Annotated in this window: 56 protein-coding genes and 3 tRNA genes (1 of these 59 running past the window's edge); 51 read left to right on the top strand and 8 right to left on the bottom strand. The window is 45.6% G+C overall.

The genetic code is table 11. The features are described 5' to 3' along the window. Positions 1–49 precede the first annotated feature (49 nt). The 11 genes from ACN6NF_RS19005 to yajC all read left to right on the top strand — a co-directional run bounded on the left by ACN6NF_RS19005 (position 50) and on the right by yajC (position 8401). Positions 50–126, top strand: a tRNA-Arg gene (locus ACN6NF_RS19005). A gap of 12 nt (positions 127–138) precedes the next feature. Then, positions 139–218 (top strand) — tRNA-Leu (locus ACN6NF_RS19000). A gap of 7 nt (positions 219–225) precedes the next feature. Further along, positions 226–299 (top strand) — tRNA-Pro (locus ACN6NF_RS18995). A gap of 113 nt (positions 300–412) precedes the next feature. Then, complete coding sequence (locus ACN6NF_RS18990) at positions 413–1111, top strand: BofC C-terminal domain-containing protein (protein WP_474319047.1); 699 nt, start codon at positions 413–415, stop codon at positions 1109–1111. A gap of 230 nt (positions 1112–1341) precedes the next feature. Further along, positions 1342–1845: a crossover junction endodeoxyribonuclease RuvC gene (gene ruvC, locus ACN6NF_RS18985; RefSeq protein WP_016819144.1), complete on the top strand. Its 504-nt coding sequence runs from the start codon at positions 1342–1344 to the stop codon at positions 1843–1845. Beyond that, positions 1842–2456: a Holliday junction branch migration protein RuvA gene (gene ruvA / locus ACN6NF_RS18980; RefSeq protein ID WP_025365638.1), complete on the top strand. Its 615-nt coding sequence runs from the start codon at positions 1842–1844 to the stop codon at positions 2454–2456. The genes ruvC and ruvA overlap by 4 nt, the downstream gene beginning before the upstream one ends. A gap of 50 nt (positions 2457–2506) precedes the next feature. After that, positions 2507–3514 (top strand): Holliday junction branch migration DNA helicase RuvB, encoded by a 1008-nt coding sequence (ruvB, locus tag ACN6NF_RS18975; RefSeq protein ID WP_016819142.1) that lies wholly within the window; start codon positions 2507–2509, stop codon positions 3512–3514. 226 nt (positions 3515–3740) lie between these two features. After that, positions 3741–5834 (top strand): SpoIID/LytB domain-containing protein, encoded by a 2094-nt coding sequence (locus tag ACN6NF_RS18970; protein ID WP_474319046.1) that lies wholly within the window; start codon positions 3741–3743, stop codon positions 5832–5834. 7 nt (positions 5835–5841) lie between these two features. Then, positions 5842–6870, top strand: a complete 1029-nt coding sequence (queA, locus tag ACN6NF_RS18965; RefSeq protein ID WP_474319045.1) for a tRNA preQ1(34) S-adenosylmethionine ribosyltransferase-isomerase QueA — start codon at positions 5842–5844, stop codon at positions 6868–6870. Positions 6871–6890: 20 nt separating this feature from the next. Next, entirely contained in the window at positions 6891–8030 is a 1140-nt protein-coding gene (gene tgt, locus ACN6NF_RS18960; RefSeq protein ID WP_063212986.1) for a tRNA guanosine(34) transglycosylase Tgt, read from the top strand. A gap of 35 nt (positions 8031–8065) precedes the next feature. Beyond that, the gene (gene yajC, locus ACN6NF_RS18955) at positions 8066–8401 is read left to right on the top strand and encodes a preprotein translocase subunit YajC (RefSeq protein WP_013372646.1); all 336 of its coding nucleotides are present in this window, start codon (positions 8066–8068) and stop codon (positions 8399–8401) included. A 70-nt stretch (positions 8402–8471) separates the two neighbouring features. Here yajC and ACN6NF_RS18950 read toward each other — a convergent pair whose 3' ends face one another. Beyond that, positions 8472–8861, bottom strand: a complete 390-nt coding sequence (locus tag ACN6NF_RS18950; protein ID WP_474319085.1) for a TIGR04086 family membrane protein — start codon at positions 8859–8861, stop codon at positions 8472–8474. Between the two features lie 206 nt (positions 8862–9067). Between ACN6NF_RS18950 and ACN6NF_RS18945 the strand changes: the two genes are divergently transcribed. Beyond that, positions 9068–9844: a YetF domain-containing protein gene (locus ACN6NF_RS18945; RefSeq protein ID WP_474319044.1), complete on the top strand. Its 777-nt coding sequence runs from the start codon at positions 9068–9070 to the stop codon at positions 9842–9844. Between the two features lie 7 nt (positions 9845–9851). Here the strand turns inward: ACN6NF_RS18945 and spoVB are convergent, their stop codons facing one another. Further along, positions 9852–11423 (bottom strand): stage V sporulation protein B, encoded by a 1572-nt coding sequence (spoVB, locus tag ACN6NF_RS18940; RefSeq protein WP_474319043.1) that lies wholly within the window; start codon positions 11421–11423, stop codon positions 9852–9854. Between the two features lie 308 nt (positions 11424–11731). Between spoVB and ACN6NF_RS18935 the strand changes: the two genes are divergently transcribed. From ACN6NF_RS18935 to ACN6NF_RS18905, 7 genes are all read left to right on the top strand, one after another. Further along, positions 11732–11989 (top strand): post-transcriptional regulator, encoded by a 258-nt coding sequence (locus ACN6NF_RS18935; protein ID WP_013372642.1) that lies wholly within the window; start codon positions 11732–11734, stop codon positions 11987–11989. Positions 11990–12079: 90 nt separating this feature from the next. Further along, positions 12080–13336 (top strand): protein translocase subunit SecD, encoded by a 1257-nt coding sequence (gene secD / locus ACN6NF_RS18930; protein ID WP_016819134.1) that lies wholly within the window; start codon positions 12080–12082, stop codon positions 13334–13336. Next, positions 13326–14240, top strand: coding sequence for a protein translocase subunit SecF (gene secF / locus ACN6NF_RS18925; RefSeq protein ID WP_474319042.1), 915 nt, complete (start codon positions 13326–13328; stop codon positions 14238–14240). Before secD ends, secF begins: the two co-directional genes overlap by 11 nt. A 196-nt stretch (positions 14241–14436) precedes the next feature. Then, positions 14437–15393: a cation diffusion facilitator family transporter gene (locus ACN6NF_RS18920; protein ID WP_474319041.1), complete on the top strand. Its 957-nt coding sequence runs from the start codon at positions 14437–14439 to the stop codon at positions 15391–15393. 33 nt (positions 15394–15426) lie between these two features. Then, the gene (gene recJ, locus ACN6NF_RS18915; protein WP_474319040.1) at positions 15427–17823 is read left to right on the top strand and encodes a single-stranded-DNA-specific exonuclease RecJ; all 2397 of its coding nucleotides are present in this window, start codon (positions 15427–15429) and stop codon (positions 17821–17823) included. Between the two features lie 65 nt (positions 17824–17888). Next, a complete protein-coding gene (locus ACN6NF_RS18910) occupies positions 17889–18401 on the top strand; it encodes an adenine phosphoribosyltransferase (protein ID WP_013372637.1) in 513 nt (170 codons plus the stop codon). Between the two features lie 230 nt (positions 18402–18631). Further along, positions 18632–20680 carry a methyl-accepting chemotaxis protein gene (locus ACN6NF_RS18905; RefSeq protein ID WP_474319039.1) on the top strand — a complete coding sequence of 683 codons (2049 nt, stop codon included), beginning with the start codon at positions 18632–18634 and terminating at the stop codon, positions 20678–20680. A gap of 135 nt (positions 20681–20815) precedes the next feature. Here the strand turns inward: ACN6NF_RS18905 and uraA are convergent, their stop codons facing one another. Continuing rightward, complete coding sequence (uraA, locus tag ACN6NF_RS18900; RefSeq protein WP_474319038.1) at positions 20816–22126, bottom strand: uracil permease; 1311 nt, start codon at positions 22124–22126, stop codon at positions 20816–20818. Positions 22127–22395: 269 nt separating this feature from the next. Here uraA and ACN6NF_RS18895 point away from each other — a divergent pair, with 269 nt between their 5' ends. The 15 genes from ACN6NF_RS18895 to crcB (ACN6NF_RS18825) all read left to right on the top strand — a co-directional run bounded on the left by ACN6NF_RS18895 (position 22396) and on the right by crcB (ACN6NF_RS18825) (position 39636). Further along, complete coding sequence (locus ACN6NF_RS18895; RefSeq protein WP_474319037.1) at positions 22396–24573, top strand: RelA/SpoT family protein; 2178 nt, start codon at positions 22396–22398, stop codon at positions 24571–24573. Positions 24574–24710: 137 nt separating this feature from the next. Next, positions 24711–25157, top strand: coding sequence for a D-aminoacyl-tRNA deacylase (dtd, locus tag ACN6NF_RS18890; RefSeq protein ID WP_013372633.1), 447 nt, complete (start codon positions 24711–24713; stop codon positions 25155–25157). A gap of 132 nt (positions 25158–25289) precedes the next feature. Further along, positions 25290–25451: a hypothetical protein gene (locus ACN6NF_RS18885; protein ID WP_474319036.1), complete on the top strand. Its 162-nt coding sequence runs from the start codon at positions 25290–25292 to the stop codon at positions 25449–25451. 13 nt (positions 25452–25464) lie between these two features. After that, entirely contained in the window at positions 25465–25629 is a 165-nt protein-coding gene (locus tag ACN6NF_RS18880; protein WP_474319035.1) for a hypothetical protein, read from the top strand. A gap of 60 nt (positions 25630–25689) precedes the next feature. After that, on the top strand, positions 25690–26196 hold the full coding sequence (locus ACN6NF_RS18875; protein ID WP_474319034.1) for a type 1 glutamine amidotransferase domain-containing protein: 507 nt from the start codon (positions 25690–25692) through the stop codon (positions 26194–26196). A 62-nt stretch (positions 26197–26258) separates the two neighbouring features. Continuing rightward, entirely contained in the window at positions 26259–26729 is a 471-nt protein-coding gene (locus ACN6NF_RS18870) for a hypothetical protein (protein ID WP_474319033.1), read from the top strand. A 688-nt stretch (positions 26730–27417) separates the two neighbouring features. Continuing rightward, positions 27418–28662: a histidine--tRNA ligase gene (gene hisS / locus ACN6NF_RS18865; RefSeq protein ID WP_474319032.1), complete on the top strand. Its 1245-nt coding sequence runs from the start codon at positions 27418–27420 to the stop codon at positions 28660–28662. Between the two features lie 86 nt (positions 28663–28748). Next, a complete protein-coding gene (gene aspS / locus ACN6NF_RS18860; protein ID WP_474319031.1) occupies positions 28749–30527 on the top strand; it encodes an aspartate--tRNA ligase in 1779 nt (592 codons plus the stop codon). A 149-nt stretch (positions 30528–30676) separates the two neighbouring features. After that, positions 30677–31426, top strand: a complete 750-nt coding sequence (locus ACN6NF_RS18855; protein ID WP_474319030.1) for a tRNA threonylcarbamoyladenosine dehydratase — start codon at positions 30677–30679, stop codon at positions 31424–31426. A 176-nt stretch (positions 31427–31602) separates the two neighbouring features. Next, on the top strand, positions 31603–32901 hold the full coding sequence (locus ACN6NF_RS18850) for an NCS2 family permease (RefSeq protein WP_474319029.1): 1299 nt from the start codon (positions 31603–31605) through the stop codon (positions 32899–32901). Positions 32902–32998: 97 nt separating this feature from the next. Beyond that, positions 32999–34816 (top strand): ABC transporter ATP-binding protein, encoded by a 1818-nt coding sequence (locus ACN6NF_RS18845; protein ID WP_474319028.1) that lies wholly within the window; start codon positions 32999–33001, stop codon positions 34814–34816. Positions 34817–35054: 238 nt separating this feature from the next. Then, complete coding sequence (locus ACN6NF_RS18840; RefSeq protein WP_474319027.1) at positions 35055–37196, top strand: HelD family protein; 2142 nt, start codon at positions 35055–35057, stop codon at positions 37194–37196. Positions 37197–37475: 279 nt separating this feature from the next. After that, positions 37476–38786: a replication-associated recombination protein A gene (locus tag ACN6NF_RS18835; RefSeq protein WP_474319026.1), complete on the top strand. Its 1311-nt coding sequence runs from the start codon at positions 37476–37478 to the stop codon at positions 38784–38786. 86 nt (positions 38787–38872) lie between these two features. Beyond that, a complete protein-coding gene (crcB, locus tag ACN6NF_RS18830; RefSeq protein WP_474319025.1) occupies positions 38873–39274 on the top strand; it encodes a fluoride efflux transporter CrcB in 402 nt (133 codons plus the stop codon). After that, on the top strand, positions 39271–39636 hold the full coding sequence (gene crcB / locus ACN6NF_RS18825) for a fluoride efflux transporter CrcB (RefSeq protein WP_474319024.1): 366 nt from the start codon (positions 39271–39273) through the stop codon (positions 39634–39636). The genes crcB (ACN6NF_RS18830) and crcB (ACN6NF_RS18825) overlap by 4 nt, the downstream gene beginning before the upstream one ends. 107 nt (positions 39637–39743) lie before the next feature. On the opposite strand, the gene ACN6NF_RS18820 is transcribed toward crcB (ACN6NF_RS18825), so the two are convergent. Next, on the bottom strand, positions 39744–40574 hold the full coding sequence (locus ACN6NF_RS18820) for a PPK2 family polyphosphate kinase (protein ID WP_474319084.1): 831 nt from the start codon (positions 40572–40574) through the stop codon (positions 39744–39746). A gap of 285 nt (positions 40575–40859) precedes the next feature. Further along, positions 40860–41981, bottom strand: a complete 1122-nt coding sequence (gene mnmA / locus ACN6NF_RS18815; RefSeq protein WP_474319023.1) for a tRNA 2-thiouridine(34) synthase MnmA — start codon at positions 41979–41981, stop codon at positions 40860–40862. 304 nt (positions 41982–42285) lie between these two features. Here mnmA and cymR point away from each other — a divergent pair, with 304 nt between their 5' ends. After that, positions 42286–42705, top strand: coding sequence for a cysteine metabolism transcriptional regulator CymR (gene cymR, locus ACN6NF_RS18810; RefSeq protein ID WP_013372613.1), 420 nt, complete (start codon positions 42286–42288; stop codon positions 42703–42705). Positions 42706–42797: 92 nt separating this feature from the next. Here the strand turns inward: cymR and ACN6NF_RS18805 are convergent, their stop codons facing one another. The 3 genes from ACN6NF_RS18805 to ACN6NF_RS18795 all read right to left on the bottom strand — a co-directional run bounded on the left by ACN6NF_RS18805 (position 42798) and on the right by ACN6NF_RS18795 (position 44958). Next, the gene (locus ACN6NF_RS18805; protein ID WP_474319022.1) at positions 42798–44021 is read right to left on the bottom strand and encodes a tyrosine-type recombinase/integrase; all 1224 of its coding nucleotides are present in this window, start codon (positions 44019–44021) and stop codon (positions 42798–42800) included. An 88-nt stretch (positions 44022–44109) separates the two neighbouring features. Further along, positions 44110–44520, bottom strand: coding sequence for an ImmA/IrrE family metallo-endopeptidase (locus ACN6NF_RS18800; RefSeq protein WP_474319083.1), 411 nt, complete (start codon positions 44518–44520; stop codon positions 44110–44112). Positions 44521–44529: 9 nt separating this feature from the next. Next, the gene (locus ACN6NF_RS18795) at positions 44530–44958 is read right to left on the bottom strand and encodes a helix-turn-helix domain-containing protein (RefSeq protein ID WP_474319021.1); all 429 of its coding nucleotides are present in this window, start codon (positions 44956–44958) and stop codon (positions 44530–44532) included. A 191-nt stretch (positions 44959–45149) separates the two neighbouring features. Between ACN6NF_RS18795 and ACN6NF_RS18790 the strand changes: the two genes are divergently transcribed. From ACN6NF_RS18790 to ACN6NF_RS18715, 16 genes are all read left to right on the top strand, one after another. Beyond that, entirely contained in the window at positions 45150–45353 is a 204-nt protein-coding gene (locus tag ACN6NF_RS18790) for a helix-turn-helix domain-containing protein (RefSeq protein WP_474319020.1), read from the top strand. 22 nt (positions 45354–45375) lie between these two features. Continuing rightward, complete coding sequence (locus tag ACN6NF_RS18785) at positions 45376–45564, top strand: helix-turn-helix domain-containing protein (RefSeq protein ID WP_341163325.1); 189 nt, start codon at positions 45376–45378, stop codon at positions 45562–45564. A gap of 17 nt (positions 45565–45581) precedes the next feature. Next, on the top strand, positions 45582–46286 hold the full coding sequence (locus tag ACN6NF_RS18780; protein WP_474319019.1) for a Rha family transcriptional regulator: 705 nt from the start codon (positions 45582–45584) through the stop codon (positions 46284–46286). Positions 46287–46567: 281 nt separating this feature from the next. Next, positions 46568–46798 (top strand): hypothetical protein, encoded by a 231-nt coding sequence (locus tag ACN6NF_RS18775; RefSeq protein WP_474319018.1) that lies wholly within the window; start codon positions 46568–46570, stop codon positions 46796–46798. Further along, a complete protein-coding gene (locus tag ACN6NF_RS18770; RefSeq protein WP_474319017.1) occupies positions 46746–46964 on the top strand; it encodes a hypothetical protein in 219 nt (72 codons plus the stop codon). The genes ACN6NF_RS18775 and ACN6NF_RS18770 overlap by 53 nt, the downstream gene beginning before the upstream one ends. Positions 46965–47006: 42 nt before the next feature. Continuing rightward, complete coding sequence (locus tag ACN6NF_RS18765; RefSeq protein ID WP_474319016.1) at positions 47007–47819, top strand: recombinase RecT; 813 nt, start codon at positions 47007–47009, stop codon at positions 47817–47819. Further along, positions 47800–48612 (top strand): PD-(D/E)XK nuclease-like domain-containing protein, encoded by an 813-nt coding sequence (locus ACN6NF_RS18760; RefSeq protein WP_474319015.1) that lies wholly within the window; start codon positions 47800–47802, stop codon positions 48610–48612. The genes ACN6NF_RS18765 and ACN6NF_RS18760 overlap by 20 nt, the downstream gene beginning before the upstream one ends. A gap of 16 nt (positions 48613–48628) precedes the next feature. Further along, positions 48629–49054, top strand: coding sequence for a single-stranded DNA-binding protein (ssb, locus tag ACN6NF_RS18755; protein WP_474319014.1), 426 nt, complete (start codon positions 48629–48631; stop codon positions 49052–49054). Between the two features lie 18 nt (positions 49055–49072). Beyond that, positions 49073–49459 carry a hypothetical protein gene (locus tag ACN6NF_RS18750; protein WP_474319013.1) on the top strand — a complete coding sequence of 129 codons (387 nt, stop codon included), beginning with the start codon at positions 49073–49075 and terminating at the stop codon, positions 49457–49459. Further along, a complete protein-coding gene (locus ACN6NF_RS18745) occupies positions 49452–50270 on the top strand; it encodes a DnaD domain-containing protein (RefSeq protein ID WP_090887664.1) in 819 nt (272 codons plus the stop codon). The genes ACN6NF_RS18750 and ACN6NF_RS18745 overlap by 8 nt, the downstream gene beginning before the upstream one ends. Continuing rightward, positions 50176–50970, top strand: coding sequence for a DnaA ATPase domain-containing protein (locus ACN6NF_RS18740; protein ID WP_090887661.1), 795 nt, complete (start codon positions 50176–50178; stop codon positions 50968–50970). The genes ACN6NF_RS18745 and ACN6NF_RS18740 overlap by 95 nt, the downstream gene beginning before the upstream one ends. Before the next feature lie 18 nt (positions 50971–50988). Then, positions 50989–51366, top strand: a complete 378-nt coding sequence (locus ACN6NF_RS18735) for a BC1872 family protein (RefSeq protein WP_474319012.1) — start codon at positions 50989–50991, stop codon at positions 51364–51366. Then, complete coding sequence (locus ACN6NF_RS18730) at positions 51363–51521, top strand: hypothetical protein (protein WP_474319011.1); 159 nt, start codon at positions 51363–51365, stop codon at positions 51519–51521. The genes ACN6NF_RS18735 and ACN6NF_RS18730 overlap by 4 nt, the downstream gene beginning before the upstream one ends. 36 nt (positions 51522–51557) lie before the next feature. Further along, the gene (locus tag ACN6NF_RS18725; RefSeq protein ID WP_474319010.1) at positions 51558–52064 is read left to right on the top strand and encodes a YopX family protein; all 507 of its coding nucleotides are present in this window, start codon (positions 51558–51560) and stop codon (positions 52062–52064) included. A 102-nt stretch (positions 52065–52166) separates the two neighbouring features. Then, positions 52167–52307, top strand: a complete 141-nt coding sequence (locus tag ACN6NF_RS18720) for a hypothetical protein (RefSeq protein ID WP_474319009.1) — start codon at positions 52167–52169, stop codon at positions 52305–52307. Continuing rightward, positions 52288–52364, top strand: the start of a protein-coding gene (locus tag ACN6NF_RS18715) for a hypothetical protein (RefSeq protein ID WP_474319008.1). 169 nt of this gene lie beyond the right edge of the window; 77 of the gene's 246 nt are visible here — the first part of the coding sequence; it begins with the start codon at positions 52288–52290; the stop codon falls past the right edge of the window. Before ACN6NF_RS18720 ends, ACN6NF_RS18715 begins: the two co-directional genes overlap by 20 nt.

Here is a 52364-nt window from a genome sequence, read left to right as displayed (position 1 = left end):
TGCCAAGGCGAGGGTCGCGGGTTCGATTCCCGTCGTCCGCTCCATATTTGCGCCCTTAGCTCAGCTGGATAGAGCGTTTGACTACGAATCAAAAGGCCGGGAGTTCGAATCTCTCAGGGCGCGCCATTAACTTCATAAGCCGGTGTGGCGGAATTGGCAGACGCGCGCGACTCAAAATCGTGAGGGAAACCGTGGAGGTTCGAGTCCTCTCACCGGCATCTATTTCGGGATGTAGCTCAGCTTGGTAGAGCACCTGGTTTGGGACCAGGGGGTCGCATGTTCAAATCGTGTCATCCCGATTCAAAAGAAAGTCGCTGGAAGCAGCGGCTTTTTTGTTTATGTTATTGTCTTTTGTATAATTCAGTAATCTCCAGGTCACACTAACACAAAAAGTGGGACGGAAGGGATTACTGTGAAGCGATTAAGTTGGAAAAAACAGATGAAAAGGCGCTGGAAACAGTGGAGAACAGTGTGGGCATGTGCTATTTTTGGTGCGGCTTGTTTACTGGCAGGTTTAGGCGTTCTGTTTTCGAATCATATGCAGGCTATGCTGTCGCAACCACTGGCTACTCCCGTTATGGCAGAGGTGGAAATGGAGGAGTCATCATATACTCCGACCGAAGACCGCTCCCCACAGATGCAGCTATTGCAAAGTATTCGTGCTTCCGGTATAAGCAGGAAGACCCGTTTGTTAACTACTTACGTATGTGGCACGGAGACCACTTCCTTGGGAACGTTAAGTTCAAAGCAGCTGGAAAATTTGCTGAAGCAACATCCCGATTGGAAGGGAAGGCTTAATACTAAAGGAGAAGTGTGGCTGGAGCGGAGGGTGGAAGATTTGTCGGAGTCATGCAAAGAGCGCGCATATATGGGCTTAAGCACTGATGGCCAGCTTACACTGTTTGAAGGGCTACCTAAAAAGGAAAAAGTAATTCGTACCTTTTTTCAATTGGATATAGGGTCCATGGAGACGGCCTTGCCGGAAGGGGTATATAAACAACTTCAGCAGGGAATCCGTGTACAGGATATAAATGAGTATAACAGTGTAATCTCCACTTTTAGTGATTTTGCTGTGGAGCGAACACAAAGGGTATTAAAGCAGCATTATTGATCACACCAAGTACAGAGACGTTAGGCTTTGCCCATGAGGTGAGGTTTGTAGCGTCTCTTTTTATGTTTTCACTCATGGTTAAACTTTTTCCTCTATTAGATACAAAGTTTTGATATAATGAAGAGAACGACACATATGTTCGCTTTATATGGGATTTGGTCATGTATATTGACGATAGTGCTGGCTGTTGGTTGGTTACGCCATGTTTGAGCGATAGGGGAGAGGTTTTTTTGCGTTTTCTGGGAATTGATCCGGGTATTGCGATTGTGGGCTTCGGATTTGTAGACAAGGTTGGCAGTAAGGTGGTTCCTGTGCAGTATGGCTGCATCCAGACGGAGGCACATACACCGGAAGAGGACAGGCTACTTCATGTGTATGAAGGTATGTTGCAATTAATTGATAAGTATAAGCCGGATGCGGTAGCATTGGAGAAGCTCTTTTTTAATCGCAACGTTACAACGGCTATGTCCGTAAGTCAGGCACGTGGAGTGCTGGTACTGGCTGCTAAACAACGTAATTTGCCTATAGGGGAATACACGCCGATGCAGGTAAAGCAGGCTATTGTAGGGTATGGCAAGGCGGAGAAAAAGCAGGTACAGGAGATGGTTAGAATGTTTCTAAAGCTCCAGGCTGTGCCCAAACCGGATGATGTAGCGGATGCTTTGGCAGTGGCTATTTGTCATGCGCATTCCTACGGACTAAATTCAAAATTAAATGAGGTATTACGAAAATGATAGATTTCTTGCGTGGTTCTGTAGCTCACTTGGAAAATGAATATGTCGTTTTAGATGTGCAGGGTGTAGGGTATCGGGTATTTTGTCCGAATCCTTACGCGTTCGCCAAAACGGAAGGACCGGTGGTTATTTACACTCACCATCATGTAAGGGAAGATGCTATTTTACTGTTTGGGTTTGCAACCCGTGAGGAGCAGCAATTATTCCGTAAACTGATCGATGTATCTGGCATTGGACCGCGTGTGGCACTTGGTATTTTGGGAGGCGGTACGCCTGCTCATGTGGTGACGGCGATTTACCAGGAGAATATCACATTTCTCACCAAATTACCAGGAATCGGTAAAAAGACGGCACAACGCATGATTCTAGATTTGAAAGACAAGCTGGACGGTATTGGGGCGTTGGGAATGGCTACCGGATTGTTTGCGGAGCCTGTTGTAGAAGAAGGCGAAGGTTCGTATTGGAGTGAGGCGCGTGAGGCGCTTAAGGCGCTCGGTTACACGGATGCTGAGTTAGATAAGGTATGGAGCAAAATGAAGAAAGATGCGAAACCTGATGATTCTGCCGACATTTTGATGAAACGGGCTTTGCAACTGTTGTTTGCTGGATAGGACGCTGATGTCCGTGGATAGGATTCTGGTAAAAAGAGGAGCGATGGAATATGGATGACCGGATTATTTCCGCCAATTTGATGATGGAAGACCAGACGGCGGAGTTAAGCCTTCGCCCCCGTTATCTAAATGAATATATCGGGCAAAATCAGGTTAAGGAAAATCTGAAAGTATATATTGAAGCGGCCAAAATGCGTAAAGAAGCGTTGGACCATGTATTATTGTACGGACCGCCCGGATTGGGAAAAACCACGCTGGCTAACATTATCGCCAATGAGTTGGGGGTTAATTTACGTACAACTTCAGGGCCTGCAATTGAAAGACCAGGAGATTTGGCAGCATTGCTGACCAACCTGCAAGAGGGTGATGTTTTGTTCATTGATGAAATTCATCGCCTTCATCGTACAGTGGAAGAAGTGATGTATCCGGCGATGGAAGATTTTGCATTGGACATTATGATTGGCAAAGGCCCAAGTGCACGTTCAGTTCGTTTGGATTTACCGCCCTTTACTCTTATAGGTGCTACTACACGCGCTGGGTTGCTCTCTGCGCCATTGCGTGATCGGTTTGGCGTTATTAGTCGGTTAGAGTTTTATACGACAGACGAGCTGGCTTACATCGTGTCTAGGAATGCGGATATTATGGAAATAGAAATTGTCGGAGACGCGGCGGAGGAAATTGCATTGCGTTCACGGGGGACACCGCGGATTGCCAACCGATTACTAAAAAGGGTACGTGATTTTGCCCAAGTGGCCGGAGACGGTATTATTCATTCTGAGTTGGCTGCAGAGGCACTAAGGAGACTTCAAATAGATCCACTCGGGCTGGATGAAATTGATCATAAAATGCTTAAGGCTATGATTCATTCATTCCGGGGCGGACCTGTAGGATTGGACACTATTGCTGCAACCATTGGCGAAGAGAGCCAGACGATTGAGGATGTGTACGAGCCTTATTTGTTACAAATTGGTCTTTTACAAAGAACACCTCGGGGACGAACGGTGACTCCGGCGGCATATGCCCACCTTGGAATTCCTATGCCAACAGACCCACGGTGACTAGGAAACCATGGTGCTCTTTTGAAAATCAATGACTGGTTATTCGAAAATATGTCGAGATGAAATGGATAGACAGATGAATTGAGGTAAGAAGTGTATAAGTCCGATTCGAGTGGGTTCAAATTTTGGTTTATTCCGCCGATGTATTTAAAGGGAAAGGCACAGGTCGAGATCCTATAAATCATGTAATAAAAGTGCTAGTCAGCTAGAATTGGGGGAGCTAGAAATGAGTGGAGAAACATTGAACCGAAAAAAAACTTTCGGAGCGTGGACAGGCCGCTTCAAACGAGCAGCAGTGATTATGGTATTAGCTACAGCTTGCATACCTTGGTCTTCGGGTGTTCATGCTGCTGCCGCCCAAGAAGATATTCGTGTAGTGATCTTTGCGGATCTAGGTAGTAAATATAAAGCGACAGTCCCCGCTGTAACTTTGAAATCATCAGGAAGCCTGAGTGTCGGCCAGAACAGTGGGGGCAGCTTTCAGGCTTGGATGGGACTGCCCGACAGTACGGCTCGTTTTAGTGTAGACAGCTATCGCGTGAAGGTACTTGAAGGAAATGAAGCGGCTGCGATAAAAGCGGCCCAAGCCCTGCAAAAGACTAATGATAAACCTACTGTTTTTATCGGTTCAAAAAACGGTAGCTCTGTCTATCAAGTGTATGCGGGATTATATGCTAGTGAACAGTCGGCACAGGCTGCTGTGCAGCGGATTTCCTCAGCAACCGGAGCGCAAGCCGAAGTTAAGGGAAACAAGCATTGGTCAACAGGAAGCTACGGAACCGAGCAGGAGGCTAATCTTGTTCGCACGACTATTGCTGCCGCAGGCTTTGATGCTTTTACAGTAATTCAATCAAGAGGCCAGTACGCTGTATGGGTTGGAGAAGAAAGTAATGACAGCAAGCTGTCGGCCTTGAAAATAGAGCTGGAGAGCAAGCAGCCCAGACTCACCCTTTCCAAGGTGAATACTACTCAAACCGGTCTGATCCTAAGACAGGAAGCAGGAGTAACGACAGGCTCACAAGCGATGTCTCATTACATGCTAAGTGGCTCTAATAACAGCAAGGTAATTGTCAACGGCGGTAATAATGGAATCCAAGTGGTCGAAAGATCGCAGCGTACATATCGCGGCGACATGGAGATTGGCCTGACGTCAGGACAGCTGGCGCTTGTAAATGAAGTCCCTTTGGAGCAGTATTTGTATTCCGTAGTAGGAGCAGAGGTTTATTCTTCATGGCCAGCCGAAGCGCTTAAGGCTCAAGCGGTAGCTGCTCGCAGTTATGCGCTTGCCCAAGGCAATCGGTTTCAGATCGGCAATGTAGTAGATGGCACCCTAAGCCAAGCTTACAACGGTAAGAGCTCAGAACATGCGAATGTCAACGAGGCTGTAGATGCAACAGCCGGTGAAGTTATTAAGAGTGGCGGCAAAGTGGTCGAAGCTGTATTCTCCTCTAATGCGGGCGGTGTGACAGCAGATGTCTCCGAGGTATGGAATAGTGGTGGTGAAGCGTTTGCGAGCGTGGACAGCTCGGGAGATACTTCGGCACAAAAAGGAGCACAAGAGTGGTATCATGTACTTCTCTCCAGTGGCAAGATAGGCTATATTCGCGAGGATAATGCTAAGGAGCTGGAGGGAGTCACAGAAGCAGGGTTAGACAAAATCACCGTCACTGCGGAAAATACAAATGTGCGTCCTATCCCCCAAATCCAATCAACGGTTACACCCGTAGCAAAGGCGCAGCCGGGCGAAGAGATGATTGTTTTGGAAAAGGTGCCTCAATCCGGAGACTATGCATGGGTTAGAGGGCCCTTTACAGCAGCTCAAATTGCTAAGTCCTTGCAAGGGAAAATAACTGGCACGGTACCATCCTCTATTAATCACCTCGATGTTACCAAACGGGGTCCGTCAGGGCGAGTATTGGAGGTTGAGGCAGATGGCACCCCTTTAAAAGTGAAATATCCGGACATGTATCGCTCAGCGATGGGGGGACTGCCGAGCACACTGTTTGATATTGCGAGTACCGGCAGTTATACTGTATTAGGCGCTGATGGAGCTACTACTCATGTAAGCGGCACACAGGGCACCCAAATTCTGTCTGCATCTGGCAGCAGCACTTCAAGTGGTAACGGGGTGGTCGTCATGAATGAAGATCGCCATGCACGAGTCATCGACAAAACGCAAAGCTTTATTTTTACAGGTAAAGGGAATGGTCATGGCTTGGGCTTATCACAATGGGGGGCCAACGGTTTGGCAGAGCAGGGGTATGATTACAAGAAAATTTTGCAACACTATTACAAAAATGTGGATATAGTTAAGGACTGACCAATATATGAACGTAAACGACTACAATTTTGAACTACCTGAAACATTAATTGCACAGACGCCTTTGCCTGAGCGGACCGCTTCTAGATTACTGACGTTAAACAAAAACAACGGTGAAGTGGGCCATCATACATTTTCGGATATTGTGCAGTATCTTCAGCCAGGAGATACGCTGGTTCTGAACGATACCAGAGTAATTCCTGCACGTTTGTTTGGCATCAAGCAAGACACCGGGGCTAAGGCCGAGGTTTTGCTGCTTAAACAACTGGAGGGAGACCGATGGGAAGCATTGGTAAAACCCGGCAAAAAGCTGAAAAAGGGAGCTGTTATTGTTTTCGGTGATGAGCTGAAGGCAGTTATTGAGGAAGAAGGAGATATGGGCGGAAGGGTACTTTCATTTTCATATGATGGTATTTTTCAGGAGATCTTGGACCGCTTGGGGCAGATGCCGCTTCCTCCGTATATTAAGGAACAGCTGGATGATCGTGAGCGGTATCAAACCGTTTATGCTCGGCACGAAGGTTCTGCTGCGGCACCAACGGCAGGGTTACATTTTACAGAAGAATTACTGGACCAAATTAAAGAGAAGGGCGTTACCGTTGCCTTTATCACACTTCATGTCGGTTTAGGGACGTTCAGACCGATGTCAGTGGATACGATTGAAGAGCATGTTATGCATGAAGAATACTATTCATTGTCACAGGAAACGGCAGATGTACTCAATGCAACCAAGGCGCGCGGCGGGAGAGTCGTGGCAGTGGGAACAACCAGTTGCCGAACGCTGGAGACGGTGGGCAATAACTTCGTAGATGGTGTGCTACAGGCCAGTAGTGGCTGGACACAGATTTTTATTTATCCAGGCTATGAATTCCGTGTGGTGGATGCAATGATTACGAATTTTCATTTGCCTAAGTCCACCTTGGTTATGCTGGTCAGCGCACTAGCTGGCAGAGAGAATATTATGCATGCTTACCAGGAGGCGATTGACCAAAAATATCGGTTTTTTAGCTTCGGGGACGCTATGTTCATTTATTAATTAAGGATGGTAGAGAAAATATGGCACCAGCAATAAGATACGAACATATTAAGACCTGCAAGCAATCAGGAGCACGTCTTGGGCGTGTACACACACCCCACGGAGTTATTGAGACTCCAACCTTTATGCCTGTGGGAACTCAAGCAACTGTTAAAACGATGAGCCCTGAGGAACTGAAAGCAATGGATGCTCAAATTATTTTGAGTAATACGTACCATCTGTTTCTTCGTCCTGGTCATGATATTATCCGTGAAGCGGGCGGATTGCACAAGTTTATGAATTGGGATCGTCCTATTCTAACGGACAGCGGCGGATTCCAAGTGTTTTCCCTAAGTGAAATGCGTAAGATTTCAGAAGAAGGTGTTCACTTTCGCTCTCATTTAAACGGAGATAAGAAGTTTCTTTCTCCAGAAGTGGCGATGGAAGTCCAGAACTCACTTGGCTCGGATATTATGATGGCCTTCGATGAATGTCCACCGTTTCCGGCTGAGTATGAATACGTGAAAAAGTCACTGGAGCGCACCAGCCGTTGGGCTGAGCGTTGTTTGGAGGCACATGCGCGTCCTCATGATCAAGGACTGTTCGCCATTGTACAAGGAGGCATGCATGAAGATCTGCGTAAGCAAAGTGCGGCAGATTTGACTTCCATGGATTTCCCGGGGTATGCTATTGGTGGACTGAGTGTAGGTGAACCTAAGCATTTGATGTATGAAGTGCTCGATTATACGGTTCCTTTGCTTCCTACCAACAAACCACGTTATCTGATGGGCGTAGGTTCGCCGGATGCTTTGATTGAAGGCTCCATTCGTGGTGTGGATATGTTCGATTGTGTACTTCCAACCCGAATTGCTCGCAACGGGACAACGATGACAAGTCAAGGACGTCTTGTCGTTCGGAATGCGAATTACGCAAGCGATTTTGGCCCGCTTGATCCGGCTTGTGATTGCTACACTTGTCGCAATTATTCACGTGCTTACTTGCGACATTTAATTAAAGCAGACGAAACCTTCGGGCTCCGACTGACAACGTATCATAACTTGCATTTCTTAATACAATTGATGCGTAATGTCAGACAAGCGATTATGGATGACAGGCTGCTTGATTTCCGCGATGAATTTTTTGAGCAGTACGGTCTTCATGATAATGATAAAGGCTTTTAAGTTTTAGGGGAGAGTATACGAAAGGGGGACTTAACGTGTTTCATTTTGCTACAGCTGCGGCTGCACCCGGTGGAGCTGGGGGACTTTTTCAAATGATCTGGCCACTGGCTCTGATGTTTGTAATCTTCTATTTTTTGCTGATTCGCCCGAATCAGAAAAAACAAAAGCAGCGTCAATCAATGCTTCAAGCTTTGAAAAAGGGAGATAAAGTAATTACAATCGGAGGTCTTCACGGTACAATTGTGGAGATTACGGACGATGTGGTAGTTTTGCGTGTAAATGATGTGACAAAGCTGACCTTTGACCGCAGTGCAATTAGTAATGCGATTGCAAAAGACACTGCATCTGAGGAAGTTGTTTCTAAATCGTAGTATACGATTGTGATGCAAAAACCGAGCCTTTGAGGAGGCTCGGTTTTTTTTGTGTTGCATACATATTGATTTACTTGCTGAAGTTAATGCCAAATATCCCGCCACCTGCTCCTATCACAAACGCGATTCCTAAGTGCATTAGGTCTTTGCCGTTCATGCCTGCATCCAATGCCAAAAAACCGACCAGAAGAACGATGAGTCCATACAGAACGCCTGTAATACCGCCTTGATACCAGCCTTTGTTCGTGGATCTTTTACCGGCGACGAAGCCGCCAGATAGCATGGCGAATGCGTGGACGATGTACGTATACAGTGATAAGTCCTGTTCTTGCATTTGTGTCATCCACAAGAGTATTGAAAGAATCAATGCGCCGAGCAGCATCCATGCAAAGGCATAAAATAAGCCGGATAAAATGGGATGGGCCAGACGAAACGAACACCAGCGGCGAATGAGCTCCATGGATAATTCCTCCTGTACCAAGGTTTGAACTATTATCATTCTATGGCCAAGCTTCCCGGGTTAGTACCAAGTCGTAAGCAGTCTTTCTCTTTATTTCAATAATTTAGCCTTTTGTTTTTTGTATGAGCCAAGTGAGGAAGGGTCAGAATACGTGTACAATGAACGACTAATGTCTTGTCGCAAGTACAGGAGAGGAGGCGAACCTATTGAGTCACGATATTTTTGCTCATATTTTTCGGACGCTGCTCATGTATTTTATTGTATATCTGGTGATGCGCTTGATGGGTAAAAGGGAGATCGGAAAATTGTCTGTTTTCGATCTCGTCATATCTATTATGATTGCGGAAATTGCTGTGTTCAGCCTGGAGGATATAAAACGTCCACTTTATGAAGGGTTGATTCCTTTAGGAGTGCTGTTGATTTTGCAAATCGGGATTTCTTATTTCAGTCTGAAAAGTCGGCGTCTACGCTTACTATTCGATGGCAGGCCCAGCGTATTGTACTCCAATGGACAACTAAACAAGGACGAAATGGGGAAGCAACGTTACAACTTAGATGACTTACTGTTACAACTTCGTGAACTAAATATAGAAGGTCTGGACGAAGTTGAATATGTCATTTTGGAAACAACAGGTAAGCTAACGGTGATTAGCAAGGATAATTACGATGAAGCTAAACACGACAACATAAAACAAGAACGAAGCAAAAATGATTTGATAAGCAAAGAGCACCAGGCAAATAAAGTCCACCCTTCTCCACAAATCGGTGGAAAGTTTAGATATGAGGGACTGCCGATTCCATTAATTATGGATGGCAAGGTGCTGGATCGAAATTTGGAACGGATGGATATGAACCGTTTTTGGCTTAAAAATCAGATTCAGGCAAAGGGGCATAAAGATTTTAAGGATGTTTTCTTATGCTCGGTCAACCATAGAGGGGATGTGTATATTACACCACCGGCCTATGGAGAATCTTCAGATTAGCTTTTTTTTATGCTTTAAACCATCTTCTCAGGATTGGAATGCGTGTGAGGTTGTCCCAATCAATCATTTTGATCATGGTCATCAGGAAAAGGTACAGAATAATTCCCAAGCCTGCGGCAAAAATAAACTGGAGCCACATTTGGTCGAAAATCGTTAAATGTCTGTAGGTATATAATACCGCTGCCGCCATAATGATCATACCCATCCCGGTTTTCCAGAAGTCAAGTAAACGTACACGAAAGGTAAGCAGTCTGCTGACACTGAAGCCATGTAGGAGGGTAACGATAGCACTGTTAATACAGATGGCGATGACAGCTCCGTAGATACCGTACTGAGGCTGGGAAGCAAGCCATACAATCAGCACAATTTTGATAATGGCTCCGATAAAGGTGTTCAATAAGGCGCTTCCAGGACGGTCTAACGCCTGAAGTGCTGCCTGAAGCGGGGCCTGAATGTACATAAAAAGTGCAAAGGGGGCCATGAGTTTAAGCATGCCCGCAATATCGCCATTATTGTAGAGCAGCAGACACAGCGGCTCTGCTAATACATACATAATTACGGCAAATGGTGCACCTGCGACTAAAGCAAGACGAAGCGATTGATGCAAACGTTTGTGAATGGCAGTAATATGCCCTTTCGCTGCTGCTTCGGATAACGAAGGCACGAGTGAAACAGCCAGCGAACTGGTAAGGGCTCCAGGTAGTAATAACACAGGAATAACCATGCCTTGCATGGCTCCATACTGCGCGGTTGCTACACCAGTTGCAATGCCTGCTACGGCGAGGCTGCGCATGCATAAGATAGATTCGAGCAAATAAGATAAGGAACCGACAAGCCTCCCAGCAGTAACGGGAACCGATATCGACATAAGACGTGACAAAACGGATGATTGCTCGGTAGGAACCTCTGAGGGTAAAGACGCCTTCGGTTGAAGAATGTGATCTTTTCGCTGGTTCCAGGCGTATTGCCATAGCAGCACAACCATGCCAATGAATTCACCCGCCAAAGCACCAAGCATGGCACCTGCAGCAGCGTAGGCTACCCCATGGGGAAGTAACAAGTAAGCAAACCAAATGACGCAAAAAATGCGCATGACGGTTTCTGCAATGGAGGAACTTGCGGAAGGGATCATATTTTGTTTTCCTTGAAAATAGCCCCTATAAGCTGAGGAAACAGCAACAATGACAATCATTGGGCTCATACTCACAAATGTATAATACACACGGCTGTCGGTCAGGAGATGGCTTGTGATCCAAGGTGCAAACACGAGACAGATTGCCATGGCGATCAGGCTGAGTGTAATGGTGAAGCGCAAGCTAGTGTGCAAAATACGCCGCGACATTTCGGGTTGCCCCGCCGTCTCAGCTTCAGCTACAAGCTTGGCTACCGCAAGAGGGATGCCGCCGGTAATAAGAGTCACTAGTACAATAAAAAAGGGATACCCCTGCTGGTACAAGCCGACTCCTTCAGGGCCGATGATACGCGGGAGTGCGATTCGGGGAATAAAACCCAGTAGCCGATTGATGATTCCCGCTGCCAATAAAATAATTGCTCCATGAATGAATGTCTGCTTTTTCAATCGCAACTCCCTCTTCCCCAAAATGAAATTCTGCGTCTATGTGTTTCTTTAGAAGATATGCTGAACCTGTCCATGTTCATGACAAGCTTTTCAGCTTAGAAGCAAGGTGATCCAGACTACAAGAGGGAGAGTGGTGAATTCTGCTATTGACGAGCGAAATGAATGCATATATTGTTGATTTACGGCTATTTTTCGATGAAAAGAAGGGTTTTCCAAGATCAGGACAGAAATGTTCTATAAAGCAGTCAATAACCCCGCTAATTGCTGATCTGCGGAACCGATAGTCGCTGGGAGGAGGAACGACCATCGTGGGTATGGAAGAGCTGGATGAGCAGGATTGGGATGACGCAATTGAGATACTCTGTCAAAGCAAGGCAGACGAGCTGATTCTCGTAGGCTATGAACATGTCACCAGTAAGGACGTGTGGAATTGCGTCAGCCATAAATATGAAAAGGAGGGTATTCCTCCGCTGCACAAGCTCGTTAACGATATACTTTCCCTTAAAGCGACGAGCTTTATGAACTATTTGACGATGTCCGCATTACGGGGCTCCACTTTCGAATAGAAGGGGGTCTTTTTTTGCGTTCAAATTGACTGCTTTTTGAGGGGTAGCTATAATAGGAATATTGAGAATGAAAGGGGAACATGGGACGGAATGAAAAGAATTCTAAGTTTCATCGTGGTCGTGCTCATAACTACTGGTGTTATGGTCGGGACAAGCCCGGGCCTACTAAAAAGTTTAAAACTAGGCCTCGATTTAAAGGGAGGCTTTGAAATTTTATATGAAGCCCAGCCTTTGGAAGCCGGGCAGCGTGTAACCAGCCAGTCTCTGATACAAACAGCACAAAGCTTGGAGAGACGTATTAATGCGCTTGGTACGACTGAGCCGGAAGTAACAACTGAGGGGAGCAATCGTATTCGCGTGCGGCTTGCTGGTGTCTCTAATGAGGCGGAAGTCCGCTCCATGCTGAAAAAACCCGCAGAGTTAACCTTCCGTAGTGCAACGGCAGCAGATGCTAAAAAGCCAGGTCAATACAGCAAAATTGAGCTCCGCGGTAATGATTTTGTGGAGAATGGCGCTGTTGTCGGCTATGACCAGTTGAACAAGCCTGAGATTAGTATCAAAGTAAAAGACAAAGCTAAATTTGCAGAAATCACAAAGCGACTTATGAATAAAGAGTTGGCTATTTTCCTGGATGATGAATTACTGTCTGCACCTACAGTGCGTAGTGAATTGACGGATGGCAGTGCTTCGATTACAGGTAGCTACACACGTGATGAGGCGAACAAGCTAGCAGATACGATCAACCTGGGTGCTCTTCCGCTTAAACTGACGGAAAAATATTCTCAGAGTGTAGGGGCTACACTGGGTCAGCTGTCACTGGATCAGACGATCCGTGCTGGTTTGATCGGTTCGGTCATCATTCTGATCTTTATGATTGCAATGTTCCGTGTACCGGGACTGATAGCTAGCTTCTGTCTCATCGTTCATACCTGGCTGGTGCTTGCGATTTTTTATTTGGGCGGTTTCGTGCTCACACTTCCGGGTATCGCAGCCTTCGTGCTCGGGATCGGGATGGCGGTGGATGCCAATATCATTACGTATGAACGGATTAAAGAAGAAATCAAGTCAGGCAAAACGATTCGTTCTTCTGTCATTGCAGGCAGTAAGGCATCGTTCCGTACTGTTATGGATGCCAATATTACGACAATTATAGCGGCAGCCGTCATGTTTGGTCTGGGTACAGGCTCCGTTCGAGGATTCGCTCTTGTGCTCATCGTTGATATTGTCGTGAGTATTTTGACAAATATCTTCTTCTCGCGCTTCTTGCTCAATCTGCTGGTTAAAGCAGATGCTGTGAAGAAGGCCAAGTATTTTGGTGTGAAGGAGAGTGATATCAGTGCGCTTTAATTGGGACTATAAATATGTCAAGATGAGCAAGTGGTTCTATACATTCTCGATTATTATCACATTGCTTGGTATTTTGAGCTTATCGATATTTGGTTTGAATTACGGGGTTGATTTCCGTTCCGGTTCTAACGTGGATGTTAATTTGACTAAGACAGTTACACAAGAACAGATTCAAGCTTTGCTGAACAAGAACGGGATCGGCAAAGAGGTGGATTATACACCAGGTAAAGAGCGTTTCGGCATTCGTTTTTCACAGGTATTGACGGATCAGCAAGTGAATGAATTCAAAACCTCTTTTAACAAAGAGCTTGATCCAAAGGCATCATTTGAGGTCAATACAGTGGATACGGAAATGGCGCAAGAGCTGGAGCGAAATGCAATCTGGGCGATTTTGCTGGCCTCTGTGGCTATTGCTATCTACATTTCGATCCGGTTTGAATGGCGTTTTGCGGTTGCTGCAATTGTTTCGCTGCTGCATGATGCGTTTCTCGTCATTAGTATATTCTCGATTTTCCGGCTTGAGGTGGATTTGACCTTTATTACGGCTATTCTGACGATTGTCGGTTTCTCCATTAATGACACCGTCGTTATTTTTGACCGTATTCGGGAAAATCTGCGATTTGCAAAGAAAAAGTCCAGAAACGACTTGGAGCAAGTCGTCGATCACAGTATTGCACAGACAATGACGCGTTCACTCGCAACTGTGTTTACAGTGTTTATTGCCTCCGTCTGCCTATTCATTTTCGGCGGCGAGTCCATTCGGATGTTCTCGCTTGCAATGGTTATCGGTTTGCTGTTCGGTGCTTACTCTTCCATCTTCATTGCCAGCCCGCTGTGGGTAGCTTTGAAGGGAAAACAAAAGACGCCAACAACTGGTGGAGCAGCCAAAACTGCCAAGTCTTAAGTTACGCAAATATCAGTAGTATAAATTAAAGAGAAAGCCGCGTCTGCTTGGGCGCGGTTTTCTAAGCTTTCAAGATTTACCTTATGCTGGGGCTAATAGTGAAACACCTGATTGTAAAAGTTTTTTTAAGAATTCGGTTATATTGGAATGGAGCTTTATCGGGAAATGGTTAGTTCAGGATTGAGGGGGAAACGTTGTGAATAGCGAACGCAGCCGATCATTAGAAACTGCGGCGTTGAGCGGGATTGTTGGTAATCTCGCGCTGGCTGTTCTAAAGGGAACCGTCGGTTATGCGGCAAACAGCAAGGCGTTGATGGGGGATGCACTGCACACGGCTGCGGATAGTGCTTCCCGTTTGCAGGAGATGCTGTTTTCCAAGGGTGGTACAGATCACGGAATGCTGGCAAGGTTGCGGAACGGTGAAAAAGTTCGGACGGTCATATCTGTGGTGCTGGCTATTTTAGTGCTGATGAGCGGACTTCAACTAGCTATTTCTGCTGTTCGTTCATTAAGCAGTGCGGAACCGCAGGCTCCCGGTCTGTACGCATTAATTACCGTGTTTATTGCTTTGGTGCTGAGAGAAGCGTTATTTCAGTTTCAATATCGCTACTCGATTAAATACGGCCATAAAGCGGAAGCAGATCGGTACGCTAACCATGAACGGTATTCGCTGTATGCATCGCTGATTGCATTGATCGGCATGATCGGTGCAATGACTGGCGAGGCAATGGAATGGCCTGCATTGTTATATCTTGATCCAACTGCAGCTTTGCTGGTAGCCTGTCTGGTGTTGCGTAAAGGATATCTGATGGTAATGAATACCGCATACCAGGCTCCTGCACAGCCCTTGCAGGAGGAAGACTCCCAGCGCTTTATGGAGACGATTCAACGGGTATATGGTATTGTAACGGTTGAACACTTACATGCTCAGGAAACGGGTCATTTCATAACAGTGGATGTAACGATAAGTGTTAACCCGCGGATTACGGTACAGGAGGCGCAGGAAATTGCCGATCGAGCCAAAAATTTACTGTTAGCCCGTTTTCCACAGGTGTCTCATGTACAAATGCAGTTCATTTCTTACCAAGCCGGGTATCCTTATAAATCCAACCATGAACTGCCAGATAATGATGCGTCGTCCTTGCTTCAATAAGGCAAGCCGACTATGAAAGAAAGGTGAATAGGATTGCTTCATTCGCAGTACAGATGGAAGACCCCGGAGGTTAACCTGGAAGCGGCTCAGCCGTTAACAGAAGAGCTGGGGATTTCACCATTGTTGTCCCGGCTTTTAGTGAACCGGGGCGTCACTACGGCCGGGGAAGCAAACCGCTTTTTGTACGGAAGTGTGGACGATGTACACGACCCATTTCTGCTTCTTGGCATGAAAGAGGCCGTGCCGAGAATTCGCCAGGCTCTGGAGCGCGGCGAGCATATATTAATCTATGGCGATTATGATGCGGACGGCGTATCCAGTACATCATTGATGATTCAGCTTATGCGTTTTCTGAAGGCATCTTATGATATTTACATTCCCCATCGTTCTAATGAGGGATATGGTCTGCACAATCATGCTCTGGATTGGGCACATCAGCAAGGAGTGACGTTGGTCATTACAGTGGATACGGGAATTAGTGCAGTAGAGCAAATTGCTTATGCGACTTCCTTAGGGATCGATGTGATTGTGACTGACCATCATGAGCCGCCTGCTGTGCTTCCCGAGGCTTATACTTTGATCAATCCCAAGCTACCGGATTGTCCCTACCCATTTAAAGGTCTTGCAGGCGTTGGTGTTGCCCTGAAGCTGGCTCAGGCGCTGTTGAGTGAAGTACCCGAGGAATGGTTTGAAATCGCCGCTATTGGTACGGTAGCTGATTTGATGCCACTACATGGTGAGAATCGGACGATAGTACGTAGAGGAATTCAATCCATGAGAAACACTGCATTCCCAGGGATTCGGGCGTTGCTTCATGTAGCGGGTGTGGAGATATCCACAGTAACCTCGGTCAACATCGCATTTGCATTGGCTCCGCGGATTAATGCAAGCGGGCGTCTGGATCATGCGGGACGAGCAGTTTCCCTGCTGACGACAGAAAAAGAAGAGGAGGCAGACCAGCTTGCGCATGCCCTGGATCTGCTCAATCGTGAGCGTCAACAAGTGGTCGAACGCATTGTGGAGCAAGCCGAGCAGCAATTAGCATCCAAACTAAATGGAGGTAAGCTGCCATCTGTTATTGTTTTGGCTGGTGAGGGCTGGAATGTTGGTGTCGTCGGAATTGTGGCATCCAAGCTTTTGGATCGCTATTACCGTCCGACCATTATTCTGGGCATAGATACGGAGACAGGCATGTGCAAAGGTTCTGCTCGATCTATTCCTGCATTAGATATTTACAGTGCTCTTACAGATTGCCATGAGCTCATGGACCATTTTGGTGGACATCCTTCAGCAGCGGGGATGACGCTGTCCCGTGACAATCTGGAATTATTCGATGAACGGCTTAACCGCTATGCAGGTTCCATTTTGACACCGGAGGATTTTATCCCTATAGCTGAGGCCGATATGGTCTGTCGTCTGGATGAGGTGTCTCTACAAGTGGTTGAAGAACTGGAATTGCTCCAGCCTTTTGGGATGGGAAATCCTTCTCCACGATTCATATTACAGGGGCTTCAATTGCGCGAGGCTCGTAAAATGGGACGTGAGAAAAACCATGTGAAGCTATTGCTGGAGCAAAACGGTTTATCGCTGGATGCGATTGCCTTCCGACGTGGCGATTTGGCTGATTTTTTACAGCAGCAAACGGACATAGATCTGTTGGGCGAGTTATCAATTAACGAGTGGAACGGTAAACGTTCACTTCAGCTGATGATGCAGGATATTCGTGTGCAGGCTCCGCAAATTTTTGATTATCGTGGAGTATCGGACCCACTTGCCGAACTAGAGCGAGGGCTGAGGGTCTTCCATCCAAGCTTAGAGGAAAGAAAGAATGATATTGCGGTGTTGATCCATCCGTCATCCCGGCTTCATCCTTTGATCTCAGTGGACGCTGAATCCTTATGGTTATACGATAAAGATGGCAGCGTTACTCCCAGTGATGGTCAAAAAGATACACAGCACTCTGTGAAGTCACTGTTCGTACTGGAGCCGCCAGATACACCCGAGCAGTTTCATGCACTATGGTCTACCTTTGAGAATGTAGAGAACGTATTTCTTCTTCATTCGATCAGTGAGCGTGGCGGCCGCCTCGTAAGCCCCGATAGGGAGCTGTTTAAGCGTATTTATATTGTGCTTTCCCGAATGGGAACACAGCTAATTGATGAAAAAGCAATGCTACCTGCTCTTAGCCGGCAGTGCTCCTGCTCAGTGCGCATGTTATCCAAAGTACTGGACATCTTTGAGGATCTTGAATTTTTGACGCGTACAGATGGTCAATTTCGTTTTGTATCCAATCCGCCCAAGCGGGATTTAACTGCTTCTCCGCGCTATCAGGAATTGTATAATATGGCTGAGATGGAGCGGTATTTACTGGATGCGGACACCACCCAGATGACGAGCTGGATCATGTCGCTTATGAAGGGTGCATCTTGAGATACTACCTTGCAGTTTTGTAAAATGTATATACTAATTAGAAGTTTACAGTAGGAGGAACTAAGTTGGACTACAAAGAATATATTCGGGTGATTTCCGATTTTCCGCAACCAGGGATTAGTTTTAAGGACATTACTACCCTAATGAAAAATGGGGAACTGTACCGCAAGGCGATCAACGATATGAAGGAATTAGTATCTGATTTAAAAATTGATTTGATTGCAGGTCCGGAAGCACGTGGATTCGTTGTTGGTGCACCTCTGGCTTATGCGCTTGGTGTTGGTTTTATTCCCATCCGTAAAAGTGGCAAATTGCCTGGAGAAACCATTGAGGAAGCATACGGTTTGGAATATGGTAAGGATACTCTGGCTATGCATAAGGATGCGATTGAGCCGGGGCAAAATGTTCTGATTGCTGATGATCTGCTTGCTACAGGTGGAACTATCGCTACATCCGTTAACTTGGTACGCCAACTTGGTGGTAATGTGGCAGGGGCTGCCTTTCTCATCGAGCTGTCTGATCTCAACGGACGGGCAAAGCTGCCTGATGTAGATGTATTCACCTTAATTAAGTACTAAGTGTTTCGAAGCCGGGGTTTCCCGGGAAATATTTATGTATCGTTTGCCTAAATAGTCCGATGGAACATCTCTTTATCTAAAGAGTTGCTCCATCGGACTATTTTTTGATTACAGTGACTAAATTGATTTTCTTATTGCAATAAATTACCACGGGCTTTATTGGAAAAAGATATAAGAAAAATTAAATAATTGTCGATAAAAGATAAAAAAGAAACAGAGGTGGATATATATTGGGTATATTTCAATTTAAGAGCTTGCAAGCACGGACATTTTCTACCTTGGTTCCGCTAGTACTTATAACACTGATCTTAATCAGTTTTTTGTCTTATCTTTTTGCCAAACATAAGCTGGATACGGAAATAAGCCAAAATGCTGCTCATTCCTTGTCGAGGGCTAAAGCAGATATTGCAGCTAACGTAGACCGTCATGCTTTACTTGTTTCGATGTTGACTAAGAGTGCGGAACAACTGGGAGCAGGGATGAACATTGAAAGTTATGGACGTTTTTTTGAGCAAGAGCTGGCATTAAATGATATGTCATACGGGTTGGGCATTTATTTTGCTAAAGGTGCGTATGATCCGGGAGTGACTTACCGTTCAATATATGTGCATAAAGATGGTGAGCTAGTCAAGCAATCGACTGAATATGACGATCCGCAATATAACTATTTAACGCAACCTTGGTATACCGAAGCCGTAGAACGTGGTAAAGATATAAATTTCACAGAGCCTTTTTACGATAGCAAGCTGAACATCAATATGATTACTGCGGGGAAAGCATTTTATGACAGGCAGGGGAAACTGTTAGGTGTCATTACAGGCGACCTAAACATGACGAGTATCCAGACGTATATTGAAAAAATGAAGTTTGGTACTCAAGGTAGTACGATCCTAGTGGATAAGAATGGAGCCATTCTGTCATCCGGTCTTCAGTACTTAAAAGCAGGCGAGCCGTTAACAAACACGATGAATGCGGAAGCAGCACAATCTATTCAAAGGGGTTCGTCTGGACAACTGTCCGTACCTATTGATAATGAGGACTATCGGATAATGTACGAAACAATTCCACAAACCGGTTGGAAAATTGGCGTATTACTGCCAGAATCCGATTTGAATCGTTCTGCCAATGAAATGCTTAAACTTTTACTAATTGTTAGTGTTATAGGCATTTTGATAATTATGGGCGCGTTATTGATTAATAATTCAGGTATGATCAAAGAAATTAAAAAAATAATGCAGATGACCAATCGTATGGCTCTTGGGGATTATACCGTTGAACTAGCACATCGACGTAAGGATGAGTTTGGTCAGATGGCTGACGGGATCAATAAGGTGATAGGTGTAACCAGAGGGATGGCATTGCGCTTGAACGAAGAGTCGGATGTTATCTCAGGCGTATCTTCAAAAATATCCCAAGAGATTTCCGGGGCGACTAAAGATGCGCACCACAATGCAGGAGAACTGGCACAGGTGAAGGAAGGAGCCGAGCTTCAGTTAACCGCAGCAGCAGAGAGTGCGACTGCGATGGAAGAAATGGCTGTTGGCATACAGCGCATTGCTGAATCTATACAGCATGTATCCGAGGCTACCTCTGAGATTGAACATAAAGCACAACAAGGAAATGAACGATTGAACGTGGTCAATCAAGGAATGCATAAAGCGAAAATGTCTATGGATGAGGCAGGCAGAGTAGTAAGCTCGTTAAATGAACGGTCCGCCCAAATTGGTAGCATTATTGGAATGATTCAGGAAATTAGTGGACAGACCAAGTTGTTGTCGTTGAATGCTTCCATTGAAGCCGCACGTGCTGGGGAGCATGGCCGAGGGTTCGCTGTGGTGGCTTCAGAAATCGGCAAGCTGGCCGTAAACGTAAGCGAATCTGCGGAGCAAATTACGAGTCGAATCCGAGCCATGCAGGAAGAAACCAAATTAGCTTTGGAAGGAATGCAGCAGGGGGCTCTGGAGATGGATGAAGGAGTGTCTATTTTACATGAGGTGAAAGAACGTTTTATAGCAATGAATCAGGATATTCAGCAGGTGGCGATAGAAGTGCAGGAGGTTTCATCTGCCTCTGAAGAAATGTCGGCAGGCTCGGAAGAAGTTGCTGCATCTATTGGTTATCTTGCAGATATTGCGAAAGCTTCAGCTGAACGTGCAGGACAAGCCTCGGAACGATCCGAACGGCAATTAAAGGATCTGGAAGGTCTGAACAGTTCCGCCAAGTCACTTACAGGTGTCTCTGATACCCTTAATCAGGTCGTATCCCGTTTTCAGGTGTGATATTGTTTTAAAATAAAAGTCGTGCATAAAAAGACGCCGTTCCATGTAAGAAGGATATTACACTCTTGTCTATACAGCTGAGCGTGTTGATCCATAACTAACATGGAGCGGCGTTTTAAAATTGAAAAACAGCTATCAATCTGGTGTTTTTTCAGTTAAAGGTTCTTGCGTTTTATCGTTCGACCAGCCAAGCACATCAACCAGCTTGAAGAACAAGCTCAGGATAATACCGATGATTGTCGCCAATGCCATACCTTTCAAGGTGACCGCACCCCAAGTGAGCGTAGTCCCGCTGATTCCGACAACAAGCACGATGGTAGCGAGTAGCATGTTGGTTGGTTTGGCGAAATCAACCTTTTGCTCAACAAAAATTCTAAGACCAGAGGCCGCGATCACACCGAATAATAGCAAGGATACGCCACCCATAACTGGAGACGGAATATTAGAAACAATCGCTGAGAACGTACCCGAGAAGGACAACAGAATGGCAATAATAGCCGCTCCGCCAATAACCCATACAGAGTACACTTTAGTTAATGCCATAACACCGATATTTTCACCATAAGTCGTATTAGGTGTAGAACCAACAAAACCGGAAATGATGGTAGAAATTCCGTTACCCAGCAAAGAGCGATGGAGACCAGGATCTTTGGACAACTCACGTCCGACGATGTTGCTCGTCACAAGCAAGTGACCAATATGCTCAACGATGACGACCAGAGCAACCGGAAGAATCGTCAGCATAGCCGAAGCATTAAAGGTTGGAGTGGTAATTGCGGGATGGGCGAACAAAGGAGCATCCGCAATAGCCTGCGTATTGACCATACCCATAAAATAAGCAAGCACATAGCCCACCACGATACCGATCAGAATATGAATGATTTTGGCAAATCCGCGAAACAACACCGCACCCAGAACAGTAACACCGAGCGTAACGAGGGAAAGGGTGATCGTTTTGGGATCTGGCGCCCAGGCTTTAGTAGGATCGGCATTAATAATGCCTGCCATGCCTGCAGCAACGGGAACCAGTTCCAGACCAATTAAGGCTACGATGGAACCCATGACAGCCGGTGGAAAAACGATGTCCAGCCAGCGTGTCCCAGCATATTTGATTACCAGTGCGACGAGACAGAAAATAATACCTGTAACGATGAAAGCACCCAGGGCCATTGCATAGCCATTGCTGCCAGGGTTACTTTTAAGCACAAGACTGACAGGAGCGATAAAAGCGAAGCTGGAGCCGAGATAGGCAGGGATTTTGCCACGGCAGATCCATATGTACAACAATGTTCCGATACCGTTCATGAGCAAAATCATACCGGGATCGACGCCAAAAATATTGGGCACCAGCACGGTGCTGCCAAACATGGCAAACAAATGCTGTACGCTGAGCAGGAACCCAGGTCCTGCCGGAAGCTTTTCATTAACTTGAATTTCGCGTTGCAACGCAGTTCACTCCTTAGTTCTTTCAATTATTCTTATATACATTAATTACTTTTCGTAATTTTTTCAATATAATTCGTTTCATTTCGTCAACAATCCTGATTTTACTTATCCATGTTTGACAAAATAATGCGACAGTGCCAAACCTGTAATAGTTGACGTGTGGCGTGCTAAGCGTCATAATTGTAGGAAATCACTTTTAAAAGGGAACCTTTGCGCGACATTGATCGGCGGGTTCCATTTTGCATAGAAAGGACACGGAATAGAGCAGAATGGGGATAGAGCAATTACTTAAAAAGGCCGGGGCCTATACCAGAGAAGCAGATCTTATCCGCATCAGGGACGCCTATGATTTTGCCGAGCAGGCCCATTCCGGCCAGACTCGTAAGTCCGGTGAACCTTATATTCTGCATCCGCTTGCGGTTGCTGATATCGTCGTTAATATGCAGATGGATACCATCTCCATTATCGCCGCTCTTTTACATGACGTTGTGGAGGATACGACGGTGTCTTTGGCGCAGATTCGCGAGCATTTTGGCGATACATGTGCGATGCTTGTCGATGGTCTGACGAAGCTGGAGCGTATCCAGTTCCGATCCAAGGAAGAACAGCAGAACGAAAATTATCGAAAAATGTTTATTGCCATGGCGCAGGACATTCGTGTCATCGTCATTAAGTTGGCAGATCGTCTGCACAACATGCGTACCCTGAAATATCAATCGGAAGAAAGTCAGCGTCGAATCGCTTATGAAACGTTGGAAATTTTCTGTCCGGTTGCAAACCGATTGGGTATTTCAGCGATTAAATGGGAAATGGAAGACATTGCTTTGCGCTATCTGAATCCTCAGCAGTATTATCGCATCGCTAATTTGATGCATAAGAAGCGAGCCGAGCGCGAGCAATTTATTGATAATGTCATACAGCGTATCAGAGAGAAGCTGGAAGAGATGGGTATTCAGGCTGATTTGTCTGGACGCCCTAAACATATTTACAGTGTGTTTAAAAAGATGACGACGAAAAACAAGCAATTCAACGAAATATACGATTTGCTGGCGATTCGAATTATTGTGGATAACATTAAAGATTGTTATGCCACATTGGGGATTATCCATACGTTGTGGAAACCGATGCCAGGGCGGTTTAAGGATTATATCGCCATGCCTAAGGCTAATATGTATCAGTCCCTCCATACGACCGTAGTAGGTCCCAACGGAGAGCCTACAGAAGTGCAAATTCGCACAGTGGATATGCATCGCACCGCTGAATTCGGGATTGCAGCCCATTGGGCCTATAAAGAAAACAACGGGGCAAATAACACAAACTTTGAGGACAAAATCACCTTTTTCCGAGAAATTTTGGAGCTGCAAAACGAGGCAAAGGATGCATCGGAATTTGTGGAATCACTCAAAATGGACTTTTTCTCAGACCTTGTGTTTGTCTTTACTCCTAAGGGAGAGGTCATTGAGTTGCCGGCTGGGTCGGTTCCACTGGACTTTGCTTTCCGCATCCATACCGAAGTTGGCAATCGAACGATTGGCTCTAAGGTAAATGGAAGAATTGTTCCCTTGGACTATCGTCTGAAAACTGGCGATATCGTGGAAATTATGACGTCCAAGCACTCCTATGGACCTAGTCAGGACTGGCTTAAAATTGCTCAGTCCTCTCACGCGCGCAGTAAAATCAAGCAGTGGTTCAAGAAAGAAAAGCGTGAGGAAAATGTAGAAAAAGGCCGCGACAGTCTGGAACGTGAGCTAAGAAAGCGTGATATTGAGCCATCCGTGTGGATGAGCGAGGACAAACTTCAGGATGTGGCACAAAAGTTCTCTTTTAATGATTCTGAAGATATGCTGTCTGCGATTGGCTTTGGTGGTATAACCGCAGCGCAGGTTTGTACACGTTTGACAGAGAGGTTGCGCAAGGAACAAGAAGAGGCACGTCTAATTGAACTGACGACCGAGGTCAAGGAATACAAACCGCAGGGTGAACGGAAAAAAACACCGACCAACGGTGTCAGCGTCAGAGGTGTCGACAATTTACTCGTTCGCTTTGCACGATGTTGTAATCCCGTACCGGGTGATGACATCATCGGCTACGTAACACGCGGGCGCGGCGTATCTGTTCACCGTACCGATTGTCCGAATATTCCTTCAGGTGTCGGCGAAGATCAGGCGCGCGTGATTGAAGTGGAGTGGGAAGAAGCCGCCGAGGTCAATTATAGTGTCGATATTGAGATTACAGGGCATGACCGCAATGGTTTGTTGAACGAGGTGCTCCAGGCCATTTCTGAGAACAAAACTAGCTTCTCGGCCGTGACAGGACGTACGGATAAAAATAAAATGGCAATGATTCACATTACAATTCTCATTCGTAACACGGATCATTTGCATTCCGTTGTCGAACGGATCAAACGGGTGAAGGATGTATACACCGTGCATCGGATTATGCAATAAACTTGTGAAGCATACCACAAAGGTTTATAAAGCCTTTGTATATATCTTGGGTACAAAGACTCATAGGTGGCTGAAAGAGCCGTGGTACGACTGTGAGCATCTTTTAAGGAGAAGAGTAAAGGAGCAGCGGATAGGCGATGAAGATCATTATTCAGCGCTGTAAAGACGCTCAGGTAACGGTGAATCAAAAGGTGGTCGGCAAAATTGGAACTGGATTAATGCTGCTGGTTGGTATTGGTCAGGGAGATACGGCAGCCGATGCCGTTTATTTGGCGGATAAAACAGCGGGATTGCGTATATTTGAAGATGCTGAAGGCAAAATGAACGACAGTGTTCTGGATGTCGGTGGGGCCATTTTGTCTGTCTCCCAATTTACGTTGTATGGCGACTGCCGTAAAGGGAGAAGGCCCAACTTTATGGGAGCGGCCAAACCTGAGGAAGCAGAGAAGCTGTATGATTTCTTCAACAGCCAGCTTCGAGCCAAGGGCCTGGAGGTCGAGACCGGAATTTTTGGAGCTATGATGGATGTTTCCTTGACCAATTGGGGGCCAGTGACACTGATTTTGGATAGCGAACGTTCGTAGGTATCCATTCTTGGTATGATCTGAGAACTTGAGTAGAAGAGAATAAAATAGCCGTTTAGAGGGACCCTAACGTCATCCCGGTTGGTAAGCAGCCATCTGGAAAGCCTTACGGGTGACAGGAGAGACGAAGCTATGCGTCAGACCCCAAAAATGGACGGATATCAAAGCGCGGTGCTGCTTTATCCTGGTAGTATGCGGGAGGCAATCAGCCTTACTCGTAATGCTGACGCGTTACTACAGCATATTGCTACAGCTATGGACAAGCCAGGACGCGGTGCCCTGCCACGTAGGTAACAACAAGAATTCATTGGTAAGCAGCATTAACGATGTGTTGCCTGAAGCGGTCAGGAAAGAGATTGAAAGCAATTATGTAGCAGTACATCAGGGAAGGAGCCGAATGGCTCCTTTTTCTTTTTCACTGCTGCGAATTGTTATAAACACAGATCAAGCGGGTAATAACAAAGCGTGGTAGACAAACAAACCTAACTTTAAGCTCGCTTTAAGGATAACCGGAAAGGAGATCTGAACGATAATGAGTAAAATTGCATTTTTGTTGGCTGACCAATTTGAGGATTCCGAAATGAAGGTCCCTTATGATGAACTGAAAAAGGCTGGACATGAGGCAGATATTATTGGGCTGAAGCAAGGTGAAAAAGTGAACGGTAAGCAAGGTAAAGTTACCTACACCATTGAAAAAGCCATTGCAGATGTGAAATCAAGCGACTATGATGCAGTTGTTATTCCTGGTGGATCATCACCGGAAAATCTGCGTTTGGATGCCAATGTTCTGAAGTTTGTAACTGAAATAAATGAGTCCAAAAAAGCGATTGGGGCTATCTGTCACGGGCCGCAAATTTTGGCGAGTGCCGATTTGTTACAAGGCCGGACGATTACAGCTTACCCTCCATTGAAAGATGACTTGATTAATGCGGGTGCTCATTTTGAAGATCGAGAGGTGGTCGTGGACGGTAACTTTATTACGTCTCGAACCCCTAAGGATGAGCCCGCTTTTGTACGTGAGTTGTTAAAGGCATTGTAATTTAACCGTGGATGCTTCCGTAGATTTATGCCAGTACAATTCCCAAACGAGGAGGATTTGATATGGCTAAACAGATTCAGGCTTATTTTCGCACAGAAGATGAAGCTGAGGGCGCCAGAGCTTCCCTTCAGGCTTATAGAACTGAACATTTGGAAGTAGGTGCGCTCGATGAGGCGCTCGGTCGGGAGACGAGGGTTTTAATTCCGTTGGTCCCCTATAACAATACTGGCTCTGTGAGCACAGGAGGTTCTGCGGGTGCGGCAATTCCAGCCGCAGGGGTTTATGGCGAAAATATTCTACCCGATGCGAAGAATGACGAGATTAATTCTGGCGTAGCTCAACGGGATCTGAATGAGGATCGGAGCGGAACAACGAACCATGACGGAGGTTTGCTCCGTGCGACAGATGTGTATATTAACGGTGATCATGATGAATTACGGTATGTACTGTCTGCCAAGGTGAATGATGCCGATTATGATGAGATTATTTATAAGCTCCGTTCCAATCGCGCATATGTGGCGCAGTTGGATTAAAAGACGACGAGTGTCACAAGATTGTCGATATACGAGGAAATTAGTCACACTAGAGTGGCTGTAATACAATTGTAATATTCGAAACATCATTCCTTAATATTCGTTGTTTATAATAACAGCATGACCCCCTTTTAATATATCTTTTTAAACCTGTGGACCGTTTCCGCAGGTTATTTTCTTTTTATAAGACTTATTTGTCTGATTCTAGGGGGAATGTCTTGACTTTGTCGAAGCAGTTCATTAAAATCATAAAATAATGAAAAATGATTTGATGACGGGACCAAGTACTCCGAACCCACAAGCACAGAGAGGAATTTCCAGGCTGTAAAAATTCCCTTGATGAGCGGACGAATGACCTCCCCGAGAACAGGCGGCGAACAATGAGGAATATCTGCTGAGTAATGCATGGCCTATGCCAAACAGCAGACCATCCTGCATAATAGCCGTACTGCGCGTTACGGGCGTTATACGTATGAGCGGAGTCAGTGTAATGCTGACGGACACTGAGTCATTTTTATGCTAGTGGTCTGGGTAAACTCCGGAATGTGGGTGGTACCACGGGTGATTTGTAAACGACAATCCCTCGTCCCTGTTAATGATAACAGGGCGAGGGATTTTTTGTTTTATATTGAAAGTGGAGTAAGTAGAGAGCGCACAATAAGAAATACAATGACGGGGGGATACGTAAATGGCCTTTCAAAAACCGACGGGAACACAGGACTTGCTGCCGGGCAGTGTAGAAAAATGGCAAGTGGTCGAGGAAAAAGCTCGTGAGATTAGCCGCCGCTTTAATTACCGAGAGATTCGTACACCAATGTTCGAACAAACGAATTTGTTCGTTCGGGGTGTGGGTGAAACGACCGATGTGGTGGAAAAGGAAATGTACACTTTTGAGGATAAAGGGAAGCGTAGCATGACGTTGCGTCCAGAAGGAACAGCCGGGGTTGTCCGCTCTTATGTGGAGAACAAACTGTATGGTGAGCCGGATGTGACTAAGTTATACTACATTGGCCCGATGTTCCGCTATGAGCGTCCACAGGCTGGGCGTCAGCGCCAGTTTCATCAATTTGGCATTGAAGCATTCGGGGCGATGGACCCGGCGTTGGATGCAGAAGTTATTGCTTTCGGATATCAATTCTGCCGAGAGCTGGGCTTGAAAGGAGTACAAGTAGAAATTAACTCCGTTGGTAATGCTGCCAGCCGTGCTGCTTATCGGCAGCATTTGGTGGACTTCCTGATGCCCATTAAGGATACGTTGACCAAGGAGAGCCAAGCGCGCATTGCGCGTAATCCGCTGCGTGTGCTGGATAGCAAAGATGATCAGGACAAATTTGGCGGGGCACCTTCGATTTTGGATAGTTTGGATGAGGAATCCAGCACGCACTTTGAGAAAGTGAAGCAAAATTTGGATGCGATGGGCGTGGAATATACAGTTAACCCGCGTTTGGTACGGGGGCTGGATTATTATACGCTGACAGCATTCGAGTTCAAAGCCGAAGGCATTGGTGCTATTGACACGATTGGTGGAGGCGGGCGTTACAACGGATTGGTTGGAGATCTGGGCGGACCGGATCAGCCAGGGATTGGTTTTGGTATTGGGCTTGAGCGAATTCAGCTGATCTTGGAGCATCAGGGTGTCAAATTGAACGAAGCCAAGCCGTTGGATATCTATATGGTGGCGTTGGGCGAGGCGGCGGAAACGGAAGTGGCCAAACAACTGTTCAAGTTGCGTCAAGCTGGATTTTCCGCAGAGCGAGATTATCTGGGGCGTAAAATGAAGGCGCAGATGAAATCGGCAGATCGCTTTAAAGCAAGATATACGGCGATTCTGGGGGACGATGAGCTGGTTAAAGGTGAAATTGCACTGAAAAACATGGAAACCGGTGAGCAGCGTACCGTTAAGCTGGATCAGTTGGTGGAAGAATTAGGCTAAATAACATGATGTAACATCAGTCAGGGGGAGGTTCCCTCTTGCTGTCCATATAGCATTAACTACTAAACCTAACAGGAGTGTGTATTATGAAAAGGAGTCATCAATGCGGCGCATTGACTCATGCGCATATCGGAGAAACAGTTACATTGAACGGTTGGGTACAGACCCGTCGTGACTTAGGGGGCGTACTTTTTATAGACTTGCGTGACCGTAGTGGAATTGTACAAATCGTGTTTAACCCGGCCTATTCCGGTGAAGCACTGCAAATTGCGGATCGTGTTCGCAGTGAATATGTGCTTGAGGTTACTGGTACTGTTGTTAAACGTGATGCAGAAACGATCAATACGAACCTGCCTACAGGTGAAATTGAAGTACGTGTCACTGAAATTGAAGTATTGAATGCATCCAAAACACCTCCGTTCTTTATTGAAGATGGCGTAGAAGTAGACGAGTCGCTACGTTTGAAATACCGTTATCTGGACCTGCGTCGTCCGGAAATGCATCAGACGTTGAAACTGCGTTCCAAAGCAGCAAAAGTATTCCGCGACTTCCTGGACGGTGAAGATTTCATTGAGGTGGAAACACCGATTTTGACGAAAAGCTCCCCAGAGGGCGCACGTGACTATCTGGTGCCTAGCCGAGTGCATGAAGGCGAATTTTTTGCCTTGCCGCAATCGCCACAATTGTACAAGCAATTGCTGATGGTGGGCGGCCTGGAGCGCTACTACCAAGTTGCACGTTGTTTCCGTGATGAAGATTTGCGTGCTGACCGTCAGCCTGAATTTACGCAGATCGACATTGAGACCTCATTCATGCAACAGGATGACTTGCTGCCTATGATGGAGCGTCTTATGGTTAAATTGTTCAAAGAAACAGTTGGGGTAGAACTGGAAACACCGTTCCAACGGATTACACATGCAGAGGCAATGGACAAGTATGGTTCTGACAAGCCTGACCTGCGTTTCGGTCTTGAGTTGATAAATGTCAATGATATCGTGGCAACCAGTGGTGTAAAAGTATTTGCTTCCGTAATTGAAAAGGGTGGCGAAGTTAAAGTCCTTAATGCCAAAGGATGTGGCACGTGGAGCCGTAAGGATATTGATGACCTGGGTCCTTTTGCAGCACGTTATGGAGCAAAGGGCTTGGCTTGGATTCAAGTGAAAGAAGGCGAATTCAAGGGGCCTATCGTTAAATTCTTCACACCGGAAGAAATCGAAGCCTTGAAAGAGCGTACGGGAGCGGAAGAAGGCGACCTGTTGCTGTTCTCTGCGGATAATAAAAAAGTAGTTGCTGATGTTTTGGGCGCGCTTCGTCTGAAAATTGGCCGTCATTTGGGGCTCATCGACGATACCAAATTCAAATTTGCCTGGGTCGTAGACTTCCCGCTTCTGGGCTATGACGAAGAACAAAAACGTTATGTAGCGGAGCATCATCCGTTCACTCGTCCGAAGGAAGAAGATCTGGCCCTCTTGGACACAGATCCAGGTCAGGTTCGTGCTCAGGCCTACGATATCGTGCTGAATGGCTACGAAGTCGGTGGCGGATCGATGCGTATTTTCAAACGTGAAGTTCAGGAGAAAATGTTCAAAGCGCTCAACCTGCCGCCTGAAGAAGTGAAGGATAAATTCGGTTACCTGCTGGACGCATTTGAATACGGTACGCCTCCACATGGTGGTATTGCCTTCGGTTTTGACCGTCTTGTCATGCTGCTTGCAGGTCGTACAAATCTGCGTGAAACCATTGCATTCCCGAAAACAGCCAGCGCGACAGACCTGCTTATGGATGCACCAGCCGAAGTGGATCAAGCTCAATTGGATCAGCTTCATATTCGTCTTGCTCCGAAGCCTGTTGCGCCTAAAGCATAAAATAAACGTTAGACTTTGCAAGTCGCCATCTGTTGGCATGTAAATAGATTATAATGCCGTGAACCCGTTACCCTTTATGGATAATGGGTTCGTGGTTTGTATGCTGGAGTTCAAGCATAGAGTTTAAACCAGTGAGGGAGGATTACCATATGCTGCATCAATTTTCACGCACGGAACTGGCCATCGGGACGGAAGGTCTGGAGGTTATGAAAAATAGCACGGTAGCTGTATTGGGTATCGGCGGTGTCGGTTCGATTGCAGTGGAAGCGCTGGCGCGAACGGGTGTTGGACGCATTATTTTGATTGATAAGGATGTCGTAGATATTACCAATATTAATCGTCAAATTCATGCGCTGACGACAACAGTAGGTCAAAAAAAGGCTGATCTGATGGTAGAGCGTGTGAAGCTGATTAATCCTGAATGTGAAGCAATTGCACTGAACATGTTTTATACGGAAGAAACATATGAGGAGCTATTCAAGTATGATCTGGATTATGTGCTGGATGCTTCGGATACGATTATTTACAAAGTTCATTTGATTAAAGAATGCTTGAAACGGGGAATTCCGATGATTTCCAGTATGGGCGCTGCGAATAAAATGGACCCAAGTCGTTTTCAAGTTGCCGATATTTCCAAGACAAGAATGGACCCGATTGCACGTGTCATCCGCACCAAGCTGCGCAAGGAAGGAATCACCAAAGGCGTCAAGGTTGTATTCTCTGATGAGGAGCCAATGAAGCCGCGTGAGGAAATTACCAAAAAAATTGTACCTGCCAATGCACCTGAAATCCGGAAAGCGAAGCAGCCGCCTGCAAGCAATGCTTTTGTACCTCCGGTAGCAGGCTTGATCATGGTCAGCGTAGCTGTCAAGGATCTGTTAGAGCAAGCTGGTGTGTAAGCTTGAAAAGTAGCTTTGACAGTACATTCGTAGATTTACAGTAGTATGTATTCACTTTAAGACCTGTAGTTCTGTGCATCACTTCACTTGGTGTCACAGTAGGCTACAGCTCTTTTTGTTTTGAAAAAGTGCAGCTTACTGCAAACAGATTGAACAACTTGCTGGAGGGTTTTGGTATGAAGGATGGGCTATGGTCCAGAAGTCTCGGTTTCAAGCCCGAGCATCATTGGAAAAAGGAATTAGCCGCGGGTGCCATTTCTTATTTTTCCGTTGTATACATTGTTATGGTTAATGCAACCATTTTGGCAGATGCCGGAATTCCTCTTCAAGGGGCGATGCTCGGGACGCTGCTGACATCGATGATCGGCTGTCTGCTGATGGCCTTTGGCGGAAAATCTCCCATGGTCGTTGTACCAGGGATGGGGATTAATGCCTTTTTCACTTACACGCTCGTACATTCCATGAAGCTGAGCTGGCAGGAAGCGTTGATGGTAGTTGCCGTCACAGGGATGATATTCGCCATTGTGGCATTTACATCATTGTACAAGCTGATTAGTCAGGCGATTCCCCACAATTTGCAGCATGGAATTACCGTGGGTATTGGTTTGTTTTTAACCTTTATCGGCTTGCAAAAAAGCGGGATCGTGATTGCACATCAAACCACTTTTGTGGCTATCGGTCATTTTAATGATCCCAAGGTGATCACGGCGTGTGTAACGTTACTGCTCGCTATTGTATTATTTGTGCGTAACGTTCAGGGAGGTTTGCTTATCAGCATTTTGGCAGGAACTGGGCTTGCATACATACTGGGAGCGGTAGAGCCAGCAAGCACGGTACGAACCTCTGAAACGGTACGACAGTACGGGCAATTGTTTGGAGAACTATCCTTTTCAGGCATCTTCTCGGTAGCCTTCTGGATCGCTGTTTTTTTACTGTTACTGATTGTGCTGTTCGAGAATGTAGGAATGATTACTGCACAGACCAACATGATTGGAAGACCGGATAATTTTAAGAATAGCTTGCGTGTGCTGGCTGTGACCAATATCTTTGCCGGCATTTTGGGCAGCAGTCCCGCGGTAGCCGCTGCGGAATCGACCGCTGGTATTGCCGCAGGGGGACGTTCGGGCATGACTCCGTTGGTAACTGCAATTTTATTCGGAGCGACATTTTTCTTTATTCCACTGTTGGCTTATATTCCTGACAGTGCCATTGCGCCTGTATTAATCATTATCGGAGGCCTAATGGTACAAAATGTGCGAGAGATGGATTTCAGTGATTTTACCGAAGCATTTCCTGCATTTCTGATCATGGTGATGATGCCCTTTACTTACAGTATTGTAGACGGGATGGCATTTGGTTTTATTGCATACCCCGTAGCCAAGCTGGCAGCAGGGCGGGGCAGGGAAGTGCCTGTCGCATTATATGTCATTTCTGTACTGTTTGTGGCTAACTTTGTGCTTCATTCTCTGGTGTAGTAAACTCGAAGTTAGGTTGTATTGTTCATACCCGCGCAGAGCGCGGGTGTTGTTGTTTAAACAAGAACGGTCAGACAGGAAGCGAGGTTGAGGGTTTATGGAAAAAGAACATCATGTGCGACAAGATGAACAGGAGGACTGGATGAAGGAAAAACCGGGTAAAAGACCGGATAAGGCGGGCATGGGGCGGTTCATCAAATTGATTGTGAGTGCACATCCGCCCAAGGCTATTCTGATCATCGCCCTGATTCTGACCTTGATTCAGACGATCGCTGGTTTAATCGTACCGATGATGACCAAAGGTTTAATCGATGGCTTGACCTTTTCTTCACTGAACCGTATGGTCATCGTTGGTCTGCTTGGCGCTTTTGTACTTCAAGCGGTAGCTTCGGCAGTTTCGATCTATATGTTGAACTACGCCGGACATAAAATTGTGGCTAATTTGCGCAAACGCTTATGGCATAAAATCTTATCTCTCCCCATTCCATACTTTGACCGAAATCGGTCAGGGGATACGATGAGTCGCGTTACTAATGATACAAGCCTGATTATGAACTTAATTACCGAGTATCTTGTCAATTTGATTTCTAATGTGATTGCGATTATTGGTGGTATTGCGTTGTTATTTTATCTGGATTGGGTGATGACGCTCATTATTATGACGATTGTTCCGCTAACAGCTCTGATTTTATTTCCGGTAGGCAGAAAAATGTACCGTATCTCCAAAAAACAACAGGATGAGATGGCAGATCTGACCTCAGTGTTGAGTCAGGTTATTGGTGAAATCAGGCTGGTGAAGGCTTATGGAACGGAAAGCAGAGAGGCACAGGCCGGGGAGGATCGCATTTACCGTATGTTCCGCTTCGGTCTGCAAGAGTCACGTATTTTGGCCTTAGTAGGCCCAATTTCTACCTTTTTGCTGACTGCAGTGCTAGTTATTATATTGGGTGTTGGTGGTGTTCGCGTCGCATCGGGTGTACTGACCGCAGGGGATTTAGTGGCTTTTATTTTGCTACTGTTTCAGGTAATTACACCGATGGCCCAATTCACGACCTTGTATTCACGTCTGCAAAAGGTGGTTGGGGCCACTGAACGGATTCAGACTATTTTAGATCATGAAGAGGAACCACTTGAATTGAAGCAGGAAGCGGCAAAAGAGAGCAGAGACATTGTGTTTCACGATGTTGTTTTTTCCTATACCGAAGGTGAAGAGGTTCTTCATCATGCAAACCTGGTCATTCCGGCTAATCGGACGACAGCATTCGTGGGACCGAGCGGGAGTGGGAAGTCCACCTTGTTTTCATTGTTGGAGCGCTTTTATGTGCCCGATACAGGGGAAATTCGTTATGGAGACGAACCGATATCGTCATATACACTTTCCTCCTGGCGCTCCAAAATTGGTTATGTATCACAGGAAAGCTCAATGATGACCGGAACGGTAAGAGATAATATTACGTATGGTTTGGGGCGCGAAGCTGATTTGGAAGAAGTGAGACGAGCTGCCATGATGGCGTATGCGGATACGTTTATTATGGATCTACCTCAAGGCTACGATACGGAGGTAGGAGAGCGGGGAATGAAGCTGTCCGGGGGACAGCGTCAACGGATCGCCATTGCGCGTGCGCTTCTTCGCAGTCCTGACATCCTCATGCTGGACGAGGCTACCTCTAGCCTGGACAGCTCATCCGAGCATGAGGTGCAGAAGGCCTTAGCGAACTTGATGGAAGGACGCACGACGATTGTCATTGCACACCGATTGTCTACGGTGGTCCACTCCGATCAAATTATCGTGTTAGATAAGGGCAATGTGACTGGTGCAGGAACCCATGCCGAGTTATTAGAGAACCATCAAGTGTACCGCGAGCTGGCCCAAAAGCAGTTTGTGGAGATGGGGGAGAGAAGTATGGAGTATTAAAGGTCGCTTCGCGTGTGATTTGATCCTCCGATCGCTCCGCTTCTTCGGATTCAAATCACCCGCTCAACTGGTGCCGCAAAGCTTCATACTTTTGTGAAAAAGTAGGGAATTGGGCGTATTAGGAAATAAGGTTGGATTTTTGTGGTCAAATGTGTTACGCTTACTTTCCTTTTTTTGTGTCGGAGCAAGTGAATGAGATGCAGAAATCGAGACTTGATATTCTTAGGAGGTAACTGAAATGGAGAATAAGTTTCAAAGTGCCTATCAAGAAGAACAGCACAGGCTGTCGCTTGCTATGGAGGAAATTGATCGGAGATTGGAACGGCTTCGCAATACGCCGGTGTACACCGGGCATGATTTTACGGAGCAAGTACTGGAATCCGCACGTGAGGAAAAACGCCAGGCTTTGGCCAAAAGCTCGCAAGAGCCTTATTTTGGGCGTATGGATTTTGACGAGCGCGGCAGAGGGCAGCGCAAGCCGCTTTATATCGGTAAAATCGGGGTGGAGCGTGAAGAAACGTCAGCGTATCCACTGGTGATTGATTGGCGTGCACCGATTGCCAGCTTGTTTTATTCGTTTACAGGTGGTGAAGAAACGGCGTCCTACGAAGCTCCTGAGGGAACCATCGAGGGCTTAGTGTATCTGAAACGTAACGTTGTCATTCGTAAAAGAATCCTGGAACGGGTAGCTGATACGTACAATCGTGAAAGTGACGAGCCAGCCGTTTCCGATGAGTTTCTCGTTTATCGTTTGGGAGAGAACAAGGATAACCGTCTACGGGATATCGTATCTACCATTCAAGCGGAGCAGGATCAGATCATCCGCGCGGCTAAAAATACAGCCCTTGTTATTCAGGGGGTGGCGGGTAGTGGCAAGACGACCGTGGCGCTCCATCGACTCGCATTTTTGCTGTATCAATATAAGGATCAGGTGTCGGCGGACAAAATGGTTATTTTCGCACCAAACCATATGTTTCTCGATTATATTTCAGATGTACTCCCAGAGCTGGGGGTCGGAAATATTCAGCAAAGTACATTTGCAGATTGGGCGCTAGGTTTGCTGGGGCTGGATTTAACTCTGGCAGATCCAACCGAAACGTTATCTTATTGGTTTGAAAGTGGCAGCTTGAGAACGGAATCGATGGATGAGGCGCCGGGTAGATTTAAAGGATCGGTTCATTTTATGAAGCTACTTCAGGATTTTGTGGAACGACTGGAGCCTATCTCGGTGCCTGAGGGCGACTTTTCACCTTGGGATGGGGCGGTGCTGCCGCGAACGGAGATTTTGAATTGGTTTAATGAGGAATATAAGCCCTATCCGCTCGCGAAGCGGAAGGAGCGTGTGCTGGCAAGAGTCCATCGCTGGATTGAAATGGAACTGAAAAAGTCACCTTCGGCGACTGCACTCAAGGAACGGAAGAAAAAAGCCGGATCTCGGGAAAAGGCGTATGCCAAAAAATGGCCTCAATACGATGCGTTGAAACTTTACAAGCAGCTTTTTCAGGCAGCTAAAGGATTACCTGCTGAGACCGCTGCGGAAATGAAGGCTTCTTTGCCGGCAGCCATCTTTAAGGCCACACAATCGGACCTGCGAAATCAGACGATCCGTGAAGAGGATCTGACTGCATTGGTATATCTTCACGTGCTGATTCATGAAATAGAATCATCTCAACGTTTTGACCATGTGGTCATTGATGAAGCGCAGGATTTTTCACCATTTCATATCGCCTTGCTGGATTTGTTCGTAAAAGGGCACTCCTTTACGATACTGGGCGATTTATCACAGGGGATTCATGAATATCGTGGTGTACATGCGTGGGAGGAAATGAGTTCACTATTTGCACCTGAACAAACGGGGTATTTTGCACTTACACGGAGTTATAGATCAACTTTAGAAATTATAGAATTTGCAAATACAATTTTGGAGCAGGGAGTACGTGGTGGTATTACAGCAGTTCCGGTATTTCGTAGCGGCGACCCGGTCCGTACCGTGTCTTACGACTCGTCCGTGCGTGAACAAAGTTTGCTCACCGCTCTAACAGAACTTTCTTCCAAGGAGTATCGTACTGTTTCTGTACTGACACGTACCTTAAAAGAAGCTGTGGAGCTGCATGAGGTTTTCACAAGTGCGGGGCTAGATGTGCATTTGATTGATGGTGGTAAAAAGCAATATGAAGGTGGCTTGTCTGTACTGCCTGTATATCTGTCCAAAGGTCTGGAGTTTGATGCAGTTATTGTGGCCGATGCCGATCAGGGTCATTATGGAGAACGAACATGGGATGCCAAGCTGTTGTATGTAGGATGTACGCGTGCGCTGCATGAGCTGTGGCTATTGCATGACGGTCCACTTCCGAGTTACGTACAGGCGCAAACGGAGTAATTAGAACGTTGTAGGTCAGTGCAACCAAAGAACAGCCACGAAATTCATTTTTCGTACCAGGCTGTTCTTTCTTTTTTGGATGACTTACGTGTAGCTACAGCTATACCGTGACCAGGCTATCTGCAACTTGTTATCCGATATGGTAGAATAAGAGGCGGTTTATAATCGTTTCAATGCAGTAGATAAAATTGAATTTTCATGTCTTTTAACTGTATGGGCGAACTTGTTTTCAATGAAAAAAGAAAGTGTTCGTTCATAAATGATAAGGAAGTGAATGAAATGGATTTATTTTCATATTCCCAGGAATCAACGCCAAGCAATCGGTTGCTTGCAGACCGCCTGCGTCCGACTTCGCTGGATGAATATATTGGACAGGAGCATGTTGTGGGTCCGGGCAAGCTACTGCGAAGAGCTATAGAGGCGGATCAGGTTTCTTCTATATTGCTGTACGGACCACCAGGATGCGGCAAAACGACACTGGCACATATCATTTCTCAACACACGCAAGGCGATTTTGTCCGTCTAAATGCAGTAGAAGCCTCTGTGAAGGATGTAAGGGAGGTCATCGACCGTGCACAAACGAATAAATCGATGTATGGCAAAAAGACCATTCTGTTTCTTGACGAGGTACACCGTTTTAACAGTTCGCGTCAGGATGCATTGCTGCCTGCGGTGGAAAAGGGAACGATCGTGTTTATTGGCGCCACGACGGAAAACCCCTTTCACTACGTTAACGGCGCTTTAATGAGCCGTTCTACGTTATTTCAGCTTGAGGCGCTAACCCAGGAGCACTCGCTGGCTGCTATGCGCCGTGCCTTGAGCGATGCGGACAAGGGGCTCGGCTATATGCAGCTTCAGGTAGACGAAGCTGCACTGAATCACATCGCGTCGATGGCGAACGGTGATATCCGCCGCGCATTGAACGCGCTGGAACTGGCGGCGCTTACGACACCTCCGCTGGCAGACGGCACAATTCACGTGACGCTGGAAGTGGCAGAGGAATCCATTCGCCGCCCGATTGTCAAGGCAGATGAATCCACACAGTATGACGTGCTGTCTGCCTTTCACAAAAGCATTCGCGGTTCCAGCGACGCGGCGCTGTTTTGGTTCCTGTATGCCGTAGAGAAGCTCGGCATGGACCCGATGACCTTTATTCGCCGCCTCATCGCAGCAAGCAGTGAGGACATTGGTCTGGCGAACCCGCAGGCGATGGTCCAAGCAGTGAGTGCGCTTGAAGCCTATCGCAATAACGGATGGCCTGAGGCCAAACTGAACATTGCACAGGCCATTTTGTTCGCTGTGGAAAGTCCCAAGTCGAATGCCGTATACACGGCGATTTCACGAGCCATGTCGGCCATGGACGATATGAAATCGGCCGAGGTGCCGCTGCATCTGCGCGATGCACACTACAAAGGCTCGGAAAAACTCGGCCATGTTGGCTATCAATATCCGCATAATTTTCCGAATCACTATGTAAGGCAGCAATATCTGCCCGATTCGATAGCAGACCAGACCTTTTACCAGGCCACTGAGCAAGGAAATGAGTCTAAAATCAGACAAAACCAGCGTTGGCGGGATTCACAGTCTTAATATAGGTGTGACTTTAATATATGAAGTGTGTACGACATTATCAGGTTATACCATGATCCTGCAAGAGCGAAGAAGGGGATACGAAAATGAAAGACGTACTATTCGTCGCCGCGGGTGGAGCGATCGGAACCTCTGCTCGCTACAGCCTACAATTACTGTTGCCTGTGGCTGGGGCGGATTTTCCACTTGGCGTGCTGCTCATTAATTGGCTCGGCTGTCTGTTCCTAGGCTGGTTTTTTACGGTAACCTTGCGATCGTGGCGGATCAACCCACGCTGGCGACTTGCCATCGGAACAGGCTTTACAGGGGGATTTACCACCTTTTCCACCTTTGCAGTGGATGCTGTACGTCTCACGGTTCACGATCGCATGCTGACGGCTATATTGTACCTGCTGCTTAGCGTAGGCGGGGGCTTATTTTTGACGTGGATAGGTATCCGCCTAGGCACAAAAATGACGCAGGTTGTCCCTAAGGAGGAGCATTTATGATCTGGTGGGCAGCAGCAGGTGGGATGGTAGGTACCATAGCTAGATACGGGCTTGGCATGTGGGCCGGAAAAAGGTTTAGCACTGCATTCCCGTGGGGAACGTGGATTATTAATATCAGCGGTTCATTGCTGCTCGGCTGGTTGTATGGGGAGTTCGCGCAACACAATCTGTCTCCTGCACTCTGGATGCTGCTGGGAACCGGTTTTTGTGGCGGCTACACCACCTTTTCCACGTTCGGTTATGAATCTCTTCAATTGTTGGAACATAAAAAATACCAACGTATGGCTATGTATGTATTATCTTCTGTAATAGTAGGAGTTATAGCTGCGGCAATCGGGTACAGGGTCAGCTATACCTTATAAATTTTAAAAATGACATGTGAGCACACAATAAAAGCTTCCAAATCCTCAATCAGGGCGCTATCAGCCGTGAATACGGAGTTCGGAAGCTTAGTGTTATGCTTATTTATCTATTTTTTATCTCGTTCTTTGTATAATTCAGGTAAAAGGGATTTAAGTTCAGGTCTTGGATCAGGGTCAGACAGCTTCATTTCCTCTAGCGTTTGGACGGCAATCCGCAGTACAGTATAATCTCTGTACCAACGATTGTCGGAAGGAACAACATACCAAGGAGCTTGCTTGGTTGCACTTAGCTCTAGTACCTCCTCATAGTATTGGGTGTATTGCTTCCAAAATTTCCGTTCCTGCAAATCACTCGGATCAAGCTTCCAGTTTTTGCGAGGCTTCTCAATCCGGTCAATCAGCTTTTCCAACTGGAATTGCTTTGAAATATGTAAAAAGATTTTAACCACCTTTACACCACTATCCAGCAACAACTGTTCAAAATGCTTGATATGCTTTATATTCCGTTTAGCCTGTTTATCAGATACCTGCCCGTGGACACGTGTAATCAGCACATCCTCGTAGTAAGAACGGTTGAACGCTGCAATATATCCGCGTCCTGGAGTTACGCTATGGGCGCGCCACAAGAAATCATGGCTTAATTCCTCAGTCGTAGGTGATTTAAAACTGTGTACAGTCACCCCAGCAGGGTTAAGATTAGAAAACACCTGCTTGATCACGCCATCTTTTCCGCTGCAATCCATACCTTGGAATACAAACAAAACGGCTTGTTTTTTCTCTGTAAATAACTTACTTTGTAATTCCGCGAAGCGTTCCTTCAATTGATCTGTTTCCTGCCGGATTTCTTCTTTGTTTTTAATATTCTTCGTATCTTTGGGGTCCCATTCTTTCAAAGAAACTTTTTTACCCGGTGTCAGCATTCCTAATGAATCAGACATAAAGGCACGCTCCTTTTCAATTGAAGTAATGATCTTGTTTACATCATATACCCAAATGGGGGCGTTATCAAAAATTTCGCATGGAGAGTTATACTTGATCATAGGAAAATAAATGTCCGAAGTTTGATGCATAAGTTTGTCCAGCATGACAGACATCATAAAGAGCAGATCGCCAATTCTCTTTAAGTCCATGGGCTAAAAACATATACATAAAAAAGTCGTCTCTCCCAAATCAGGAGAGACGACTTTTTTAATGATGGCTATTCAAGGCCGATAGTCATTCATTTAAACCGTTTCAGGCTGAAGTTTTTCAACCTTATCAATGGTTCCGCCACCCAGACAACGTTCCCCGTCATAAAATACAACAGCTTGTCCAGGGGTAATAGCTTTTTGATGTACATCGAATACGACATGCACGGTTCCATCCGCAAGCCATTGTAAAGTGACTTGCTGGTCAGGTTGGCGGTAACGGAACTTGGCTGTGCAGCGGAATTCGCCGGTTGGGTGTGCATCTGCCCCTTCAATCCAGTTTACATCCGTGGCAATCAGGCTGGTAGAATACAGGCTGTGGTGACGATCACCTTGTACTACATACAGGATGTTCTTCTCCAGATCCTTATCTGCTACGAACCATGGTTCGCCTGAACCTGAGCCGCCAATGCCCAAGCCTTGTCGTTGCCCCAGTGTATAGTACATCAGACCATCGTGGCGACCTTTGACTTCACCCGTAGCGATATCCACCATATCTCCACCTTTTGCAGGCAGATACCCACTCAGAAACTCCTTGAAATTGCGTTCGCCGATAAAGCATACGCCTGTGCTGTCTTTTTTCTTGGCTGTATAAAGTCCCGCAGCTTCTGCGATTTTACGTACTTCTGGTTTCGGCAGATGACCGATCGGGAACATGGCGCGCGACAACTGTGTTTGGCTTAATGCATTCAGGAAATAAGTCTGATCCTTGTTGCTGTCCACACCTCGCAGCAAAGTAAAGCGGCCGTCTTCTTCCACAACCCGTGCATAATGTCCAGTAGCAACATAATCTGCTCCCAAATCCAGCGCTTTGTTCAGAAACTCGCCGAACTTAATTTCACGGTTGCACATGACATCCGGGTTGGGTGTGCGTCCAGCTTTATATTCATCAAGAAAATAGGAGAATACTTTATCGAAGTATTCTTTTTCAAAATTGACTGTATAGTAAGGAATGTCGATCTGTTCACAGACGCGGCGCACATCCTCCGCATCCTCTTCAGCCGTACAACGGCCAAATTCATCCGTGTCATCCCAATTTTTCATGAAGATGCCGATTACGTCATAGCCCTGCTCCTTTAGCAGCAGCGCGGTAACGGATGAGTCGACGCCACCGGACATGCCGACGACGACACGGGTTTCATGATTGGCTTTAGCCATGGTCATCACCCAATTCTTTCAATATTGTTGTAGAACCCACCTATTGTAACATAAACGATAATAAGTTACGATCTTTGGACGAACAAACGACACGGCGAACGATGCCAGAAAGCTACATAAAACGGGCTAAATCTGTTGCTAATCGCTCGAAAGCAACTTTTTTTAAGATTGTTACCGTAATGTTTCCCTTTACCTGCCCTAATATGTTAACATAAGCTGAGGGTTAGGATCGGAATAGAGAGGTTTACAACTCCAATTATTCCGCGTGTTTAACGGAATTGTTACTATAAGCGAGGTGCCACAATTGAAAATATCAACGAAAGGCCGTTACGGCCTGACCATTATGATGGAGCTTGCAGCCAGGTTTGGCGAAGGTCCAACTTCTTTGAAAAGTATTGCCGAAAAAAATCAGCTATCAGAGCATTATCTGGAACAGCTCATTGCGCCTTTGCGTAATGCAGGTTTGGTAAAAAGTATCCGTGGTGCTTATGGCGGTTATATTTTGGCGAATGAGCCGTCAGGCGTAACAGCAGGAGACATCATTCGTGTACTGGAAGGTCCGATTTCTCCAGTCGATTTTACGGAAGAAGACGATCCGGCAAAACGCCAGCTCTGGCTACGAATTCGTGACAGCATTGCTGAAGTGCTGGATTCTACAACGCTTAAGGACTTGATCACATACCAAGAACATGATGAATTGGATAACTACATGTTCTATATTTAGCCAAGAGCTAGTTATATAGCCAAATTGCCTTATGTGGCAAGGGTTTTCGAGGTTATGGATTTGAGCGAGTTACCCGCAAATTACCCGCATTTCTAATTGTTGATTGCCCATTCAAAATCGTCAGCGATCTTGATTTGGCGGTTCTTTGTGACGTGTAGATAGATCAGTTCTGTAACTTTAGAATTGCTCTTATGCCCGATTCGTGCCTGAATCTCCGGCAATCCAACTCGTGGATTAGAAGCAAGTAACGATACATGGGTATGGCGTAAACTGTGTGGAGTAAGATTTGTTGGTAATTCAGCATTCGCAAGTACCTTCTTCATATAGTCGCCCATCCTTGTGACTTGAACTGGATATCCAGGATATGAGGGACACCAAAAAACAAAGTTATCCTTCGGATTAAACTTTTTGGCAGAAAGGCGTTCATCCTTTTGCCATTCCTCCAATAATCCGAGAGCCTTGGCTACAGTATCTCCAAAGCTTACAACGCGTTCGCTTTGTTCATTCTTTGGAGGGATAAAGGAATACTTAAGAACGCTTGTACCGTAAAGCTGTTTGTTTACATCAATTGTTCGTGCGTCAAAATCAATATCGTCCCACTGAAGTCCTGCTGCTTCACTGATTCGTAAGCCTGTGTAAGCTAGTACAATGAAAAAAGCCCACATGTTGGTTGTAAGCATAAACCTGGCTAATTGCAGAAATTTTTTCAACTCGTCCTTCTCAAGAAACTTGGGGAGGACTTGTCTTTTTTCTCCTGCTTTCCGAGCCTTTTTTTTCTCTTTTGGTATAACTGCATCAGCGGTTGGATCGGACTCGATCAAGCTATTTCGTTTAGCGCGTTTAAACATAAGAGACGCTGCTGTGTGTATAGTTGTAATAGTACTGCGGCTCTTACCCTCTTCTTTTAGCTTATAAAGGAAATCCTGATATTGACTCGCGGTCACGTCTGCGAGCGAAAAGCCACCAAATTGCTCCAACAGAGCATTTAGTCCATACACGCGACTTTTGATCGTATTGCCAGCTGGCTCTCGTTCTATGATATATGCTTTAAGCCAAGTCTGACTCCAAGTCCTTACTGTTAGGTCATCTGTGTATTTCAACTTTTTCTGTATCTTTTTCGCCTCGATTAATATTCCAAAATCAACTGCCTCTTGGATTGTGTCAAATCTAGGCGACTCCATTTCTTTGCTGCTTTTCTTTTCCTCCCCATCAATGAATTTGGTAGTGGGAATGTAGTAGCGATAAGTATACTTGCCATCACGTTCCCTTACATTTGTCGGTAACTTCCTTTTCGTGGAACTTTCTTTCTTTTTCACAGTTTTGACTCCTTTCTTTTAGAAAATTGGGAACATATGTTCTATTTTTGGGTATATTTAAACAGCCTTGCAGCTGGAAAGCACAAAGTTATATGTAATAATCATGAAGTTGTTTCGGGATACCGCAACGTAATAGATAAGCTTCGTGCGTTTCCCACGGCTCCCGTTCCACGGAATTTGTCAGTAGTTTAACAGCAAACAAGTTTGCTTGTCGTTCGTATTTCCCGACTGCAAAGAAAGTGTGCTCATCTAGCCAAAATTGGCTTAAACCAGAGTGTAGACGGTCATGTCCAAGCTCGTGAGCACATACTATACGCTGCCATTCATCAGACAGGCCATTATGTATACAGATAAACCGCCTTCGCAATTTACGGTAATACAGGCCCCGAGTCCCTTCATCAAATTCTACATGGCGTATTAATATATTAAGCCCCTTGGCTATAACAAAAGGGTCGTTTGTTTTGAATCGTCTAACTAGCTTGCGAATAATATCGTCCAAAACAGTCACCTACTCTTTGTTGTCCTTCGAGGCACCTTTCTTCTTTTTTCCATAAGTCTTTTTATTCATTTCCTTAGCTTCCCAAAAGAGACCAGTAAGCATATCCATGACTCTCTGACGTTTCTCTCCCTCAATTGGAACACCGTCAAACATAATTGGTTGGTCCTCTTCAAGCATCTGTTTAAAGTCAGCTATGTCCTTGGAAGTCGCCCATTCAGGAATATTCTGCGTTTCTTCGCCTTTATCATCAGTAAAATAATCCAGAGGCTTGTCAAAATAATTAGCTATTAATTTTAACGAATCTATTTGAGGGTGTTTTGTTTGTCCTGTAAGTATTTTAGTGACACCGGTGTAGGAGACGCCTGTTTCCTTGGCAAGACGGTATTTGGTAATCCCACGTTCATCCATCAATTCCTGGATTTTATCTGCTAACTCCACAACAGCAATGCCTCCTATGTATCTCAATAGTGTTATATCTCAATGAAGTTATAATAAAACACAAAAGGGAGATAAGTCAAGTATTTCGGAGATAGTGAGAGAAAAAAGGTTATTTTGTAACACTTTTGAGTTATATCGTTTGTTGATTATAATTCTGTGGAGTTATAGTATGTGTTCAGGAGGTGAACACAATGGGACAAGCAATTGAAGAGAATGTACAGAGGCTAATCGGTGCAAAAGGTTGGACAATCTACCGCCTCTCTAAAGAGAGTGGGGTTGCAGTATCTGCATTGTACAACATAGGTAGGAAAAAACAAGGTCCTTATGCTGAAACTCTAGTAAAACTCGCTGACGCTCTTGGGTGCACAGTTGATGAGTTGGTTAGATACCAATAAGAAGGTTAGGAGGATGAACCTGATGACTGTTGATTTAAAACCGACATTGGATGTTATTGACGCTGCAGAATATCTAAAAGTCAGCAAATATACTGTGATCAATCGTATCAAACAAGGTAAGTTGAAGGCCTATAAACAAGGGGGTAGATGGAGGATTAGAAGAGAATGGCTTCTTGAATATGAAAATGATCTACTCAAACAAATTGCATAATCGAAAGGAGAAACAATATGACTCAATTAGTATTTATCGAAAACGGACGAGCCGTAACTGACAGCTTGATAGTAGCTGAAGAATTTTATAAAGAGCATCGCAACGTTCTTGCTGATATTGAAAACCAATTAAAAAAGTTGGCTGAAGCTGGTTTGGAGGAATGGGGGGTGCTGAACTTTCAGCAGACCCAATATCAACATCCGCAGAATAAACAATGGTATCCCAAATTTGATATGACAGAAGATGCCTTTGCGATTGTGGCAATGTCGTATACAACCCCGGAAGCAATGAAAATGAAGGTGAAGTTTCTTACCGAGTTTAAACGGATGAAGGAAATGTTACTTAATCCGCCCGTTCCTGTACTAACAGAACGTCAAGCAATCATTCAATCTCTCAAACTCACAGCCGAGGTAGCAGAGGAAGTTGAAGTGGTGAAAGCCACTACAGCAGAACACGGCACTAAACTGGTGGAGATTGAACAGAAGTTGGACAAGCAGATCACTTTAAACAGCGGTCAACAACGAACGCTGCAAAGAGCAATTTCCAAAAAGGTGTACGCCATTGAGCCAGATAAGGACTCACGAGGCGAGTTATTCCAACAACTTCACCGCGAAATCAAAGATCGTTGGCAAGTTACTTCTTATAAGGATGTGCTTCGGAAAGAACTGGAGAACGTCCTGAACTACATTACTTACTGGCGTCCTATTAAGAAAGGAGAATGAATATGTGCGACGTACAACAACGTTTAAACGCACTTGAAAATATGTACGATACATTAGCAAATAACCCAAGCTGGGTGCATCCGAGTGTATCACAGTGCTCATTTAGTTGGTTGCTTAAAGAGATTTTGGACTTACGCATTGTATTGGGTGTCTCATGATTACTTGCGGATGCGGAGCTGAGGCAAAGTATCTGGTATACGAACATGAGGAACCACACTGCAAAGAATGCATGTTGGACGCAGTTGAGTGTAAAAATCAGATCTTGGTGAGGGTGATAGACGATGCATATGCAAACTCGAGTCAAGGGAAGTGATAGCTATTCCGATCTACAGGCATTGATGCAAGTTGGTGGACAAGCCGTCGAGAAAGAAAATGGAACAGTGATGTTTATATTCAGCAGTGACATTGCTTATCGGGAATATCGCCGTATTCGGCGGGAACAAAAGGAGGGATTCAAACGTGAAAATGCCGTTAGAACAAGCTATCCGGGTTCTGGAGGAACTTCAAGCTGATACGGAGATACGTGGTAAATCGTTAAATAACATTGTAGAGCCATTGTTAATTTTTCGAGATGGCAAGTTGCAATATGTGCTTGAAGCTCTGTATGACGTGCGTAATTCCTTAGAAAGCAAAACGACTCCGGTTGCCGCCAGAGTCGAATCAGAAACTTTTAAATAAACATTTGTGGTCACTATATCAAAATTTTAGGAGGCTGTAAAGATGTCTGATAAATTATTAGTCATTCATGACAACCTAAACAAAATGTTGGATGAAAAAAGCGAAGCGATGCCTACTAGCTTTAACAAGACAAGGTTTCTACAAAACTGCATGGCTGTTTTACAAGATACCAAAGATATCGAACAATGTGACGCTAAAAGTGTAGCTAGAACGATGCTCAAAGGTGCGTTCTTGGGCTTAGACTTCTTCAACAAGGAGTGCTATGCAATTCCTTATAACGAGAATTTAGGTACTAAAGATAAGCCAAGATGGATTAAAAGTCTACAATTCCAAACGGATTATAAAGGCGAGAAGAAACTTGCTAAGAAATACAGCACACGCAGAGTTAAGGACATTTACGCAAAGCTGGTGCGTGATGGTGATGATTTCAGCGAGGAAATCGAAAGCGGGCAACCAACGATTAATTTTAAGCCACTGCCATTTAACGATGGAATTATTAGAGGTGCGTTTGCTGTTGCGCTTTTTGAAGATGGTGGAATGATTTATGAAACCATGTCTTTAAAAGAAATCGAGAAAACAAGGGACGATTACTCTAAACAGTCGACTGGCAAGGCTTGGACAAAAAGCCCAGGGGAAATGTACAAAAAGACTGTTTTACGCAGACTTTGCAAGAATATAGAACTTGATTTTGACACCATCGAACAAGCCCAGGCATTTGAGGATTCAAGTGATTTTGATATGAACAAGGAACCGAAGCCTCAACAACAAAGTCCGTTGAATCCTAACGCAACCATTATTGATGCGGAGTATGAGGAAATCAAAGAGGAACCAGTCGATGGAACTGAACAAGAGTAATTATTTCAGCCCAGAAGCGGATCGGCATTATATGTCTGTCAGCCAGTTCAAAAGTTTCCTGCCAGCTTACGGAGGGTGTGAGGCAGCGGCTATGGCAAAGATCAGTGGGGAGTATGTTCCCACGCCATTAGTCGCCTTTATGGAGGGGCATTATGTACATGCTTGGAATGAGGGAGAACTTGATAGGTTCAAAGAGGACAACCCTGAAATGTATAGCAGCCGTGGCCCAACAAAAGGGAAGCTGAAATCCAACTTTGAACATTGCAATAAACTAATAGAAGTTCTTGAGAATGATCCACTGGTAATGAAGGCGCTGGCTGGCCGAAAAGAGGTCATAATGACATCTGAATTGTTCGGCATACCGTGGAAAGTAATGTTGGACAGCTATCAACCTGTGACGGGAATATTCGCTGATTTAAAAGTGTTGGCGGATATTGATGGTAAGTGGTGGAACAAGGATGCTGGAGTATATGAAAACTTCCTGCAGCACTATGGTTACACAATTCAAATGGCTGTGTACGCCGAAATCGAGAAACGTGTTACAAGCCGGAAAGATTGGCTATTACCGCATATGGTGGTCGTGACCAAGCAGAATCCACCAGATCACGAAATCATCTATTTTGACTATGACATTATTGAGCAGAGTCTTTCTATAGTGAAAAACAACATTGAGCGCGTGAAGGAAGTCAAGTCAGGTCAGACGGAGCCTGTTCGATGTGAGCGGTGCGAATATTGCCGTAAGACCAAGAAAATCGACCGGATTAAACATTTTTCAGAATTGAACCTTTATTAAGAAAAGAGGAACTACATTGTTAAACCGAGTAATATTGATCGGCCGTTTGACCAAAGATCCTGAATTACGATATACACCGGGCGGGGTAGCGACATGCTCCTTCACCCTTGCTGTAGACCGTCCGTTTACCAGTCAAGGGGGCGAACGGGAAGCGGATTTCTTGCCGATCGTAACCTGGCGGCAGCTTGCCGAGACGTGCGCTAATTATCTGAAGAAAGGGCGCTTAACGGCCGTAGAAGGTCGAGTACAAGTGAGGAACTATGAAAACAACGAGGGAAAGCGTGTTTACGTCACTGAAATTGTGGCAGATAACGTCCGTTTCCTTGAACCTAACAAGAATGATAGTGCTGGTAGACAGCAGGCAGGGACCAAAAACAACAACGATCCATTTTCCGATGATGGCAAACCGATTGATATAGCAGACGAAGATCTTCCTTTTTAGAGATTGGAGGCATGCAGCATGATACAGTACGGATTTCATCCAGCTCCTAAGCCCAGCAAGGGAAAGCGCATGAAGCTCACTCAGCGTCAAAAGGGAGATATAAGCCAACAGGTAGATAAGCAGCTTAAAGCGCGGTCACACGGTCTCTGTGAGCTTTGTGACAACGCATTGGCTACCGAACGTGCTCACTTGATTGGACGTAAGCACATTAACCATAAAACGAGAGTAACGGACTTATTACATTTATGTACGGCATGCCATGACTGGTTAGACGAGACTCCAGAAGGAATACGGGCACGGAAATGCATGGCTATGCTTGTTCACAACACTTCCGAGAAATTCCCGGAAATTCCCGGAACTTCTGAGAAACACACGGAACCGAAGGGAAGCGTTAGAGATGGCTGAAAAGCGAATGATTTCAAAAGTGATATCAATATCAGAAAAAGTAAACATGTTGCCTGAACTTTTCGACATGCTGCTGTTTACATGGATGATTCCACATACAGACGATTTCGGTCGTCTGGCGGGATCGCCTGCAAAAGTGAAAGCTTTAGTAGTGCCCATGTTAGATAAGACACTGGCTGAAATTGCTGATTCTCTAAGGAGATTAGACGAAAACGGGCTGATTGTTTGGTATGAAACGGAAGGCGAAAAGGTTGTTCAGGTGATCAATTTTGAAAAACATCAACAGGGATTACACAAACGAACGAAGTCTAAGTTCCCGGACATTCCGGGAAATTCCGGGAACTTCCCAAAAATTCCTCCTGAAGGGAAGGGAACTGAACTGAAGGGAACTGAAGAGAATAGAACTGAAGAGAAGGGAAGGGAACAGATTTCGCCTGATGGCGACAGCAGCCTTAATCCTTATCGGTATTATGAAAATGGATTTGGGATTATGAGTCCAGTTGTTCGAGACAACATAGACGACTTATCAAAAGAATACGGTGATCGTTGGCTTTGTGAAGCTATGAAAATAGCAATTTTAAGAGGCAAACGAAATATGGCTTATGTCCATGGCATTTTAAAAAGCTGGCACGCTGACGGAATAGACGAGCCTTGGAAGGAGGAACAAACGAATGAAAAGTCTGAAGGATCAATTAAAGGGTCTCAGTCCCGAAGAAATGGCGGCAGAACTGCTGAAACGGCTGAGAGCGAGTTCGCCTTCCTCGACCGACAAAACCGAACCGGAGCCACCGAAGAACCACCACCGATGTGAAAAATGCCGGGATGAAGAAGGTTTTCTGATCCGTGTTAAAACTGGAGACGGACCATTTGATTACCGGGACGACTGGCGAGATTGCGAGTGCAAAAAGGAAAGGGTGGCAGAACGGATGATGAAGTCAAGCCGGATTACACCAGAGTTCCAAAAGAAAACATTCGGGAACTTTGTACAGGAGGGCAGACCGCATACGGTTGTGGAAGCCTACAACGCGGCGTACAACTGCGTTAGAGATTTGGATGACCAAGGAGTACCCAATAGCAGTATAGCGCTCCTAGGGCGTCCCGGATGCGGCAAAACGCATCTGCTTATGGCAGTGTCAAACAATCTATTAGCCAAAGGAATACAGGTGCTATATTTCCCTTTTGTCGAGGGGTTTAACGAGATCAAAGCCAATCTAGACACGCTGGAGCAACGCATACACCAAATGCAACAGGCGGATGTGCTTTATATAGATGATTTATTCAAGGGCCGGGAGAAGGCAACAGATTTCGTAATTGAGCAAATGTTTGCCATCATCAATTATCGCTACCTCGAACGGAAACCAATCCTTATCAGCTCTGAAAAAACAATAGCTGGCTTATGCGAGATTGACGAGGGCATAGGCAGCCGGATCAATGAAATGTGCCGTGAATATCTAGTGGTGCTTAAAGGTGGCATAGAGCTTAACTATCGGTTGCGTGATGCACTTCAATAAGAAGGGAAGAAGATACGGATGAATCGTGATGAAGTAATAGCTAAATGGAATAGTATGAAACCACAAGAGCGAGATATATGGGTTGCTACGGCTGTGATGGGATATAAGGCGGATCGAATCAGACCGGGGATGATCATCAACAGTAAAGGTTATTCAACGTCACCAGCAATGTACAGCACTGACATAGGCGCAGCATGGGAAGTATCACAAAAATATCCGATCATGAAACTGACCAGAACAAAAATCTTTGAAATAAGCCCAGCAGAGTACATCTGCACATTTTGGAATGAAGCAGATTCGGGTCCAATTGAAGTGCCTGCCACGACGGCGCAGGAAGCGGTATGTTTAGCAGCTCTTATAGCCGTATTAACCCAAGGAGAGGGGATAGAGGAATGAAAAAGGAGATAGAAAAAATCATCGAAGACCTGAAACAGGAACGGGAAGAGTACGGAGAACGAATCGTATCCTTATCCCATGCCTATGACAGTGCGCTAGAAAAGCTTTGTGATTTGGTTGGACAAGAGTTTGTTGCTTACGAAGATAGCTATTAATACAGCCCCTAAAGGGCAAGGAGAGGAAAAAGGGATATGAGAGAGCCTAAATATAAATTCTGGGATAGAGAAGAAAAGCGCATGATTGGTCCAAATTTGGATTCAGAACGGTACTACATCGGTTCCTATAACGGACTGGCCCTATTCGATACTGAACGAAAGGATGAGGATGGATACACTTATCAAATGGATGTTGAGTTCCTGCAATATACCGGACTAAAAGACCGTAACGGTAAAGAGATATACGAGAGAGATATTGTGAGGTTAGAGTCACCGACTGATTATTTTGGAATTCAACCCTATGGAATGCCAGTTAAAAACGGACACGGTAAACTGTTCGTCATTATAAAACTGAACTGCGGGTTTGTACTAAGGCACATTTCTTTTTTCGAATCACGAGATTTGCCAGGGTGGGATGCGCCGAATTGGGTGCACAAAGGTTGGAAGATAATAGACAACTACACTTTCTGGAATGAACAGAGACTGTTTAGGATCGTCGGAAACATCTATGAAAACCCATCACTACTGGAGGATACCCCATGAATCCAATAGACGACTATGACCTCATAGATTTAGATTTTGAAGAGTTTATACGCAGGGGTAGGGAAACGTATGGAATTGCTGAAAAGGAGTCTGAAAACGAACGTGAGACCGTTTGAAAGCATGACCAATTCTGAACTGGTCATAGCAGCTTATGACGAAACTAAAGATTATGATTATCGAATACTTGCACATGAAGAAATCTACCGGAGGGCAGGTGTAACGGATGGCATCAAAAGGGATTGAGAAAGACCGCAGATCTATTTACTTGGCATGTGAGGAAATGGACTTCACTTGGAAGCG

Source organism: Paenibacillus sp. TSM33 (assembly GCF_056099025.1).
The sequence above is the reverse complement of the archived record's forward strand: the minus strand, read 5'-3'. Positions and strand labels throughout refer to the sequence as shown.

Excerpts from the sequence above, each read along its gene's own strand:
- ruvA (WP_025365638.1), top strand. The coding sequence starts at position 1,842 with ATGATAGATTTCTTGCGTGGTTCTGTAGCTCACTTGGAAAATGAATAT.
- ruvB (WP_016819142.1), top strand. The coding sequence starts at position 2,507 with ATGGATGACCGGATTATTTCCGCCAATTTGATGATGGAAGACCAGACG.
- ACN6NF_RS18970 (WP_474319046.1), top strand. The coding sequence starts at position 3,741 with ATGAGTGGAGAAACATTGAACCGAAAAAAAACTTTCGGAGCGTGGACA.
- queA (WP_474319045.1), top strand. The coding sequence starts at position 5,842 with ATGAACGTAAACGACTACAATTTTGAACTACCTGAAACATTAATTGCA.
- tgt (WP_063212986.1), top strand. The coding sequence starts at position 6,891 with ATGGCACCAGCAATAAGATACGAACATATTAAGACCTGCAAGCAATCA.
- ACN6NF_RS18950 (WP_474319085.1), bottom strand. The coding sequence starts at position 8,861 with ATGGAGCTCATTCGCCGCTGGTGTTCGTTTCGTCTGGCCCATCCCATT.
- secD (WP_016819134.1), top strand. The coding sequence starts at position 12,080 with ATGAAAAGAATTCTAAGTTTCATCGTGGTCGTGCTCATAACTACTGGT.
- ACN6NF_RS18895 (WP_474319037.1), top strand. The coding sequence starts at position 22,396 with ATGGGGATAGAGCAATTACTTAAAAAGGCCGGGGCCTATACCAGAGAA.
- dtd (WP_013372633.1), top strand. The coding sequence starts at position 24,711 with ATGAAGATCATTATTCAGCGCTGTAAAGACGCTCAGGTAACGGTGAAT.
- ACN6NF_RS18885 (WP_474319036.1), top strand. The coding sequence starts at position 25,290 with ATGCGTCAGACCCCAAAAATGGACGGATATCAAAGCGCGGTGCTGCTT.
- ACN6NF_RS18875 (WP_474319034.1), top strand. The coding sequence starts at position 25,690 with ATGAGTAAAATTGCATTTTTGTTGGCTGACCAATTTGAGGATTCCGAA.
- ACN6NF_RS18870 (WP_474319033.1), top strand. The coding sequence starts at position 26,259 with ATGGCTAAACAGATTCAGGCTTATTTTCGCACAGAAGATGAAGCTGAG.
- hisS (WP_474319032.1), top strand. The coding sequence starts at position 27,418 with ATGGCCTTTCAAAAACCGACGGGAACACAGGACTTGCTGCCGGGCAGT.
- aspS (WP_474319031.1), top strand. The coding sequence starts at position 28,749 with ATGAAAAGGAGTCATCAATGCGGCGCATTGACTCATGCGCATATCGGA.
- ACN6NF_RS18855 (WP_474319030.1), top strand. The coding sequence starts at position 30,677 with ATGCTGCATCAATTTTCACGCACGGAACTGGCCATCGGGACGGAAGGT.
- ACN6NF_RS18850 (WP_474319029.1), top strand. The coding sequence starts at position 31,603 with ATGAAGGATGGGCTATGGTCCAGAAGTCTCGGTTTCAAGCCCGAGCAT.
- ACN6NF_RS18845 (WP_474319028.1), top strand. The coding sequence starts at position 32,999 with ATGGAAAAAGAACATCATGTGCGACAAGATGAACAGGAGGACTGGATG.
- ACN6NF_RS18840 (WP_474319027.1), top strand. The coding sequence starts at position 35,055 with ATGGAGAATAAGTTTCAAAGTGCCTATCAAGAAGAACAGCACAGGCTG.
- ACN6NF_RS18835 (WP_474319026.1), top strand. The coding sequence starts at position 37,476 with ATGGATTTATTTTCATATTCCCAGGAATCAACGCCAAGCAATCGGTTG.
- crcB (WP_474319025.1), top strand. The coding sequence starts at position 38,873 with ATGAAAGACGTACTATTCGTCGCCGCGGGTGGAGCGATCGGAACCTCT.
- crcB (WP_474319024.1), top strand. The coding sequence starts at position 39,271 with ATGATCTGGTGGGCAGCAGCAGGTGGGATGGTAGGTACCATAGCTAGA.
- ACN6NF_RS18820 (WP_474319084.1), bottom strand. The coding sequence starts at position 40,574 with ATGTCTGATTCATTAGGAATGCTGACACCGGGTAAAAAAGTTTCTTTG.
- mnmA (WP_474319023.1), bottom strand. The coding sequence starts at position 41,981 with ATGGCTAAAGCCAATCATGAAACCCGTGTCGTCGTCGGCATGTCCGGT.
- ACN6NF_RS18790 (WP_474319020.1), top strand. The coding sequence starts at position 45,150 with ATGGGACAAGCAATTGAAGAGAATGTACAGAGGCTAATCGGTGCAAAA.
- ACN6NF_RS18785 (WP_341163325.1), top strand. The coding sequence starts at position 45,376 with ATGACTGTTGATTTAAAACCGACATTGGATGTTATTGACGCTGCAGAA.
- ACN6NF_RS18780 (WP_474319019.1), top strand. The coding sequence starts at position 45,582 with ATGACTCAATTAGTATTTATCGAAAACGGACGAGCCGTAACTGACAGC.
- ACN6NF_RS18775 (WP_474319018.1), top strand. The coding sequence starts at position 46,568 with ATGCATATGCAAACTCGAGTCAAGGGAAGTGATAGCTATTCCGATCTA.
- ACN6NF_RS18765 (WP_474319016.1), top strand. The coding sequence starts at position 47,007 with ATGTCTGATAAATTATTAGTCATTCATGACAACCTAAACAAAATGTTG.
- ACN6NF_RS18760 (WP_474319015.1), top strand. The coding sequence starts at position 47,800 with ATGGAACTGAACAAGAGTAATTATTTCAGCCCAGAAGCGGATCGGCAT.
- ACN6NF_RS18750 (WP_474319013.1), top strand. The coding sequence starts at position 49,073 with ATGATACAGTACGGATTTCATCCAGCTCCTAAGCCCAGCAAGGGAAAG.
- ACN6NF_RS18745 (WP_090887664.1), top strand. The coding sequence starts at position 49,452 with ATGGCTGAAAAGCGAATGATTTCAAAAGTGATATCAATATCAGAAAAA.
- ACN6NF_RS18740 (WP_090887661.1), top strand. The coding sequence starts at position 50,176 with ATGGCGGCAGAACTGCTGAAACGGCTGAGAGCGAGTTCGCCTTCCTCG.
- ACN6NF_RS18735 (WP_474319012.1), top strand. The coding sequence starts at position 50,989 with ATGAATCGTGATGAAGTAATAGCTAAATGGAATAGTATGAAACCACAA.
- ACN6NF_RS18730 (WP_474319011.1), top strand. The coding sequence starts at position 51,363 with ATGAAAAAGGAGATAGAAAAAATCATCGAAGACCTGAAACAGGAACGG.
- ACN6NF_RS18725 (WP_474319010.1), top strand. The coding sequence starts at position 51,558 with ATGAGAGAGCCTAAATATAAATTCTGGGATAGAGAAGAAAAGCGCATG.